The organism is Puia sp., assembly GCF_036500295.1.
In the GTDB taxonomy this organism is placed as follows: domain Bacteria; phylum Bacteroidota; class Bacteroidia; order Chitinophagales; family Chitinophagaceae; genus Puia.
The window spans coordinates 1-57,671 of the sequence record NZ_DASYCH010000026.1; the positions used below are offsets into that span (position 1 = coordinate 1).

A 57,671-nucleotide genomic window follows, 5' to 3' on the forward strand; every position below is an offset into this window, starting at 1 on the left:
GGCATCAGCGTCGCCCATTGTTTTTGCAGCGATTCCATCGTCGTGCCGATATTCCCCGGCCGCAGCTTGAAGGAAAAATAGCGGTAAACGGGAAATCCCTCCAGGTGCGTAAAGATGGCGGGCTGGATCGGCGCTCCCATCACATTGAAGTGAAAATCCTTCACGACGCCGCTGACCGTGAATACGTCCGTCGCATTGTACAATCGTACATGTTGACCGATGGCAAGCCCGGGCGAGGCAAACCCCAACCCCCTTACCGCCGTCTCATTCAACACCACCCGCAGCGTATCCTGTGGGCCATGCTCTCCCGGCCGGCTAAAGAAATTGCCCGCCACCAGCGGTATCTGGTAGGTGGCCGCATACTGTTCGTCAGATAAAAGAAGATCGCTGAACACTGCCCGCGCGCTGTCCGTGCCTTCCCGGTAGGTCCCGACACCGCCATAGCCCATCCCATTGGGGATCGAATAGCTCAGCGTGGCGGCCTTTACCACCGGCATCCGGGTGAACACATCCCGCATGGTTTCCATCTTGCGTACGCCGTCACGGGTCCAGTCGCGGGGAAGGGATGCCGAGACCACATATTCCTTATCGTATCCCAGCCGGTCGCTGAAGAAAAGCCTGATCTGCTGCGCGATGATGATCGCCCCGATAAAGACGACCGTAGCGGTACCGAACTGGAAACCCACCAACCCCTTGCGCATCCATATATTTTCCTTTATCGAACCGACCTTGCTCTTCAACGCATCGATCGAAGACAGGGAGGATAATAATACCGCGGGATATAAACCCGCCAGCCAGCCGGTTACCAGGGCGAACCCGGCAATAAAACTCCAGGCCGCGACAGGCAATGTCCACAACGAGGGGATCGCACCACCCAGCATCGCGGCAAATAAGGGCCGGGACAACTGGTAGATCCCCAACGCGATAATTGTGGAAGCCGACGCCAACAGGATCGATTCCGTCAGGAATTGCGCCCGCAGCTGGTGCCGCAGGCTGCCAAGCACCTTGCGGATACCAATCTCTTTCATTCGCGAACTGCTCCGGCTAACCGAAAGATTGATGAAATTGATGACGGCCATCGCCAGGATAAACAACGCCACCGAAGAAAGAGTGAAGAGCAACTTCCGAACCATCCCGTTATTCGCAGACAGGTAATAGTCGGTCAGCGCCGCCGGTACTACGGTCAGGTTCTGTTGGATGATCGGAGTCGTATGCAGTTTCAACAAATGCGCGATCGGCCCCTGCAACGCCTCCGGGTTCACCCCCTTTTGCAGTTCGATATAGCTGACGATGACGGTATTGTTCCAGTCCATATTCCGCCCGAAGTAAGCAAGATTGGAGGTAGGGATATAAACACCGTTGTCGTTGTTGTCGTTCAACCAGGTCACCGAATTTCGGCCGGGCTTTTTCATCACGCCCGTGATCCGGAAATTCTGCCGGCCCCCGTTGAAATTATCGATGACCAGGTTTTGACCCACCACGTCGGTCCGGCCGAAATACTTGATAGCTTTCTCATCCGTGATCACCACGGAGAAGGGATTATTCAGCGCCGTCGTCGCATCGCCCTGCAACAGGCTGAAGCCATACATAGTCAGCAGGGTGCTGTCCCCCACCTGTAACCCTTCCTTGAAATGCTTGTCCCCGTAGCTGACCGTGGAATTGATCCCGTCCCACCGGTAGAAATTCGCGACCAGCGAGGGATAATTATCCTTCAATGCTTTTGCCAACTGCCCGGAGGTAGTGATCGACGGCTGACCCGCCGGCGAATTCTTGAATTTGCTGGTCAGGAAATATTGCCGGTCGGCATTCTTCAGCTGGTGATTTACCCGGCTCTCCGACCAGCAGAAGGCCGCGATCAATAGGGTGAAGGAGATGCCGACCGATAGACCTACAATGTTAATGATAGCATGGAACCGGCTTCGGGCGATATTACGGACGGCCGTCTTGTAATAGTTGGCGAGCATCATGGGAGGTATAGTTTCCTCTCCGCCCGTAAAAGGATGCCAAATCTATAACATACGGATAACCAGCCAACAGCGCATTGCGCACGGGGTGCACCTGTTCATTTTTAGCCGAAAACTGTCCGCAATCGTTCAGCTTTCTTTCAGACTGCGGATCGGGTTGGCCATCGCCGCGGACACCGTCTGCCCCGCGATCAGCAGGACGATCACCAGCCCCAGTCCACCCGTTGCGATCAAAAAAGGCCAGCCGGTAATGGAGATCCGGGTCACATACTCATCCAGCCAGCGTTGCATGATCCACCCCGCCACCGCCCCGCCCGCAAGCGCCGCGATCCCCAGCACCGACAGATACTCCCGGATAAAAAGCCGGATGATCCCCGGCACACTCGCGCCGACAACCTTGCGGATCCCGATCTCCCGCATCCGTAGCCGGACGCTGTTGGCGACAAGGCCGATGACTCCCAGCAGGACGATGACAATGGCCACCCCCGTCGCCGTGGACGCCGCCTTGCGCAGCCGAAGCTCGCCGGCATAAAGGCTCTGCAGGCTCTCGTCCATGAACCGGTATTCAAACGGCGCTCCCGGCATCAGCTTTGCCCATTCTTTCTCCAGCTGGCCCGGGGTGACGCCGGGGTCCAGCTTAAAGGAAAGAAACCGGTAGATATTCATCTGCTTCACCGGACAGATCACCGCCGGCTGGATGGCGTTCCCCATCCCATCGAAGTAAAAATCCTTTACCACCCCGCTGATCACCTGTGCATCGCTGCGCGGACTGTATAATCGCAGCCGCTGTCCCACGGCCTGCCGCGGATCGCGCCACCCAAAGGCCCGCGCCGCCGTTTCGTTGATGACCAGCCGCACCGAATCTCCCGCATCGGTCTCTCCGGCCGCATGAAAGTAGACGCCCGCCGCCAGCGGGATCTCGTAGGTCGAAGCATAGTGAGCATCCGTCACCAGGGCCTGCGCCACCACCCCATGGCTGGAATCGGCCCCATCCCGGTAAGCGCTGAGGCCGCCGCTGTTCATCCCGTCGGGGATCTCAAAAGACAGACTCACCTCCCTGACCCCACGCATCCGCGAGAAGACATTCCGGATCGTCTCCATATGCCGAACTCCTGCCGGCGACCAGTCCCTGGGCAGCTGCGAGGACAGAATATAATCTTTGTTATAACCAAGGCGGTCGCTGAAGAAAAGGCGGATCTGCTGCGACACGATGATCGCCCCGACAAAGACGACGATCGCCGTACCCAGCTGAAAGCCGATCAGCCCCTTCCGGAAAAGCCGGTTCTCTTTTACCTTCCCCGCCTTCCCTTTCAACGCCTCCATAGAGGAGAGGGAAGCAAGCCGCAATGCGGGATAGAATCCGGTCAACAAACCCGTCATTCCCGTAAACAATACGATACCGCCCCATACCGATATCGGCAGCGTCCACAGGGACGGCAGCTCCCTGCCCAGGATCGGGGCAAACAGGGGTGACAGTAAGGGGTAGCCGAGGATCGCCAGCGTTGTGGCAGCCAGCGTCAGCAGCATCGACTCCGCCAGGAACTGCAGCCGCAACTGTCCCCGCAGCCCGCCCAACACCTTGCGGATCCCGATCTCTTTCATCCGCAAAGTCGCGCGGCTGATGGCCAGGTTGACAAAATTGATGACGGCCATCCCCAGGATGAACACGGCGATGAACATCAGGATCGTCACCATCTTCTGCACCGCACCGCCGTCGCTCCGGCGATAGTAGGTACTCAGCAGTTGGGGCACCACCCGCAAATTGGCCGCTATCGTGGGTGAGGCGTTGGCCCGGACCAGTTGTTCGATCGGCCCTTTCAGCGCCGCCACGCCGACACCCGGCTGCAACTCGATATAACCCGCGATATGCGGATTGCTCCATTCCATATTCCGGCCAAACCAGGGCAGATTGGCGGTGGAGATAAAGATGCCGTTGTCATTGGCGGCATTCAACCGGGTAACCGAATTTCGCGGCGGGTCGGCCATCACCCCCGTCACCCGGAAATCCCGCTTTCCCCCGCTGAAATTATCGATGGTGAGGACACGGCCCACGGCCTCTTTCGTTCCAAAAAATTTTATCGCTTTCTCCGCCGTGATCACGACGCTCCCCGGATCGGTCAATGCGGTGGCCTTATCGCCCTGCAAAAGGGAAAAGCCATACATGGGAAGAAGGGTGCTGTCGCCGATCTGCAATCCCTCGCGGAAATGTTTATCGTTGGCCGAGACAACGGCCCATACGCCGTCAAACCGGTAAAAGTCGGCTACCAGCTGCGGGTAGTTCTCCCGCAAAGCCCGTGGCAACGCGCCCAGAGTGGCCAGAGGATAACCCATATTGGGGTCTTTCCAGTCACTGGACAGGATATACTGCCGGCCGGCTGCGCGCAGTTGCTTGTTCACCCGTAATTCGCTGAAGCAAAAGATCCCGATCACCAGGGTAAAGGCGATGCCCAGGGCAAGGCCCGCGACGTTGAGCGCCGCGTAAAAAGGACTGCGGGCGATGCTGCGCACCGCGGTCTTGTAGTAATTGGAAAGCATGGCTAAATATAGAAAAAAGCTACCAACCTGTAAGCCGGATCCTGTTCCGTGGGACTTGCGCCGCCACGGCGGTCATCATTTATCTGGCCCCTGCATTACTACAGGGGTCTAGCTGCCTACCCTCCGGCGCAGCTCCCTTTCGGGAGCATCGGGCGAGCCGCCCTCAGTCGCCGGTATACGTGGCATTTCAGCATGCAAGGTTTACCCGCCCCGACGGTTACCCGCCGGCGCCGTGGGCTCTTACCCCACGTTTTCATCCTCACCCAGCTTCGGACCGGCAGTCTGTCCCGCCTCGCGGCGACCCAAACCCTCAAGCCCGAAGCTGGGCAGTTATTTTCTGTGGCACTCTCTGTGAACGCTTGCGCGCTCCCCGGCTGTTAACCGGTGCATTGCCCTTTGCTGTCCGGACTTTCCTCCCCCCGCAAAGCGGAGAGCGATGACCCGGTTGGTAGCATCGGTAAAGATAAAAAAACCGCGGCATCAGGCAACGATTTGGTCCGAAAAAGGGTCAATTGCCCGAACGACCTTGATATGAAAAAACAGCCCCTTTACGTCCTGGCCCTCCTCGCTATCCTGCAAACGACGCAGGTAAGGGCACAAACCCAAACCCAGCTCCCGGAAGCCCAAACGCAACCCGCGGCAGCCGCAAGGCAACCCGCCTTTCATCGCTGGTCCGTCAGCCTCCAGGCCGGCCCGTCCCTTCCGGTGGGTAAGTTCGCCTCCGGGAACCCGACATCCGACGAAGCCGGTCATGCCCATGTAGGCGTCGGCGCCGAACTGGCACTCACCCGGTGGTTCAACCGCAGGGTTGGCCTGACGTTCGCCGCCGCCGGCCAGCAGAATGCCATCGGCGCCGTTACCCCCCCGCCTAATCCCGTGACAGGCACCGTATTTACACGCAACGATCCCTGGAAGGTCGGCCGCCTGCTTGCCGGTGCCACCCTCGATCTGCCTTTGTCTTCTCCCCGCCTTTCCCTTGTCGTCAGGGCCCTCGCCGGCGTGATAAAAACCACCTCTCCCGCCAATACCCTTCGGCTCTATGTCTCAGGCAATCCGCTCGACGTAAAGATCGCCGCCGTTCCTTTTTCCTGGGCGTTTGCCTACGAAGCCGGGGCTTCGCTCAAATGGCAATCCCCCGGCAGGCTGTTCCTGCTGGCCGATGCCGCATATGGCGGCGCAAAACCAAACTTCTATAAGGAGTACCCCATCATGGTGGACCCGGTCACCCGGTCCGTGATCACCGTACAGCATAAACAACCCATCGGCGCCATGCAGATAAGCGCGGGCGCCGGAATATCCTTTTAACCTTCGATCATGAAAAAAATACTTCTTCCCGCCCTCTTCTTCAGCGCCGTGATGCAACTGTCCGCGCAGACCAAACAACCACCCGTACCCGATGACGCGCCAAAATGGAGCATCGGTCTCGTCAGCGGTGTCGCTATTCCGATCGGCCCCTTTGCCAGGGTGGAGACACCTACGGGGCATTTCGATACACACCCCGGGCCGGCGGCAGAGCTAAGCCTGGCCTACCGGGTCGCGCCTTCGTTCAGTTTTGTGCTGGCTGCGGCCGAACAATACAACCAGGGCGGCGGTATCTCCTATTTCACGGAATCGGTTGGCTTTAGCCTCCCTTCCCGGGTATACAACGATCATAATTGGAAAATGACCCGCCTGCTGGGTGGTGGAGAATGGACGGTGCCGCTGCGGAAGACCGGCCGACTCTCCTTACTCTTCCGGGGCCTGCTGGGCGCCCAGAAAACAAAGGCAGCAGATACCTATGAACGGCTTCGTTATCCCCTGGCAAATCCCAGTCCCCTCGGCGGATACTATGTGGTCTCCTATCCCGGGCCTTCCTTCCCCTGGACCTTTGCTTATGAGGCCGACGCCGGGATACAGTGGAAAATGGGAAAACACCTGGCGCTGACCGTCAATACGGGCCTCGGCGGAGCCGCCCCGGCGAAAACGATTACCTATCTGTTTGGCGATATGCTCATACCCGAACGATCGGCCTTCCCCACAACGACCGTACACATCAATGCAGGGCTCACCTACTTCTTCCCGTATTCGAAGAAGATCTCCGTCGCCCCATAACCATAGCGGGGATCATAGCGGTTGACAAAGGATTTGACATTGCGTTTGGTCCGCAGCTCCTCATGGATATCGTCCCGCAGCTTCCCCGTCCCCACCCCGTGGATGACGATCATCGAAGGAAGATGATGCGCCACGGCCAGATCGAAATATTTCTCGAAGGTTTGTAACTGCAGGGTCAGGATCTCGAAGGCATCGAGCGAACCGGGCTTGTCGGTCAGCTTCTCGGCATGCAGATCGAGCTCCGATCGCGCCGGCTCCAGATGCTGCCGCGCCCGCGAAGCTTCGTAGATCCGGAAACCCGAACCCGACAGGACACCCCGTGGATCCACCGTCTCTTCCGGCTCGCGGAATGGAAAGCTGTCGAACAGCTTAAAAGAGAATGTCGCCTCCCCCTTCTTCCGGATCTCCTCGATCCGGCTGAAGACCTGCCTGGCCCGCAGCTTGAGCGTGGTCTCGAAATGTTCGGCCCGTGTCTTGTCCGGTTTCAGCAGCGTATACTCACACTCGAAGACGGGGTTGTCGTTCAGATTGGCAAAAGGGATATCGTGCAGGTAAAAATCCTGCATGGCGTCGATCCGGTTGTCCAGGTCGAAATCGCTCTTCCCGAAATAATTCAGATGATAGGAGAAGCCATACCCCACCGACGTGTTGTTCACCAGGTAGATCTTCAGGCTTTCCACCACTTCGTCGCCAAACTCGTCGGAGTCGAACACCGGCAGAAAGGTCAGCCATACCCCGTCGGCCAGGAGTGCGATCCGCTCTTTTTTCTTACCGGGCGCGGGCTTTTCCGGCGGCAGCTGGTCGATGTATTTTTTGGGCTTCTTCTCGGGCGGGAAGAGCTTCTTCTCCGTAAATCGCTTGAAATATGGGAAATCCAGCTGATCGGTATAGGCCGGGAACCGCACCCCGCGCACGTCGACCAGCACCATCTTGTCGTTGATGATCTCTACCACTTCCCCCTCATCATTGGAATGTTGAATGACGACCTTGTCGCCTACCTCGAACTTCATGGCACAAAACTACAACATTTTGTCGCGTGATAGCTGACTCTTGCGGCGTCCGTATGAGAAGTAAACGAGCAACCCGATCCCCATCCACACAAAGAACCATTTCCAGGCGATGGCGGGTATCTCGATCAGCAAATAGGCGCAAAACAGCACCCCCAGTACAGGGATGACCGAATATTTCCGGATGATGGTGGCGATCGTAAAACAAGTCGCCAGCAGCGAGAAGACCAGGAACAGCAGTTCCTGCAATCCGTCCGACCGCAGGTTGGTCAGATCACCCGCCAACCGGTCTTTGAACAGGAGAATAAAGGCCAGATACACCGCCGGAACGATATACCGACCGCTGACATACGGCAGCCGGAAACCCTTGCCGCCGGTCTTCTCAGTCCGCGGCAGCACCAGCACCCCCCAGGAGACCAGAACAAACGCAAAAAGCGTCCCGATACTCGTCAGCGACTGCATCAACTCCGTTCCCATAAACAGCGAGGGCACCGCGACGATGATCCCCGTGATGATGGTGGAAAACCAGGGGGTATGATACTTCTTATGGATCTTGCCGAAAGCCTTTGGCAGCAACCCGTCCCGGCTCATGCTCATCCAGATGCGCGGCTGTCCCAGCTGGAACACCAGCAACACACTCGTCGTGGCCACCACGGCGCTCGCGGAGATAAAATACCCGATCCAGCGTTGATTGACCCGGTTGAAGACAAACGCCAGCGGATCGGTCACCATCAGTTCCTTATAGTTGACCATTCCCGTCAGCACAAGTGCGATAAGAATATATAGGATCGTACAGATGATCAGCGAATAGATCATTCCCTTGGGCAGGTCCCTTTGCGCATCCCGGCATTCTTCGGCCGTCGTCGAGATGGCGTCGAATCCGATATACGCATAGAACACCGCCGACACGCCTTTCAACACCCCCGAGAATCCGTTGGGGAGGAAGGGCGTCCAGTTCGCCGTTTTCACAAAGAAGAATCCCAGCACGATCACCAGGATCACGACCCCGATCTTGAAGACCACCATCATATTGGTCGTCTTCTTGCTTTCCCGGATACCGATATACGTGATCCAGGAGATGATACATACGATGAAAAAGGCCGGGATATTCAGAAAGACATGCAATCCGCCGATAAGGGGTGCACTGTTCCAGGTGCTGATGGCCGCCTTTGCTGCCTCGCCCAGCACTCCGCCCTGGGTAAGCGTGGCCTGCGCCGACTCGAAGGCCGTCTTCGCCGTACCGGGGTCCATCAGCAGCCAGCCCGGAAGATGAATACCGAAACCCAGCAGCAGGTTATTAAAGTAACCGCTCCACGCGATGGCCACCACGATATTCCCGATGGCATATTCCAGGATCAACGCCCAGCCGATGATCCAGGCGATGACCTCGCCGAATGCGACATAGGCATAGGTATAAGCGCTGCCGGCGATGGGTACCCGGCTGGCAAACTCGGCGTAGCAAAGCGCCGAGAACCCGCAGGTCACCGCCGTCAGTACAAAAAGAATGGAAATACCGGGGCCGCCGTTATAGGCCGCCGTCCCGATCGTCGAGAAGATACCCGCACCCACCACCGCCGCAATCCCCATAAAGGTCAGATCGCGAACGGTCAAAACCTTGGTCAGGCTGCCGCCGCCGTGCCCGTCCGAATGCCCTTCTGCCGAATCCCTTACAATTCTGTCAAGCGATTTCTTACGGAAAAGCGAGTTGGCCATCTACGTGAGTTTTAGGATTTTAACAGAGATCATCCGATAATTTGAATAAGGGGTCAAATTAGGCAATTTTAATGATCCCTCGTCAATAACAAATCCACCAGTTGCTGCAGCGGTTGCTTGCGCTTTGACAGCACAGCAATGGCTTCCAGACTGCGATAGGCCTCCTGCCGATAATGCTCCTTCAGCTCACGCACCCAGCTGTCCACGCCACAGGCCTGATAGATGCGCAGCATCCCCGCCACCTTTTCCTCCGGCGGCGCCTGCTCCAGTTGTTTTATCTCGCGGCGCTGCGTCTCGCTGGCCACCTCGAGGGTCTTGATCAATAAAAAGGTCTTCTTACCGGCGACGATATCCCCACCCACCTGCTTCCCAAACTTCGACGCATCGCCATAACAGTCGAGATAGTCGTCCTGGATCTGGAACGCCAGCCCCAGGTTCTTGCCAAACTGATAAATGATCTGCTGGTTACCCAGTCCCGCGCCCCCCAGGATGGACCCGATCTGCAGACTGGCCGCCAGTAAGACCGAGGTCTTCAATTCAATCATCTGCAGGTATTCCTCCATCGTCACCTGCTCGCGCCCCTCGAAATCCATATCCAGCTGCTGGCCTTCGCAGACCTTGACCGCCGTTTGATTATAGAGTTGGAGGATGCGCCGGATATGCGGCGACTGGATGCGGCTGATATAGTCATAACCCACCACCAGCATGACATCCCCGCTGAGGATCGCCGTGGCGGAGCCATATTTGGCGTGGACCGTCGCCATCCCGCGCCGCAGCGGCGCCCGGTCCATAATGTCGTCGTGGATCAGCGTAAAATTGTGAAACAGCTCGAGCGCAATGGCCAGCAGCCAGGCATCGTCCTCGATCGGCCCGAACAGCTCGTTTCCCATCAGACAAAGCACGGGGCGTATCCGCTTCCCGCCAAGCCCGAGAAAATAGGCGGCGGGATCGTAAAGACTGGCGGGATGGTCGGGAAAATGCCGGTCGGCAAACCGGGTGGCAAAGGCCGCGGACAGTTCTTCAAAGCTGTGCATAGTCGAGTAGGATAGTATCTGATGTTTCGCGAATGTACGCCCTATTTCCTTTTCTTTTGACCACCCTTCCCCGCCTGTTTTCCACGGGCTCCCCCCTGTTTTTTATGCGAGGACTTCCGTTTGCCCGGCTGTTCATCCTCCACCGGCCCGGCTACCGGGTCCAGCTCGATCCGGACGGCATTCTTCTCCGCGGCCGTGATCACCCACTCATAATCCAGCTGGCGCTTGCTGAGGTTGGCCGAGATGACCTTGATCGTCACCTTATCGCCCATCCGAAACCGCCGGCCGCTGCGCCGGCCCACCAGCGCATAGTCGCTTTCAATATGCCGGAAATCATCATACTCCATCAGGCTGTTCAGGCTCACCAATCCCTCGCACTTATGCTCCACCGTTTCCACCCAGAACCCAAAGGACGCCACCCCACTGATCACCCCCTCGAATTCGTCCCCCAGGAAACCCTGCATATATTCCACCTGCTTGTATTTGTTGGCCGCCCGCTCACTCTCCATCGCGGCCCGCTCCCGCTCGCTGGACTGTTTGCATTTGGCCTCCATCTTCTTGTCAATCTCTATTTTTCCATCCAATATCTCTTGCAATACCCTGTGAACCATTACGTCAGGATATCTTCGAATCGGGGAAGTGAAGTGACAGTAGTGCTCGAATCCCAGGCCATAGTGCCCGATATTCTCGGTCGTATAGATCGCCTTGGCCATCGTCCGGATCCCCAGCTGCTCGAGTACATGCTGCTCCGGCCGGCCCTTTACATCCTGTAACATATCGTTGAAAGACTTCGCGATCGCCTGGGGTGTGGACAGGTCGAAGACATGCCCGTATTTTTTCGCAAATTCGATAAAAGGCGTCAGTTTCTCCTTATCCGGGGTGTCGTGCACCCGGTATGGGAAGGGAATGGGCTTTTTGTTGACCTTGATCTTGCCCACGTATTCCGCGACCGCCCGGTTGGCCAGGAGCATAAACTCCTCCACCAGCTGATGCGATTCCTTGCTCTCCTTGACCATGATGCCTATCGGCTTGCCTTTTTCATCCAGTTTGAACCGGACTTCGGTAGACGAGAAATTGATCGCTCCTTTCTTGAAGCGTCCTTTTCGCAGCCGTTGGGCGATGTCGTTCAGCAGTTCGAGCTCCGGCTGATGCAGCCCCGTCTTCTGCTCGATGATCTCCTGCACCTCCTCATAGGTGAACCGGTGATCGGAATGGATGACCGTCCGCCCCAGCCACGAACTCTTCACCTTTCCATCGGGCAGCATCCGGAAGATGGCGGAGAAGGTCAGTTTATCCTCATGGGGCCGCAGCGAGCACAGCTCGTTGGAGATGCGTTCCGGCAGCATGGGATTCACCCGGTCGGGCAGATAAACGGAGGTAGCCCGGGTATAGGCTTCCTTGTCCAGCGCCGTTTCCGGCTCCACATAATAGCTGACATCGGCGATATGTATCCCGATCTCCAATTCGCCTTTATCCACCCGGCGCAGCGAAATGGCATCGTCAAAATCCTTTGCATCCACGGGGTCGATGGTAAACGTCAGGGTGTCGCGCATGTCGCGGCGCTTCGCGATCTCGGCCGCGGGGATCAGATCGGGCAGCCGCCCGGAGTCCTCGAGCACATTCTCGGGGAAAAAGATGGGAAAACCGTTCTCCAGCAGGATATCCTTCATGGCCAGGTCGTTCTCATCGCTCTTGTCCATCACCTGGATCACCTCGCCCTGCGGTTTCTTGTTCTTCTCCCATTCGGTGATCCGGACGATCACCTTATCGCTGTTGACCGCCCCATTCAGCTTGGCCAGCGGCACATAGATATCGGGCATCGGTTTATCGCTTTCGGCGATAAAAAAGGCAAAAGAGGCGCTGATCTCGATCCGGCCAAGAAACTCGAGTTGTTTCCGATCCACCACATCGACCACCTCGCCCTGCGACCGGCCGTTCCGGCCACCGGCATTGACGATCCGTACCCGCACGGTGTCGCCATGCAGGGCCGTATTAAAATCCCCGGGGCGCACCAGGATATCCTGGTCCCGGCCCTCTACCAGCACAAAACCCATTCCGCTCCGCGTGACATCCAGCCGTCCCTTTAACAGATTGGCGGCGTCGGCCGGAGCCTTCTTCTTGTCCTTATGTTTCTTCTTGTTTTTCATTTGAATTCATTGATAAATTGTAAAATCACATCGGCAAACCGGTCTTCTTCCCCAAACAAAAATTTCGGGGCGATCGGCAGCACGTAAAAAGGCCATCCTTCCAGTTCCTGTCTGAATTTGATCAGCCTCACCGCATCCTTCTCGGTCGTCAGGATCAGCTTCTTCTCCGCGGCGATCCCGCTGAACCGCCGGATGATCGTCTGCAGATCGTCGATCGTGAAGATATGATGATCGCCATAGGCCAGCTCATAATAGGTACGCGAATGTTCGTTCAGCCATCGTTTCAGCGGTGCGGGGTTGGCGATACCCGTCACCAGCAGCACCTCCACCTCCTCGTCGATGATCCCCGTTGTCTGCCGCGTGATATGATAGGGGGTACCGTGGTTGATCGCCGAAAAATACAGCTGCTGGTGCGGCTGGGGGGCGATCTCTATTGCAATGGCCCGGCGCTGGTCGTCGGTCAGATCGTCCGGGCATTTGGTGACGATGACGACATCGGCCCGGCGATAGCTGGAAGGCGCGTCCCGCAGGTCCCCGCTCGGCAGCCACCAGTCCCGGGTAAAGAGATTGGAACAATCGGTCAGCAGCACATTCAGCCCGGCCTTCACCGCCCGGTGTTGAAAGGCATCGTCCAGGATGATCGCCCGCGTCGCCGGCCGGTCGTGCAGCAACTGCGGGATCGCCACGATCCGCTCCTCGCCCACCGCCACCGCCACATCCGGGAATTTGCTGTGGAATTGCATCGGCTCGTCCCCAATGTCCAGCGCCGTCGTCGAGTTTCCGGCCAGCGCATACCCTCTCGTCTTTCGCTTATACCCCCTGCTTAGCACCGCAATGGCATACCGGTCCTTCAACAGCCGGATCAGCAGCTCAACCATCGGCGACTTTCCCGTGCCGCCGGCAGCCAGGTTGCCGATACAGATCACGGGCAGGTTAAAGGAAGTGGAAGCGAGGATCTTTTTATCAAAACACCAGTTACGGACAATGACGATGGAAGCGTAGATCAGGGAAAAGGGAAATAAAAGAATACGTATTGGCCTTAACAATGGGAAGTTGAAATTCATAACCGCACTAAAGATACGCTAAATTTACGAAGGCAGGCTCATTCCAGGCGCCTCAATACCGGCTGTAACGCCCTCGCCTGGCCCGCCACGAATTCCCGATCCGGCGACTCCCGGAAGGGCACCGATCCCAGCCGCGGGTAGCCGCTCCAGCGGACGATCTCCTCCTCATAGTCGCCATACTGGTCATTGAAGACCCATCCCGCCACCCGCAAGCCCCGCATCCGGCAGACCTCTGCGGTCAGCAGCGAATGATTGATGCTGCCCAGATAGTTGCGGCTCACCAGGATCACCGTCGCATCCAGGGCCAGCGCCAGATCGGCCATAAACTGCCCGTCGTTCAGCGGCACCAGCAATCCCCCCGCCCCTTCGACCACCAGCGGCCGCGGGGCCGGCAGCCGCGCAACGAGTTCCTCCACCCGGATCTGCAGCCCTTCCTTACGGGCGGCAATATGCGGCGAAGCAGGCAGCTGCAGCCGGTAGGCTTCGGGCAATACCCGTCCCGGCCCGCTCAGCCGCGCTCCCACCCATTCCGCATCCGTCCCCTCGTCAAAACCCGCCTGCACCGGTTTCCAATACCAGCCGCCGACGGCTTCCGTCACGATCGCCGAGACAAGCGTCTTGCCGACACCCGTGCCAATACCGGTTATAAAAAGAGGCTGCATCTCAGGATTTCCTATTCACGAAAATGGAGAAAATAGTCGTTCCATAACTCCGCTGCGTCACATACAGCGGATATCCTTCATAGTTATTGCGGGGAGTGTGCTCCAGGATAAACCATCCACCCACGTTCAGCAACCCACGGCTGACGACCAGCCTGGGCAGGTCATCGATCGTGTCCAGCGCATAGGGCGGACCGGCAAAGATGAGGTCAAAACGTTGGGGACACTGTGCGATAAACTTGAACACGTCCATCCGCACCACCTTATAAATCTCCTCCAGTCCCAGCTCCTTCGCCGTCTTTTCGATAAAGCCGACCATGACCGGATCCTTCTCCACCACCGTCAGGTCCTTTACCCCCCGGGAGGCCAGCTCATAGCTGATGCTGCCGGTCCCGCCAAAAAGGTCGAGGGTCCGCAGCTCCGCCAGATCCAGATTATTTTCCAGGATATTGAAAAGACCCTCCTTCGCAATATCGGTGGTCGGCCGCGTGTAGGGCATCTTCGCGGGAGGATTCACCCGCCGTCCGCCCAGGTATCCACCGATTACGCGCATACCGCCATTTTCAGAATGGAAGAGAAATAGTGCAGCGGCAGCTCCTTTAACTCATCCGTCACCTTGATGCTCTCGTCGATCTCTTCGAAATCGATTCGCAGGAAATATTTATGCAACTCGGTGCTCAACGAAGATTGCTTATCGATCAGCCCGCCCACCAACAGCCGCACAGACTCCTGGTCGATCCCCAGCTGATGACAGCAGTTGAGCAGATGATAAGCCACATCCTTGGTATCGTGGTACAAAAAGGTCTGCGCCAGATGAACCTTTCCCTCCCGGATCACCAGCGCCACCATCTTATCGGAATAGAAGATCACCTTGATACAATCCTGTTGCTCAGTGGAATCGAACATTTTGAAGCTTTTCAGCATCAGACTGTAGTAATGCCAGTATTTGCCGGCCGAGAAGGTCTGCTGCAACAGGTGATGCAATTCGAACGAGATCCGGTAGACATTGAACAGCTCCCACCAGGGGATCTTTTCCGTCAGGATCAGCCCCTTTTGCAGGTTGCCATGCAGGGTGTCGATGATCTGCCGGTTGGTGTCGGTCGTAAAAAGCGACTCCGGCACCAGGCTGCTTTCCGGGAAGTTATAGACCAGCAGCGTCTCTTTGACGGGTCGCTTGAGCAGGGTATCCCCATTCATGAGTTCCTGCAACGTATCGGTCAGCGGACTTTCCTTGCTGGGCTCCAGCTGAAAGTACTTGACCACCAGCGGACTCATATTGCGCTGGTTGAGCAAGACATATGTAAAAGCATTGGGTGTTACCTCCACAAGCAGGCGACACTGTAGCAGTTCTTCATCAGAGATATCCGAAACTTCGATCTGGAAGGCAGGTTTTATCATAATAATTTGCAAAAATCGGGTTTTTGAAAAACCTAACCCGTTTTTCGCAAACATCTAAAGTCTGCCCTTCGGGCGAGCCGCTCCAGCGGCTCTTGCTTGCAATAATACGTAAAAGCCCGGGATTAGGAAAAAACCCGTACATTGCCGTCCTTTTTTTGTAGAGAATGGACCTTGCGAATAACACCAAAGCGTATAAAGTCGGCATCGACAACCGGGATATCCTAAAGATGGCGCTCCCCATCAGCCTTGCCATTCTCGTTCCCCAGATCAATTTCATCACCAACAACATTTTCCTGGGTCATCTTGACCAGGTGGGCGATGCGTTATCCACCGCCGGCATCACCGGGGTCTATTACCTGTTGTTCGCCGTCGTCGGCCAGGGGCTGAACAATGGCCTGCAGGCGCTCATCGCGCGGCGGGCAGGCGAAGGCCGGGTGGAAGAGATCGGCAAGCTGTTTTCGCAGGGAATGGTGATCGCACTGGTGCTGGCCTTCACCGGTATTCTCGTGACCTGGCTCGTCGCGCCGGCCGTCCTGTCCTGGTCACTGCATTCGGCGCCCCTCCGGGAACAGGCCATCAGCTTTCTGCGCATCCGCATCTGGGGTCTCCCCTGTCTCTATGTCTACCAGATGCGCAATGCCCTGCTGGTCGGCACCAACCAAAGCAAATTCCTTGTCTTTGGCACGCTGGCCGAGACCATCGTCAATATCACCCTCGACTACGGCCTCATCTTTGGGCATTTCGGGCTCCCTGCCATGGGTTTCAACGGCGCGGCATGGTCATCCATCATCGCCGAGGCTTCCGGGATGATCGTCGTATTCGCCGTCATCCACGCCAAGGGCATCAGCAAGGAGCTACAGCTGTATAAACACTGGATCATCGATAAGGCCAATGTCCGGCTGATTCTCATCCAGTCCTCCCCGCTGGTCTTCCAGTACATCGTCAGCATCGTGGCCTGGGTCTTCTTTTATATCCTGGTCGAGCACCACGGCCGCCAGGCGCTCGCCATCAGCAATGCCATGCGTAACATCTTCGGGTTGTTCGGGGTCTTCACCTGGGCCTTTGCCTCTACGACCAACGCCATGGTGAGCAATATCATCGGTCAGGGCATGGAAGACAAGGTGATCCTGCTCATCAACAAGATCGTCCGGCTGAGCCTGGCCATCACGATCGTCATTTTCATCCTCTGCAATGCCTTCCCGGCCGTCCTGCTATCCATTTACGGACAGGATCAGGCCTTCATAACAGCCGCCATTCCTGTATTCCGCACGGTCTCGCTGGCTATCGTCGCCATGTCCTTCTCCATCGTTTGGCTCAGCGCCGTCACCGGTACCGGTAACACCCGCATCAACCTCCTGATCGAGGCCGTCACGATCGTCATCTATTGTTTTTATGTTTATTTCACGCTCGAGAAATGGCATCTGTCCCTGGTAATCGGCTGGATGTCGGAATGGGTCTACTGGCTCTCCATGTTCGTTCAGGCTTTCTTCTATATCCGCAGCGGCCGCTGGAAAGGAAAGGTTATCTGAGTCGCATCCGCGGCAATGTCCCGATGCCGGCGCTTACTCTGTGAGCGTTTTCAACAGTGCCTGTTCCTGAGCCCGCACGGTCCGGTCATCATACATGCCGTCCGGCAGACCCGCCATGCGCCGGAGCAACGCGACGGCCTTGTCCTTTTCTCCTTCCCGCCGGTAGGCGCGGGCCAATTCGTAATAGTTGAGCAGGAAATCGGGCCGCAACGCCATACTCTTCTCATAGTCGCGGATCGACTCGTCCAGTGAAGCCTCGGGCAATGCGCCAAAGAACCAGCGGGCCAGCGTCCGCTCGACAATATTCAGGTCGCTGACCTCGTATTCCCAACGGCCGAGGATATGGTAAGCCTTGTAATTCCCCGGATCGTACCGGATGGCCTGTTCGGCATACCGCTTGATGTCCTTTGCCGCCGTGACGCGTTCCTTACCGCTTTGGATAAGCGCCATCCGGGCCAGCGAGAAAGCCATCACGATATTGGCTTCGGGATCGGTGGAGTCCACCCGGTAAGCCGCCCGGGCATACCGGTAACCCGCCTCGAAACAGGCGACCTTCTTCTCCCGGTCGCTCAACCGGTTGCCGATCCGGCAGGAAAGATCACTGCACCGGCAAAGCGCGACAAGCTGATGGGGTTGAATTTGGAGGATCTGTTGGTAGACCGGCAGGGCTTCCTCTTCTTTAAAGGCCGCTTCCAGCCTTGCGCCGCGGCTGAGCAAAGCCGCAATATCGGGAACGGAGGAGCCCATGCTCTGTGCGGACGACCGATGCGGCAACAGCAGCAGCAAAAAAAACCATCTCATCATACCTGGATTCAACGCTTTTCCTGCGGGTGTAGTTGCCGCCCCTTTGCCTATTCGCCGTTAAATTTTTTATGCAGCGTCATCCCGGCCTTCCCCTGGAAATTCCCGATGGGCGCCTGCAGCTTATAGATGGAAAGCACCGCCTCGCGGATAAAAGGATACTGTTCCTTGATCTTGATGATGATCTCTTCGGCGATCTTCTCCAACAACGGCGAGGGCTGATGCATCCGCTCCTTGATGATGCCGAATATCGACACGTAGTTGACGATCGAATCCAGCCCGGTAAACGGGCGGTCGCTTTCATCATACGACACGTCCAGGTTCACCTCGAAGGTGTTGCCGGTGGTCAATTCTTCCTTGAAGACGCCGTGGCGCCCGGAAAAGATCAGATTATGTAATTGTACGGTAACCATATTATCTTAATGTATCCCTTTTGCGGAAAGGTAGCGCTCGGCATCCAGTGCGGCCATACACCCGCTTCCCGCGGCCGTCACCGCCTGGCGGTAGATCTTGTCCTGCACATCACCCGCGGCAAAGACCCCTTCGACGTTGGTCCTGGACGTCCCCGGAACGGTTTTGACATACCCTGCTTCATCCAGCTCGAGGAAATCCGCAAAGATGGCCGAATTCGGCTGGTGGCCGATCGCGACAAAGAATCCGCTGATGGGGATCTCTTTCTTCTCGCCGCTTTTATTGTTATGAATACGCAACGCTTCTACCTTGGACTCCCCGAGTATCTCATCGGTCTGTGAATTCCAGTACATCCGGATATTCGGCGTCTGCTGCACCCGCTCCTGCATGATGCGGGATGCCCGCATCCTGTCGCTGCGCACCAGCATGTGAACAGTGGTAGCCAGTTTGGAAAGATACAGCGCTTCCTCAGCAGCCGTATCCCCCGCCCCGATGATCGCAACTTCCTTATTGCGGAAGAAGAATCCATCGCAAACCGCACAGGCACTCACCCCATAGCCATTCAGCCGCTGCTCGGATTCGAGTCCCAGCCATTTGGCCGATGCGCCGGTGGCGATGATCACCGAGTCGGCTTCGATGAGCTTTTCTTCGTCGATCCACACCTTGTGCGGATGCCCCGAAAAATCCACCTTCGTAGCCAGACCATAGCGGATATCGGCACCCATCCGGGTCGCCTGCTTCTCAAAATGCACCATCATCTCCGGCCCCTGCACTCCGTCAGGATAGCCCGGATAGTTCTCCACTTCCGTGGTGATCGTCAGCTGCCCGCCGGGCTGAATGCCCTGATATAAAACGGGCCGAAGATTGGCGCGGGCGGCATATACCGCAGCCGTGTATCCTGCCGGCCCCGAGCCGATGATCAGACAATGTACTTTTTCACTTGGGGTTTGCTCCATGCTGGGTTTATTTTTTAGCGAACAAATGTAAGGCGAAAATGCGGAATGGAATGTCTTTTATAAGACAAAAGCCCTGACCAACTGGTCAGGGCCGTATTCATCTCGTGAGTGACTTTTATCCCAGGTAAGCTTTCAGCGCATTGCTGTAGCGTGCCTTTTGAAGGCGTTTGATCGCCCGTTCCTTGATCTGGCGGATACGCTCCTTGGTCAAATCATATTTCTGCCCGATCTGCTCGATGGTTACCCCATTTTCGCCGTCCAGGCCAAAATACGCATTGACGATCTCTGCTTCGCGGGGGCTCAGTGATTTGAGCACGCGGCGGATCTCGGCGCGTAAAGAATCTTTCATGACGTCGTCGTCCGTCTCGTCACCACCTTCCAGCAAATCACCCATAGCTACATCCTCAGCCTCGTGAACCGGGGCATCCAGGCTGCTGTGACGGGTATTGCTCTGGAAAATGTTGTTGATCTCCGTCTCACTCATTTCCAGCAACTCGGCCAACTCTTCCGTACTGGGCTCCCGCTCATGTTCCTGTTCGAAAGCCATGTACGCCTTGTTCGCCTTGTTGTATGTGCCAATTTTGTTTTGAGGCAGGCGGACTAATCGGCCCTGCTCTGCCAACGCCTGTAAAATGGACTGGCGGATCCACCATACCGCGTATGAAATGAACTTGAAACCCTTGGTTTCATCAAAGCGTTGAGCCGCTTTAATTAAGCCGAGGTTGCCCTCGTTGATCAAATCACTCAGTGATAACCCCTGGTGCTGATACTGCTTTGCTACGGAGACCACAAAGCGAAGGTTGGCCTGGACCAGCTTGTCCAACGCCTTCTGATCGCCCATTTTGATCCGTTGTGCGAGGACCGTCTCCTCTTCCGGAGTGATCATCGGGATCTTGGAGATCTCCTGCAAATACTTCTCAACCGCCTGGGAATCACGGTTTGTAATCTGTGTAGCAATTTTGAGTTGCCTCATATCTGATAATAAAAAAAGATGACAAAATAGACAAGCCGCCGGTGCGGTTTACTTCAGGGGGTACTACTAATAAACATCAACAAGCCTGGGAGAGTTCACGGAGGGGCGCAAAAAAGATATAAAAATAAATTAATGTCATTCCGTCCAGAACCGTTTGCGAAAGTAGTCACGAAATCTGGAAAATCATAGCCCTGTGGATTAAATTGGGAGCTTTTTAATCTTTTTTTTAAGCAACGCGATGAAAGAAGCACTCAATTTGTCGCCTTGCAATTCTCCGGGACCCTTTGCAGATAGGGCTCGACGATAGATTTTAAGAGTGTGTTAACATCCGGGGCCTTTTCCAAATAATTGATCCGCATCAATAACCGATTTCCTGACCACCGGCCTTGAGCACCAGGCTCTTCTTTTCGGCCCCTTCGACCCGGCCCACTACCCTTGCCTCGATGCCGAGGTCCTTTCCTGCCCGGATCAGGGCATCGGCCGACCCCGCATCGGTAAAGACCTCCAGGCGGTGGCCCATATTGAAGACCTGGTACATTTCGCGGTTATCCGACCCGGAAGCCTGCTGGATCAGCCGGAAGATGGTTGGCGGCTCAAAAAGGTTATCTTTTATCACCCGGAACTCCCCGGGCAGGTATTTCATGCACTTCGTCTGTCCGCCGCCGCTGCAATGGATGAGCCCGTGGATGGCCCCGAAATGCTCTCCCAGCAGCCGCTTCAGCAGCGGGGCATAGGTGCGCGTCGGACTGAGCAGGAGATGCCCGATATCGGTCGACACCCCGACCCTGCCGGCCTCGGCGGCCGGAATTTCCACCGCATCGGTCATCCGGTGCGGCCCGATATAGACCACCCCCTCATCAAGCGAGGTATCGTAGGACTCATGAAACCGCGCGCCATAGGTCTTATGAAGCACATCATGCCGCGCGCTCGTCAGGCCATTGCTCCCGATCCCGCTGTTATAGGCCGATTCATAGCTAGCCTGGCCAAAACTGGCAAAACCCACGATCACGTCCCCCGGCCGGATCCCGTCATTGGTGATCAGCCGGTCTTTTGGCCATCTGGCGGTCATCGTGCCGTTGACGGCAATGGTCCGCACCACGTCACCCACATCGGCGGTCTCACCGCCCAGATACCGGATGCCGACACCGTATGTTTTCAGTTCGTCAAAAAACTCCTGCGAACCGTTGATAATCGCCGAAAGCACCTCCCCGGGAATATTCCGCTTGTTCCGGTCGATCGTCGAGGAGAAAAGCAGATTATCATAGATACCCACGCAGAGCAGGTCGTCCAGGTTCATGGCGATCGCATCCCGCGCAATCCCCTTCCAGACCTCCAGATCCCCGGTCTCCTTCCAGTACAGGTAGGCCAGGATACTCTTGGTCCCTGCCCCATCGGCATGCATGAGGTTCACCCAACCGGCATCCCCGCCCAGGTAATCGGGATAAATCTTGCAAAAAGCATTCGGGTAGAGCCCCTTATCAAGCCGCTCGACGGCCTGGTGAACTTCTTCTTTCTGAGCGGAAACCCCGCGCTGGGCATAGAGTGACATAGGCGGCAAAGGTAACAGATAAATCGCTTAGATTTGCAACGCATGGTTATCTATCGACATCTCGATCAACTACCTCTTTTTCAGCGTTCAGTAATCACTATCGGTACCTTTGACGGCCTGCACAGCGGGCATGTTCGGATCCTCCGGCAACTAAGGGAGGAAGCCGCCCGCATCGGGGGCGAGACTGTGATCATCACCTTCTTTCCCCATCCCCGCAAGGTCGTCCGGGGCGGCACCGAAGAGGTCCGGCTGATCAACACCCTGGAAGAGAAGATCCAACTCCTTTCCTGGCAGCAGATCGACCACCTTGTCATCGTGCCCTTCACCGAAGCCTTCTCCCGGATGACGGCCGAGGAATATATCCTGAACTTTCTGCTGGCCCGGTTTCATCCCCATACGGTTATCATCGGCTATGACCACCGGTTCGGCCAGGGCCGCAAAGGGGACTATCACCTGCTGGAACAGTTCAGCGCAACGGAAGGATTCGTCCTGCAGGAGATCCCCGTCCACCTGCTGGACGAGGTATCGGTCAGCTCCACCCGCATCCGCGAAGCCATCCGGCGCGCCGATATCGACACCGCCAACCAGCTCCTGGGTTATCCTTTCTTCTTCTCGGGGATAGTGGTAAAAGGCAACCAGCTGGGCCGGACACTCGGCTATCCCACCGCCAATCTCGACCCGGGCAACGACGAAAAACTGATCCCCGCCGATGGCGTCTATGCCGTCGAAGCCGAACTCCTGCCCTCCGACGCCCCCCTTTTCGGGGGCAAAAAGATGCAGGGGATGATGGGCATCGGCATCCGGCCGACCATCAACGGCAGAGACCGGACCATCGAGGTCAACCTTTTTGATTTTGATGAGGATATCTATGGGCGGGAGCTGCGAGTCTTCGTGAAGAAATTCCTGCGGCCCGAACTCAGGTTCAACGGACTCGAAGAATTAAAAGCCGCCCTGGCGCAGGATAAGCTGGACACCCTCGCGGCACTCAACCCATGATCTTGACCACCAGCTCTTTTAACAGTGAAGCATCCTCGACGCCGGCGCTGCCGACCCCGATGCTCTTCAGATTATAGGCATGCAAAAGCAGCAGCCCCTGCTCGATACCTTCGAAATTATAATTACGCAACGCGGCCAGGTAGTCCTTGGCAAAATAAGGATTGACGCCGATGGCAGCGGCAACCCCCTTCTCGTCCCGGGCGGGCTGGCCGAAGATCATATACACCTTGGAAAAGAAATTGTAGATCGACGGCAGGATCAGCTGGATCGGCCCCGCCTTGGGGTTACCTTCAAAATACTGAATGATACGGATCGCCTTCGCCCTGTCCTTCTTGGCAAACGCATCCTGTAATTCGAACACATTGTATTCCTTGCTCACCCCCACATATCGTTCGATATCGTCCTCCGTGATCTCCTTCCTGCCGGACAGGTTGACGAGCAGCTTCTCCACCTCGTTGTTGATCCGGTTGAGATCGTTGCCGATATGATCCACGAGCAACAGCAGGGCCTTCTGTGCAATGTTATATCCCTTCTGCCGGATCAACTCCGCCGTCCACTCCGGCAGCTGGTTATCATACATCTTCCTGGTCGTATACAGTTCGGCTTTATCCTTTAACAGTTTGGCCAGCTTGCTGCGCCCATCCACTTTTTTCTCTTTATAAGCGACAACAAATACCGTCGAAACCAGCGGCTTGTCGATATAGGCTTCCAGCTTGTCGATATCCCGCATCTGCTGCGCCTCCTTCAACACCACGACCTGGCGTTCTGCAAACATCGGATATCGCCGGCAGGCATTGATGACGGCCGTCCAATCGGCATCCTTGCCATAGAAGACCGTAAGGTTAAACCCGGCCTCGGCCTCCGACAGAATATGATGTTCCGCATAGTTCACCAGCACATCGATATAATATTCTTCTTCCCCTTCCAGCCAGTATACTGGTTTGAACTTTAACTTTTTCCAGTCACCGAGTATCTTATCAACTGACATTCATCCTCTTTTTTGTGAGGCAATATTACATAAATCTTTAGGAATCAGTCGTGGAACACAATAAAAAGGTTTTTGGCACGGTTTTAGACTAAAGCCAGATGTACCCGCAAAACCGGTTACAGGAATCAAAAACCATTTCTATAATTTGAAAAAACAATAAGCTATGAGTACGACAACCAACTATCCCTCAGCTTCACCCCAAAGTCAACCTCCTAAAAAGGATTACAAGAATCTGGTCATCGGTCTGCTGGCAGCCGGCTTCCTTGGCACATGGGGCTACCTGCTCTGGAACAACAACAAACAAGAACAGGTTCAAACCCAGCAACAAGCTCAAATTTCTAAGGTTTCAGACGAGAAAGGACAACTTCAGAAGAACTTTGATGATGCCCTCGTCAGACTGGATAGCCTCACCGGCACCAACAACAAGCTCTCTTCCACCGTCAACGAAAGAGACGGCCAGGTAGCAAAACTCAAGGGCCAGATCCGCGGTCTTTTGAGCAAGAATCACCTCACAGAAGCAGAAAAGAAGAAAGCTGAAGACCTGATCAAGGAACTGAACGACAAGGTCAGCAACCTCGAACAACAGGTAGCCCAGCTTACGCAGGACAACCAGCAGCTGAATGCTGACAAAACCGCCCTGACGGCTGACAAAGAAAAGCTCACTACTGATCTCACTTCCACCACTGCCGCCAAGCAGGACCTGGAAAAGAAAGTAGATGTAGCTTCTACGCTCAACGCTTCCAACATCTCCGTCACTCCGATGCACGAACGCAAGGATGGCAAGGACAAGGAAACTACCACGGCCCGCCGTGTAAACAAACTGATCATCGGCTTTGACGTTGCTAACCGCATCGCTCAGACCGGCCAGACCGATGTATATGTTTGCATCACCGGCCCCGATGGCAAGCCCATCTCGGTTCCAGCACTGGGTAGCGGTACGTTCAGCACCCGCGACGAAGGCGACAAGGTATTCACTGCAAAGGTTCCCGTTGACTTCGAAGCCGGTAAGATGAAATCCGTACAGTTCGCCTGGAAACAGAACAGCGAATTCTCCCGCGGTAACTACAAGATCGAGATCTACCACAATGGTTTCAAGATCGGTGAAGGCACCCGCGAACTCAAGAAAGGCGGTATCTTCGGTTAGTCGAAGACGTCCATAACGAAAAAAAGAGGCCGTCTCATGCAAAAAAGTAGACGGCCTCTTTTTTTATCTTATGTCCGAAGCAGCTTCGCTAGCTTCGGGGGCCCCGGCAATCGCCGGGGTTTTTTCGTTAAAGCAATGCCCGCAACGCCGCCCGTCCCGTATGGACGATCCCCGTACTACCGGCCTTGCGCCCCTCATATTGCAAACTCAATTCCAGGTTATTCCCCAGCTTTTTGGTGAGGTCGAGATTCCACAGGTAGTTCTTCCCCGGCTGCAGCCCCTCCAAAATCGTATACGCAACCGCCGAAGTCGTACTCGGCGCTTTTCCGTCACCCCCCTTGTACACGATGGAACTCATCGTAAACCGGCCCTGGATCGACGTACTCTGGAGGATATTGTACTTGAAATCGGTGTTCCAGGCCTCCGACGTATACGTCTGTCCGCCCCACTGTTCCGCGTTTTGTTTCGACGTCAGCCGGCAGCTGAGGCCGATCCGCAGGTTCGACCGCCGGGTGAAGGTCAGCCCCGGCTCCGCCGACCATTGCTTCAGATTGTAGTTGGCGCTGTCGAAATTGGTGCTCGAATTATTATACTGATTGATCCCATCCCGGAAAACACCCGTCAGGGCGATCGACTTGCTCATGTTCAGCCTCGTCCTCAGGGACCATTCGTTGGTCTGCCTCGTTTCATATCCATAGGTCAGCAGGGTCTTACCCCCGTTGCGCGTATTGCTCAGATCAAAACCCCAGCGGGGATCGCTTCGGTTGAACGACAGGGTATTGACAATGATCAGCGCCCGTGTGATCAGCGCCGTATCGCTGAACGGCGCCTTGAAGGGGTTATATTCGATCAGCCCACGGGCCTCCTCCTTTTGATTCAGTTGCATTGAAGACTGGAACAGGATGCGGGCCAGGAAATGCATAAAGCTCCCGCTCTTCGGCGTCACCACCGACTTGGGGGTAAGCGAGAAACTGAAATTGAAGGTGTTATAGTTGGCCTTGATATAGTCGTTGGTGGGGGTGTAGACCCGGATATATTGAGCCTGATCCTGAAACTGCGCCAGCACAAACTCACTCAGCTGCTGGATCCCGTCTTTGTTATAGTCGATCCATGCATACTGCCCCGTACCCGCGGGAACCTGCAGATAGGTATAGCTCAGCCGTTGCTGCTGACCGCTGCCGATCTCATAAAGGATATTCCCCCGGAGCAGCCCCTTCCACTCGTTGATCACATACTCCACCCGCCCCAGCAGGGTCTTGTCTCCCCGCTGTGACAGGATACTGCTGTCCACCGTATGCGCCGCTGCGTTACTGTCGGCAATCTGCATCTCCCGGTAGCTGGCATTGATATGGAATTGATGATGCGGGTTTTTCAGAAAATCCGCGAAGACATTGAAGGTTCGGCTCCGGTCACCTACCAGCAGACTTCGCCCATAGGGATAGGCATTGGTCCGCGCCGCAAAGCTCATCCCCCACTTGTTCGGCGCCTTTTCGGGGCTTTTCAGATAGGCCGACCAGGTATGAAAGGCAAAGCTGGTGGCCGTTATCGAATCGGCCAGCTTGTCCTTGTTCTCGTTCCGCTCCAGCGAATAGCCCCCGCCGATGACATAATCCTTCAAAAAGCTGAGCTTTCGCGACAGGTCCACGGAAGGCCGGAAATAGTACCCCGAGAACCGGTGGCCGCTGTCGCTGGTGGTGAGGCTCACCTGGTTGTTCAGGTTCCAGCCCCACAGCTTTTGCCGCTGGGTGATCATATTGCGCGTTCCCGTAAATCCATCGCCGCGTTCATACCTGGCGATATCGTACCGGAGGCTGTTATTGTTCTTATCGCTAAGCTGCAGCCCCGCGTTGTATATTTTCTCGTCGGCCGGGTTGACATAAAGGGCAAGCCCCCAATCCCGCGTAAACTCGGGACTCCGCAGCCGCTCGATCGGGGTAAAATTCTTCTGTACGTATTCGAAGCCCGCCGTAGAGGTCAGGTTCAGCCCTTTGGCCGCCCGTCCCAGCGCCTTCACATTCTTGAACGTAAACTTCATGGCGTTGCCGTTATCATTGCCCTTGTCGATGGTCGACAGCGTATTGACATCATAGTGGCTATGGGCCAGCTCCGCCGTCATCGTGGTGTGCTTGTCGAGCAAATAGTCAACCCCTACCGTCGCCACCTGCTGCGTTTTGGGGGTGACCAGAAACTCCGCCGCATCGTAGGAGCCCTGCATCACCCCGTTCACGGGGGCCACCCAGTAAAAGACACTGCCGTTTACTCCGTTGAGATCCGGGATATAATTCCCATAGCCCTGCCCCACATTCGAAAAGGAAAGGCTGTACAGGGTCTGGCTGGCGTCGGCGGAGAAAACGTAGACGGAATCATGCACCAGCGTGCCCGCCGCATTCTTGTAGGTGGTGTCGATCTTCTTGTAGAGGACCTTTCCTGCGGCAAACGTATCGACATTGGCCACCGGGTAAAAGGCCCGCTGGATGCTGTCTCCGAGTTTGTTCAGGAATTTGTTCTGGTCCTGCGTCAGCGTTTGATTGATCGGCGAGTTGCGCGAGTCGCTGTTGCTGAACAGGCCCACCTTCAACTTCAGCTTATTATCGATATTCGCTTCGTCATACAGGTACAGGTTGACGTTTAGATAGTTTCGGTCGGCATACTCGAATTCCACCTGGATACGGGCATCCTGGCTGATCAGGCGGTTAGGCGTAAAAGTGATCTCCGCCGTGTTGTAATTGATGATATAGTCCTGGTCTTCGCCACGCTGCATCAACTGGCCGTCGATGAATACCTTCTCGGTGCCCGCCAGGACGATAAAATACAGTTCCCCGTTGGCGCCCTGCAATTTGTAGGGTCCCTGGTTGCCTTCCTGGCCCTGGAAGATGTTCCGCGCAAACTTGCCTTTCGCGATGGCTGCGCTGACAAGGGTCTTGTTCGTGATCCCCGGGGCGATCTGCGCCGTCGTCTCGAAGGAAGCGCCCTGCAGTCGTTTGTAGAAGTTCAGGAAATAAAGCTGGTTCTGCCGCAGGTCGATATCCCCCATGGTCAACGCCCAGTTCTTCTTCTTGAACTGCAGCATCACCTTGTCGAATTCGTTGAGGTTGGCGGTCGTGCCATCCGGTTGTATCGGGATATTGTTGTCGGTGATGGCTGCGACGATCTCGATGCTGTCGGCCAGGTAGCCGCTCATCTGCAGGTTGAGGTTGGAGGTGACGACCGCATCCTGGCTGTTGCCAAAGGTGATGCTCCGGCCAAAGCTGCCGTTATAGGTGATGTTGCCGAAATTGAAGAAATCCTCGGTGTTGCTCCGCCCATCCTTGTCCTTCTCGTAGGGCCGGAACAGGAAATAGCTCGACACGCTGTCGAAATTGAGCCGCCGGGCCACCGAGTTCAGCCGGTAGGGAAACACCCGGTAGACGACGAGCACGCTGTCCAGGCCGGTCGGCGGGTGGGTCCAGGTGAGCGTCGCATTCACCCAATCCAGCCGGTAGGCGCTGTCGCTGACGCCTTTACAAAAAAAGGCCCCCGGAACAAGACTGGACGAATCGATCGGGATCCGGCCATTCCTGACGGGGATGTATTTCAGGTGGAGGTTAGACAGGGAGGGGGGCCGCACAGGACGTCGCGCCGGTCCGGCCCGGGTCATGGAGGGAGAAGCCCCCCCGCTTCCACCCGCGGCCCCCATGGACGGGGAATACCCGGGATTGTTGCTTTGCCGCTGCAGGGCCCCCGGCGTCCCCGGAGTGATCGCGCCCCGCTGTCCGGCCATCGCCGAGCCCAGTTGGGCATCCAGTTTCATCTTCAGGGAGTCCGTCGACCCCGCGGGGGTGACGTTCAACGAGTCTACCTGCCGGAGCATCGCCGCGGCGCTCAGCAGGGTGTCTGCCTTGACTTTTTTCAGGGAATCCGCCCGGTGCAGGCTATCGGCCCGGGATAGGGAATCGGCTGGTTTCTTCGTGGTGTCGGCCGCCTTTCTTGCGGAATCCATCGTTCGGGCTGTGTCGGCCGACCGTTTGGCCGTGTCGACGCCCGGTTGCTGACCTCTGGCGGCGAAGCATCCCCCACAAAACAATCCCACAAGTATAAGCAGCCTTTGGATCAACAACCGAGGTTTTTCTTAAAAATGGAAAATCAGCACATTTATTGTATCGGCCGGCCCATTCCAGGAGAATGGGCCGCCGGGCTCTAATAAATTTACCGAAACCGCCGCCCACGCCGGTTCCTGCGCGCTTTTCCACCGGGAAACCCCAACAAAGCTGCTATGTAAAGATTGGCCTACGCCTTCACGAGGTCCTCCCGCGGATACATTTCCTCCCGCAGCTGCTTGACCCGGGCGTCCTCGAGATACTCGTCGAAGGACATCAGCCGGTCGATGGCGCCGGTCGGCGTCAGCTCGATGACCCGGTTGGCCACCGTCTGCAGAAAGGTATGGTCATGGGACGTCAGCAGGACGATCCCTTTGAAGTTGCTCATGCTTTCGTTAAAGGCCTGGATGGACTCCAGGTCGAGATGGTTGGTCGGCTCGTCGAGGATCACCACATTCGGGTCCTGCAGCATCATCCGGCTCAGCATACACCGCACTTTCTCACCCCCCGAAAGCACATTGGTGTTCTTCAGCACCTCGTCGCCGCTAAACAGCATCTTCCCAAGAAAACCACGCAGAAAAGGTTCATCCACATCCGTGACATGGGGCGGAACGAATTGCCGCAACCAGTCCATCAGATTTATCTGCTGTCCTTCGAAGTATTCGGTATTGTCATTCGGCAGATACGCCTTGGTCACCGTCGTACCCCACTCATACTTCCCCCCATCCGCGGTAACCTCGCCGTTGATCAGCCGGAAGAAGGTGGTCAGCGCCAGGTGATCCTTGCTGACAAAGGCAACCTTATCGCCCTTGTTGAGGCTGAAGTTGAGATTTGAGAACAAATAGCGGCCGTTGTCGGACTTCTTGGCGAGCTTTTCGGTATTCAATATCTGGTTACCCACCTCCCGCAACTGCTTGAAGATGATCCCCGGGTAACGACGGTTGGACGGCTCGATCTCCTCGATCGTCAGCTTTTCCAGGGCCTTCTTCCGGGAAGTGGCCTGCTTGGACTTGCTGGCGTTGGCAGAGAACCGGGCGATGAAGTCCAGCAGGGCCGCACGCTTGTCTTCCGTCTTCTTGTTCTTGTCCGACATCTGGCGGGCGATCAGCTGCGAAGACTCGTACCAGAAGGTATAGTTGCCTGTAAATATCTTGATCTTTGTCCGGTCTACGTCCGCGACATGCGTACAGACCGCATCGAGGAAGTGCCGGTCGTGGGAAACGACGATCACGATATTCTCATAGTCGGCCAGGAAGTTCTCCAGCCAGTTGATCGTCTCCACGTCCAGGTCGTTGGTCGGTTCGTCCAGGATCAGGATGTCCGGATTGCCAAACAGGGCCTGCGCCAGCAGCACCCGTACCTTCAGGGCGCCATGCAATTCCTTCATCAGCTTCCCCTGCACCGCCTCTTTCACCCCGAGGTCGTTCAGCAGCGCCGCGGCATCGCTCTCGGCGGTATAACCGCCCATCTCCCCAAACTCGCCCTCGAGCTCGCCGGCCCGGAGCCCATCCTCTTCGGAAAAATCGGCCTTGGCGTAGATGGTATCACGTTCCTGCATGATTGACCACATCTTCTGGTGCCCCTTCAGCACGGTATTCAGGACCGTGTCTTCGTCAAAGGCAAAGTGGTTCTGGTTGAGAACGGCCATCCGCTGCCCCGGGGCGATCTCGATCGCACCCTTCGAAGGCTCGATATCACCCGCCAGGATTTTCAGGAACGTAGACTTCCCGGCCCCGTTGGCGCCGATAACCCCATAACAATTCCCTTTCGTAAAACTAAGATTGACTTCGTCGAATAGAACCCTTTTCCCAAATGAAAGGGTGACATTGTTCACTCTGATCATGGGCGCAAAGGTACAATCAAAAAAATGCCGGACCAAACCGGTCCGGCACGAAAAATTCGCCGGTTTGCCCGCCGCCGCCGGCTATTTATCCGCCGTCAGGCCGCTTCGCCCATATTCGGCATTCAGCCGGGCTATATTGGCAATGGAAATCTCTTTCGGACACACCGCCTCACAGGCTCCCGTCGCCGTACAACTGCCGAAGCCTTCCTTATCCATCTGCGCGACCATATCCGTCACCCGGTTCTTCCGTTCCGGATTGCCCTGCGGCAGCAACGCCAGATGCGACACCTTCGCCGAAACGAACAGCATGGCCGAACTGTTCTTACAGGCCGCGACACACGCCCCGCAGCCGATACAGGCCGCAGCGGCAAATGCCGTATCCGCCTTCTCTTTTTCGATGGGGATCGAATTGGCATCCACCGCGTTCCCGGTGTTCACCGAGATATACCCGCCGGACTGGATGATCCGGTCGAACGAACTGCGATCGACCACCAGGTCTTTGATCACGGGGAAGGCGTTGGCCCGCCAGGGCTCTACGACGATCGTATCACCGTCCTTGAAGGCCCGCATATGCAGCTGACAGGTCGTCGTCCCCTCCCAGGGTCCATGCGGCCGGCCGTTGATATACATGGAACACATCCCGCAGATCCCTTCCCGGCAGTCGTGGTCAAATGCAATAGGCTCCTTGCCCTCCACCACAAGACGCTCGTTCAGCACATCGAACATCTCCAGAAAGGACATCTCCGAAGAGATCCCGCTGACGGAATAGGTCTCGAAGCCGCCTTTGTCGTTCTTGTTCTTCTGTCTCCAGACCTTAAGGGTGAGGTTCATCGTATAATGTTCCATAACAAATTCGCTTAGTGGATACTTTTATTTTTCAAATAATTCAAATAGTCTTTATATCGGATCGGCGGCTTTCCCGCCGGTTGAAAATTATACCAGTAGATCCAGGCGTTCAGCTCCTGGCCATTCCGCATCCGCACCTTTCCCTTCTTCCGCACAAACTCCCTGCCTTCGTACTTATCCAAAACCCGGAACACATTGCCCGGATCATGCACCAGGAACACATCCCCAACCACCTCCCTACCCGACCGGTCCTTCACCGCCCCCGGATAGCTGCCGATATCGTACATCGCCGCGCCGATCTTTGCCTGCCCCACATACTTCCAGCCTTCCCTCAGCTTATCCTTTAGTTTCAGGTCATAACGCTTGCGCAAAGTGCCATATACGAATAAATAGTCGATCATGCTCTTGCCAATAGGCCCTTCAGCTTCTCAAAACCATATTTGTCGATCCATTCCCGGCAATCCATGTCAGTGCCTATCTTCCCCAGGTAATAATCAAAAACATCCCACACCTGTTCCAGTGGCAAATGCCCTCTGAAATGCAGTACGCCGATAAACTCGAAGAAGTTGAGAAAGTCCGTAAACTTCTCCTCATTCTGCCGCTGCACCACCGGATCGCCTACATTCAGCCGTTCATGCAGGACGCCGTAATCCAGCCAGGAACGTACTTCTTTATAGGTCGTATTTTCAAAAAACTTTTCAAACAACGATTTCAACCACTCTGCCTGCCGGATCCGCACCTGCTGGCGATAACTGAAGGCGGCGATAAAAAAACCTAATCCGCCGAGCCCAGCCATCACTTTGGCCACCAAATCGATCCAATTCACTAGCATAGAAGAAGGTTTTACTTATAGCTCCGTTGCGTCGGATGCACGATCTCGAATTCAAGGGCTTCCTTATGCAACTCCCAGCTGCTGTCCCCTTTGTATTCCCAGGCCGCGACAAAAGCAAAATGGTCGTCATCCCGCTTTGCCTCCCCATCCTCCGTCTGCATCTCTTCCCGGAAATGACCGCCGCAGCTTTCCCACCGTTGCAGCGCATCCTGGCACATCAGCTCGCCCAGCTCGATAAAGTCGGCTACCCGGCCGGCCTTATCCAGTTCGGGATTGAACTCCCCGACACCACCGGTCACCCGCAGGTCCTTCCAAAACTCCGCCTTCAGCTGACGGATCTCCTGGATCGCCTCTTTCAGTCCCGCCTCGTTCCGGGCCATCCCGCATTTTTCCCACATGATCTTCCCCAGCCGCTTGTGAAAGCTCTCGGGGCTTTGAGTGCCGTTGATATTCTTCAACCGGGCCAGCCGGTCGGCCACTTCCTTCTCCGCGGCCACAAAGGCCTCGTGCGATGTTGGTATGGCCTTCGTCCGGATCTCTCCCGCCAGGTAATTACCTACCGTATAAGGGATGACGAAATAGCCATCCGCCAAACCCTGCATCAGCGCGGAGGCCCCCAGCCGGTTGGCGCCATGATCGCTGAAGTTCGCCTCACCAAGGGCATACAGCCCCGGAACGCTGGTCATCAGTTCGTAATCCACCCAAAGCCCGCCCATGGTATAGTGGACAGCCGGGTAGATCCGCATCGGTGTGATATAAGGGTCCTCGCCGGTGATCTTGGCATACATATCGAAGAGGTTACCATATTTTTCCTTTACGACCCCCACCCCATGACTGCGGATATCCTCCGCCGTAGGATGGTCGATCCCATGCTTGCGGCATTCGATCTTGCCATACCGGTCGATCGCTGTTGCAAAGTCCAGATATACCGCCTGCCGCGATGTACCCACTCCATAACCCGCATCGCAACGCTCCTTTGCGGCGCGTGACGCCACGTCCCGCGGGACCAGGTTGCCAAAAGCCGGATAGCGGCGTTCGAGATAATAATCTCTTTCTTCGGCGGGGATCTCGTTGGGTTTGCGGGGATCGTTCTGCTGTTTGGGCACCCAGATGCGTCCGTCATTTCGCAGCGACTCCGACATTAGCGTCAGCTTCGACTGGTGGTCACCCGTCACCGGTATACAGGTGGGATGTATCTGCGTAAAGCAGGGATTGCCAAAATAAGCTCCTTTTTTATGCGCCTTCCAGGCAGCCGTGACATTGCTGCCCATGGCGTTCGTAGAAAGATAAAAGACGTTGCCATACCCGCCGCTGCAGAGCAGCACCGCATGACCGAAATGCCGCTCCAGTTCCCCGCTCACCAGGTTGCGGGCGATGATCCCCCGCGTTTTGCCGTCGATGACCACGATATCCAGCATCTCATGCCGGGTGTACATCTCCACATTCCCAAGGGCTACCTGCCGTTCGAGCGCCTGGTAAGCGCCGATCAGCAGCTGCTGACCGGTTTGCCCGGCCGCATAAAACGTACGCTGCACCTGCACCCCGCCAAACGACCGGTTGCTCAGCAGCCCGCCATATTCCCGCGCAAAGGGTACGCCCTGTGCCACGCACTGGTCGATGATATTGGCGCTCACCTCCGCCAGCCGGTGTACATTGGCTTCGCGGGACCGGTAGTCGCCACCCTTTACCGTATCGTAAAACAACCGGAACACGCTGTCCCCGTCATTTTGATAGTTCTTGGCTGCATTGATGCCGCCCTGGGCCGCAATACTGTGCGCCCGGCGGGGCGAATCCTGAAAGCAAAATGCTTTCACCTTATAACCCATCTCTCCCAGCGAAGCTGCCGCGGAAGCGCCGGCCAGCCCCGTTCCGATAATGATGATCTCGATACTGCGCTTGTTGGCCGGGTTCACCAGCTTCACATGGCCTTTATAATCTTCCCATTTTTTATCAAGAGGACCTTCGGGGATATTTGATTGGAACATGACGAATCGTATGTTTTGATGAGGAAACTATACCCAGTTGAAATACATGGAGACCGGCATCATGGCAAAAGCCAGCGGCACGATGATCGAAAATCCGATCCCGACTCCATTGATCAGGCTCAGATAACGGCTGTTATATACGCCGAGCGACCGGAAAGCGCTCTGGAAGCCATGCATGAGATGATACGCCAGCGAGATACAGGCGATGACATAGACGATCACCACCCAAAGCTGGCTGAAGGTCTCCTTCATCAGGCCGAAAAGATCATGCACCGTGCCGCTGCTGTAATCGACCTCTGCCACACCTGTGAAGCGGGAAGGGATCCAAAACTGCTTCCAGTGGATGATCAAAAACAGCAGGATGACGGTGCCCAGCAGCCCCATCGACCGGGAATACCACTTGCTTCCCTTATTGCCCATCGGCACCTGATAGCCGACGGCGCGTTTCTTCCGGTTCTGGAATTCGAGGATCAACCCCTGGATCAGATGCAGAAAGATACCCGCGAACAATCCCACCTCCAGAATACGGATGACCACCGTCGCACCCATGAAATGGGCCGCCTTATTGAACATCTGTCCGTCATCCATAGCCCAGATACAGGCATTGATGCCGACGTGCACCACCAGGAAAAGGATCAGAGAGACCCCCGTTAGGCCCATAACGAATTTCTTGCCTACGGATGAAGTAAAGAGTTCAGACCATTTCATAATATTCACTTTTATGCCAACCGCGCAAATTTAGCACAGGAAAGGTTTAAAAATAGCTTTCATTTACTTTTTTTGTCGGTCAAAAGACAGTAAGACGGGAAATCGCCGTTGTTTAGTATCTTAGCCGCCAAATTTCCCAATCGGTCCAGGACCGATTGCCCCAATTTTATAAACGACGACAAATGAAGAACGAAGAAGATTTTGAAGCGAACCTGGCCGGCGATGAAGGACAAAGCGAGGAGAGCAAGAGCGGTTGGTTCAGGCGCATCAAAAAGGGTATTCTGACCAGTACGGCAGAAAAAAAAGAGACACCCGAAGGTCTCTGGACCAAATGTCCCAGCTGCAATTTCATCTGCACCGTCACGGAGTTGCGGGAAAATCTGTTTGTTTGCCCCAAATGCGGCCATCATCATCGCATCGGCAGCGCCGAATATTTCGAGATCCTTTTCAACGACAACCGATATGAAGTCCTCTTCGAGAACATCCGCTCCAAAGACTTTCTTCACTTCACCGATCTGAAATCTTATCAGCGCCGGCTGGAAGAAACCTGGGCCAAGACCGATATCACCGACTCCATCCGCGTCGCGGTGGGAGACATCAAAGACCATCATATGGTCATCGGCTGTATGGACTTCGAATTCATCGGCGGCTCCCTTGGCAGTGTCATGGGTGAACGCATCGCCCGGGCTGTGGACTACAGTCTCGCCCACCGCGCGCCCCTGGTCATCATCTGCAAATCGGGCGGCGCCCGCATGATGGAAAGCGCCTTCTCACTGATGCAGCTTGCCAAAGTATCCGGCAAACTCTCTCAGCTGACCGACGCAAAGATCCCCTACATCTCCCTGCTCACCGACCCATCCTTCGGCGGTATCTCCGCTTCCTTTGGGATGCTCGGCGACCTCAATATCGCCGAACCGGGCGCCCTCATCGGATTCGCCGGACCCCGGGTGATCAAGGAGACCATAAAGAAAGATCTCCCCGAAGGCTTCCAGCGCAGCGAATTCCTGCTGGAACACGGGTTCCTCGATTTTATCGTCAACCGCAAAGAACTAAAGGAAAAGATCGCTACCCTGATAACCCTCTTCAAAGGGTAACAACCCATGGCTTCCAGTACAGAAATAAAGAACAGATCGGCCTATCACGACTATTTCATCGAAGACAAATACGATGCGGGAATGGTATTGGTCGGAACGGAGGTCAAGTCCATCCGCGACGGCAAAGTCAACTTCGTCGACAGCTTCTGCATCTTCTTCCAGGGAGAACTCTGGGTCCGGAACATGCACATCGCCGAATACCGTTTCGGCACCACCAACAATCATCTCGCCGTCCACGACCGCAAGCTCCTCCTCACCAAACGCGAACTGCGCAAGATGGAGAATAAGATCAAGGAAAAAGGCTATACCATCGTCCCGCTACGCATTTATTTCAATGAAAAAGGATACGCCAAGCTCGAGATCGGCCTCGGAAAAGGCAAAAAGGAATACGACAAGCGGGAGACCATCAAACAACGCGACACCCAAAAGGAGATAAAACGCTATCTCAACCGGCAATAAAACCCTCTCGGGGCCGTTACTCTTATTCGCGAAACGTTTGTTGGCACGAAAATTTCTGCCATATCGTCTTAAGGGGTCAATACCTCACTACCCGATGCAAAAAATACTGTACATATGTGCCCTCTTCGCCATGATGCATGGCGCCCTGTCCGCCCAAACCGTTTCCGGGTCCTGGTATGGCCATGCCGACGTTGACATGGCAGGCGTCCATAATAATTATCTCACAGAACTCGTCATCAAACAAAAAGGCAACCGCGTGGAAGGTATCTTCGGCTACTACTTCCGCGACAAATACCAAAGTTTCTTCATCCACGGCCGCTTCAACCCAAAGACCCGGGAGATCACGATCCTGAATATCCCCGTCATCTTTTACGCCTCCACCTCCACCCTCTACAGCGTCGACTGCAACACCAACTTCAAAGGCGTCCTGATCCACTCCCGCGCCGGCAGCACCGTCAAGGGGGCGCTCTACGCCGATGCCAAATACCGCTATACCTGCCCGAATATAAAAGTGAACTATGTCCTGGATAAAGCTGATAATCAAACAGATAGTACAATACAGGTGAGCTTGGCCAATGCCCGCATCTGGAAACCCCAGCCGGACGACCTGGTCGTCGACGCGATCACCGCAGCACCAACCGCACAGCCGGCCACCACCTCCCTGCCCGCACCGGTTGAAGCGAAACCCACCGCCGACACTGCCCAGGCCTCGGCTCCGGTTGCCGTAGCTCCGCCGCCGGTGGATCCCGTAAAAGAAGAAAATAAGAAAATAGAAGAGTCCTTCACCAAACGCAAACCCGTCGTCAATCGCGTCCTCGAGGTCGAATCCGATTCGCTCCGGCTTAGCTTCTATGACAATGGCGAGATCGACGGCGACAGCATTTCGGTCTTCGTGAACAAGAATATCACCCTCACCCACCAGGGCCTCTCGGCAAGAGCATTCAACCTCTTTCTCAAACTGGACAGCACAAAAGATATCAACGAGATCAGTATGTTTGCCGAAAACCTGGGCCGCATCCCCCCAAACACCGCCCTCATGGTCCTCACCGACGGGAAGAATCGCTACGAGGTGTTTATGAGCAGCAGCCTGTCCGAGAACGCGACCATCCAGGTCAAACGCAAAAAGCCAAAATCCTCCCTCGCCGCCACTCAACAACAGAAATAAATAAAAAGGCCCCGATCACCGGGGCCTTTCCTTTATCTATTACGAGTTAAAATAATTCCTGCTGTGGCGGCACTTCCTTCGCTTCCTCCTTATGTCCCCATTCAAACTCCACGCTCTTACTGAAATCGAACAGCTTGCTGCCCACCGCCTTCCAGCCCATCACCTCCACAAAACCGGCGATCTTGATCTTCTGCGTCCTGGCCTGCGCCCCCCTGCCGGATTTGATCAGCACGACCGGTTCCGGATGCAGGGTCACCAGATCCAGCCGGTTACCCTCTCCTTCCTTAACAAAAAGGAACTTATTACGTAAAGTCGTGGTCTCAATCTTAAACCGTTTCACATTGTATTGCAGCTTCTCGTTGTCGAGGTAGATAGCCGTGATGATCTTCTCGGGGTCGAATTTTCGGATTTCGATGATCTTATCGGCATCGAAACGCTGGGTGAGTTCCGTATCGGTTAATTCATAATTGCCGTCGTTATAGATTACCAGCAACCGCTCTTCGGTTTCGAACATCCCCAGGTATTCCCCCTTCTCCTCCGTGTTCAACCGCCCAAAGGTCGGATCGAACCAAAGCTTCCGGCCGCTAAGTGTCGACTTGCCTTTCTCCTTAAACTTCACCGTGCGGATCGGATATTTCGTCACCTGGTTGCCCAGCGAACTCCGGTTCTTGATCTCCAGCTCCTCGAAATAGAAATCGAATTCCTTGTGCCTCGCCGTCGAAGCCGGGCTGAGGATCACCCGCACCACCTCCGCCTCACCGTTGGGATTGGCAGAGAAATAATGCACTTTGCTCTTTGGGTCTTCTTTTCCCAGATCATATTCCTTGTCCCGGGTGACGCCCGTGACATTGAACCGCTTGGCATAGCTGACCCCGCTCTTGCCGTCTACATAGATCATATTGTACGTGGTTCGCTCGTCGTTCTTCCGGAAGACGGCGATATGGAGGATGTCTTTACCGATAAACGCCTTGTCTGCCACTTTTACCACCTTCATCTTTCCGCCCTTCGTAAACGCGATGACATCGTCGAGATCGGAACAATCGGTCACAAACTCATCCTTCTTCAGCCCCGTGCCGATAAAGCCTTCCTGGCGGTTTACATACAGCTTGACATTGGCGATGGCCACCTGCTGCGCCTGGATCGCTTCGAACGGCCGCATCTCCGTCTTCCGCTCCCTTCCCTTGCCGTATTTCTTCAACAGGTTCTCATAATAGGCCACGGCAAAATCGACCAGGTTGTTGAGGTCATGTTTCACCTGCTTGATCTCGGCTTCCAGTCCCCTGATCTGTGCATTCAGTTCTTCGATGTCCAACCGGTAGATCCGTCTTACCGGTTTCTCGGTCAGCTTCACGATATCCTCCCGGCTGATATCCCGCTTCAGCTGCTTGCGAAACGGCTCGAAGGCCTTGGCGATCGCCAGCAATACCTTCTCCCAGGTCTCGTGTTTCTTCTCCAGTTCCTTATAGATCTTTTCTTCGAAGAAGATCTTCTCCAGTGAGGTATAATGCCATTTCTCCTGCAGTTCGGCCAGCTTGATCTCGAGCTCCCGCTTCAGCAGGTCCTTGGTGAGATCCACCGAGACCGTGAGCAATTCTTTGGCGCCAAGGAAGGTCGGCTTCTTGTCGATGATGACACAGGCGTTGGGCGAAATGCTTACCTCGCAGTCGGTAAACGCATAAAGTGCGTCGATCGTGATATCGGGCGAGATGCCGGGCGCCAGATCGATCTGGATCTCGACATCCGCGGCCGTATTATCCGTCACCTTGCGGACCTTGATCTTGCCCTGATCGTTGGCTTTCAGGATCGAATCGATCAGCTGGGTCGTCGTCACGCCATACGGAACGTCCTTTACCAGCAGCGTCTTCTTGTCCATTTCCTCGATATGGGTACGGACGCGCACCTTTCCGCCGCGTTTCCCGTCATTGTAGTTGGTCGTATCGATCATGCCGCCCGTGAGAAAATCCGGGTAGAGCTCAAACTTCTTACCCTTTAGATGTTTCATCGCAGCTTCGCACAGCTCACAGAAATTATGCGGTAATATCTTTGTCGCCAATCCCACCGCAATGCCTTCGGCGCCCTGCGCCAGCAGCAACGGGAATTTCATCGGCAGGGTCACGGGCTCGTTCTTCCTCCCGTCATAACTCAGCTGCCATTCCGTGGTCTTGGCATTGAAAGCGACCTCCAGCGCGAACTTGCTCAGGCGCGCTTCGATATACCGCGACGCCGCGGCATCATCCCCGGTCCGGACGTCCCCCCAGTTGCCCTGGGTTTCGATAAGCAAGTCTTTCTGACCCATATTAACAAGGGCCTCGCCGATACTTGCATCCCCATGCGGATGGTACTGCATGCTCTGACCGATGATATTGGCCACCTTGTTGAACCGGCCGTCATCCATTTCCTTCATCGCATGCAGGATCCGCCGTTGCACGGGCTTCAACCCGTCCTCGATGGCCGGCACCGCCCGCTCCAGGATCACATAGGAGGCATAATCAAGAAACCAATTCTTATACTGACCGGTGACACCGCCCTCATTCTCGTGAAAATCATCTGGTATTTTGCTCTTCGCCATAATTCAATTGTCATTTTTCCGTGGCCGATTGTTCAACTACCGGCGGCATCGCCGCAGCCGCTGCCTTCCCCCGGACCTCAAAATCCTTCATCCCCTTCAATTCTCCCTGTGCATCCAGTTCCCCGGCCGCCACCAATTGCTTGATCCGCCACAGCAGGTACGCATCCCCCGTGGTCTGTTTCGCCTTGTTCAGAAACTGGCTGATCAGCTTGCTCACCTTTATCCAATCCCCCGTGATAAACTTCCGCAACTCCTCATCATAATACGTATAGTCATGCTGAGACAGCTTCTTGCCCCCTTCCAGGATCCGCACTCCCCTGCCCTCCTGGCAAAGCTTATTCCACTCATCCGGGTCGATCTCGAACTCACTGAGCGTGATCGGCCGCGCCAGCTTCCGCGCCTTGAGAAATTCCCGCGGCGGAATACTGGAGAGATTCTCGGGATAGAAGATCAGCCCCTTCTCATTGATAAAAGGAAGATTGTTCAGATACAGGATAAAAACCCTGCCCTGAAACTCCTTAAGCTGCGACATCAGCCAGTAATAACCGCTTACGTCATGCTTATTCTGGGCAGCCCAGACCCACAGGATCTCTTTCTCATCCCCGGTCAGCCGCTGCCGCAGCGCCGCCACTTTGGCGACATCATCCCCGACACTGCCGTCATCCACCTTGCCCTGATAATCCCCGCCGGCAAGGATCTCTCGCCACCACTGCTTCCTCGCTTCCCACCCCTCGGCCGTATAAACGTCCGTCAGCGGCCCCACCGCAAAATCATCCTGTATCTCGAGCACTTCCCCCTGGAACGAAGGTTCCAGTTCAAAGGCCTTCTTCAATACCTCGATGTCATTATACTGAAAAACGATATGGATCATAACATTATGCTTTTACTTCATCCACCAGATCCAATTCCACCTTTAGATTCTTGATAATGAAATCCTGACGCTCCGGTGTATTTTTTCCCATATAATACTCCAATATCTGCTGGATATGCGTGTCCTGCATCACCATCACCGGCTGCTTACGCATATCGGCCCCGATAAACCGGGCAAACTCATCCGGCGAGATCTCTCCCAACCCCTTAAACCGCGTAATCTCCGGCTTGTTCCCCAGTTTCTTTACAGCCGCCTGCTTCTCGGCCTCGTCATAACAATAATGCGTCTCCTGTTTGTTCCGCACCCGGAACAGGGGCGTCTCGAGAATATAGACATGCCCGTTCTTCACCAGGTCGGGGAAAAACTGCAGAAAAAACGTCATCAGCAACAACCGGATATGCATCCCGTCGACGTCCGCATCGGTGGCGATGACAATATTGTTATACCGCAGCCCTTCGATCCCGTCCTCTATATTCAACGCATGCTGCAACAGATTGAACTCCTCATTCTCATACACCACCTTCTTCGTCAGCCCGAAACAGTTGAGGGGCTTGCCCCGCAGACTGAAAACGGCCTGCCGCTCCACATCCCGGGCCTTTGTGATACTGCCGCTTGCCGAGTCCCCTTCGGTGATAAAAATGGTGCTCTCCTTCTGTTTCTCGAGGATCGCTTCCTTATCCTTTCCCGTGGGCTCATCGTTATAGTGAAAGCGGCAATCGCGCAGCTTCTTGTTGTGCAGGTTGGCCTTCTTAGCCCGTTCGTTGGCCAGCTTTTTAATGCCCGCCAGTTCCTTTCGCTCGCGTTCGCTCTGTTCGATGCGCTTCTTCAGCGCGTCGGCAGTAGCAGGATTCTTATGAAGATAGTTATCCAGTTCCCTGGCCAGGAAGTCGTTGACGAAGTTCTTCATCGTCGCCCCGCCCTCGGCCACGTTAAGACTGCCCAGCTTGGTCTTTGTCTGGGATTCGAACACCGGCTCCACGACCCGGATGCTGACGGCCGCGGCAATGCTCTGCCGGATATCGGCCGCGTCATAATCCTTCTTGTAAAAATCCCGGATCACCTTGACAAAAGCCTCGCGGAAGGCCTGCTGATGGGTTCCGCCCTGGGTGGTATACTGCCCGTTGACAAAGCTGAAGATCTCCTCGCCGTAATCATTATTATGCGTAAGGGCCACTTCGATATCCTCCCCTTTGAGATGAACGATGGGATAGCGCAGTTCGTCCTCGTTGGTGCGGCGTTGCAGCAGATCGAGCAGGCCGTTCTTCGACACATATTTCTTCCCGTTGAAATTGATCACCAGCCCGGCGTTCAGATAACAATAGTTCCAAAACTGGTTGTCCACATATTCATTCAGGAAATGAAAGTTCTTAAAAACACTGTCGTCGGGGATAAAGCTCACCAGCGTGCCGTTGGACTCCGAGGTCTTGGCCTCCTTATGATCCCTGGTCAGGACCCCCTTGGCAAATTCAGCCGACTTCTCCTTGCCCTCCCGGAAGGCGGTCACCTTGAAGTAACTGCTCAACGCATTCACGGCCTTGGTACCCACCCCGTTCAATCCCACCGATTTCTGAAAGGCCTTGCTATCATACTTTGCACCGGTATTGATCTTGCTCACGACATCCACCACCTTGCCCAGGGGAATGCCCCGGCCATAGTCGCGGATCGTGACGGTCTTGTTCTCGATGGAGACATCCACCTGCTTGCCATAGCCCATGGTATGCTCATCGATACAGTTGTCGATCACTTCCTTCACCAGGACATAAATCCCGTCATCCGGACTGCTCCCATCACCCAGTTTCCCGATATACATCCCCGGCCGGAGCCGGATATGTTCCTTCCAATCCAAAGTCCTGACGCTGTCGTCGTTGTACTCAAACAAATTATTTTTTTCTGCCATAATACGATCAATTGGGCTTTCCTCGAAGGGCGCAATATAATCAAACGAACGCTTCTTCCGATTATTTCAATTTCCTCACCTGTGGATATTTCCTTGACAACTAATTTTCGGCGTGGCTGTCTTACATTCGCACAATGGCAGCTATTTTCCTGACTCTCAAAGGAGTTTCCGTACATCTCGGCGCCACCCGCCTGCTGGAAGACCTCGACTGGACCATCCATCGCGGCGAGCAATGGGCGGTCACCGGCCCCTCCGGCAGCGGCAAGACCGTATTGGCCCATACCCTCATCGGCACCCATTTCTATACCGGGACGATCACCACCGCCACCCGGCGGATCAGCATCATCGAACAGCAGCACCGGTTCCGAAACCGGCCCGGATCGACAGAACTCTATTACCAGCAACGCTTCAACGCCTCCGACGCCGACCAGACGATCACCGTGGCCCAGGAGCTGGCGGATGCCGGCTGGGACGGATCAGAAACGCCATGGCTCGACTCCCTGCATGTCCGTCAGCTGCTGGGCAAACCCCTGATCCAGCTCTCCAACGGCGAGAACAAACGCACCCAACTGGCGATGGCCATGCTCCAGAGTCCCGAGCTCCTGATCCTCGATAATCCCTTTCTCGGCCTCGACGCGGAAGGCCGCGCCACCCTCCATTCCATCATCAACGGACTGGCCGCGAAGAATATCCAGCTGCTCCTCATCACCAGCGCCCAGGAGATCCCCGATTCCATCACCCATATCGCCCGGCTCGAGGCGGGCAAATGGACCTTTCAGGGACCCAGGTCTCAATTCCAACCGGCTCCGGAAGCCACTGTCCCGGCACTCGACGCCACGATCCTCGCCCGCCTGAAACAGGAAGCGCAGGACAACGCCGGAGCCTCCTTCCATACCGCCGTAAAGATGGTCAATACCACCATCCGCTATGGCGAAGCCACGATCCTCGACAATATCCAATGGGAAGTGAAAAAGGGCGAATGCTGGAACGTCTCCGGCCCCAACGGCGCCGGCAAATCCACCCTGCTCAGCCTCATCACCGCCGACAACCCCCAGGCCTATGCCAACGAGATCTGGCTCTTCGACCGGCGCCGCGGCACCGGCGAGTCTATCTGGGATATAAAAAAACGCATCGGCTTCGTCTCGCCCGAGCTCCATCTTTATTTCGACACCGGTGCGACGGGACACGATGTCGTCGCCTCCGGCCTTTTCGATACGGTGGGCCTCTTCCGCACGCTGAACGAAGAACAGGAAACCCTCGTCCAGCTCTGGATGCAGCTTCTTTCCCTCTGGGACCTCCGCAGCCGGCGGCTCGTTCAGCTGTCCACCGGCCAGCAGCGCATGATCCTCCTGGCCCGGGCCCTGATCAAGAATCCGCCGATGCTCATCCTCGACGAACCCTGCCAGGGTCTCGACGACGGCCAGACGGAACGCTTCCGCACCCTCATCACCGCCCTTTGCGAGGCCTTCGGCACCACACTGATCTACGTCAGCCACTACAGCAGGGAACTGCCGGGCTGTATCAACCACTTTCTCCGACTGGAGAAGGGAGCTACCGTAAACGCATAACCGAAATTCGTTCCGTGTAGAACAATTTCCCCATCTGGCGCGGCTTTCCGGGCTTTAACATATCGTTTATGGCACAGTACTTGTAAAATGATCGGTAGCACCTGTTCCCCCGATGCGTAGAAGTATTGTTCACAGAAAAATCTACGTTTATGGAATTCACAGTACTCAGATTGATCGGCACGACTGTTCTCGTCGCCGGTCTGTTCGCCTTCACCCACCTTCGGGTTGGTTCGATCAAAGGCACGGTCAGCCCCGCCGAGGGAGGCGTCCGCGCCTGGGCCGAATCCGCGACCGACACTCTCCGGGCACCCATCGTCAACGGTACTTACGAGATCGCCGACGTAAAGCCAGGGGCCTATAAGATCATCATCGAAGCAAAACCTCCTTACCGCAACATCGCAAAAGACGGCATCATGGTCAATGACGGCCAGGCCGCCGATGTCGGGGAGATAAAGCTGGACAAATAAAGGTCGGACCTTCGGTCGATCCGCCCCCGGCGGATCCTAAGAAGCTGTAGGATAAGTGGTCAAGGACCCTGCATTGCGGCACCGCCGTAATCCGGGGGAAGCCATCCCGGATACGGGATGGCTTTTGTATTTCCAGCCGCCAGCCAAAATTCAACTATTTGATAATCAATATATTGAAATTATTCTTATGTGAACGTCCGCCGGGAGCGGGAAAGATAGCCGCCGGGAAAGCCAAAATCCGTACCTTTGTATCGTTGCTGCGGAATATCTACTAACCCACCTCAGTACTATCCGATCGTATCGGACCTACTTACTACCCCATTAGTTCTGTTCTCAATCTTAATCGTTATTTGTCTTATTTAAAAAAAGGTGACGTATGTATTCGTATGCGCTGTTGGAAAAAGGATGCTATTATCTGATCCAGGAAAAAGAGGAAGGACCTGTTGGCCTGATCAAAGTGAACATGGAAACGGATCATTGTATGTACGTTTCCAAATATGCCGATTCGACCGAGACGATATGGAAGAAGAAATCGGATCCCATCTTCGATATCCTTGAATTGCTGGGAGATGACAAAGTGAAGACCTGGGAATCGATCTATAATGATAGCCAGGACACCTACAACTATGAGGAAGACGAGGAATAGACCAGGGGTCTCCTGACCCGTTTTCTCCGGAGCCCATAGCTCCCCAATCCGGTAGAAGTTACCGAAGCAGACAGCAGAAGGCTGATATAATACAGCAAGAAGCTGTCTGCCTCATTATAAGTAGCCCCGCCCGACGTGGAGCGGTAATGCGCGAAGATATAGATGATCAGAAAACTCCCATAACCGAATAGCAGGCTGGCATAGACAAACACCATCGAGTCCTCGAACCGGTTATGCTCCATTTTTGTCAGGTATTGCCATAGACCCGCGACGCTGTAGGCCAGGATCAGCAGCAGCCCTGCGCCGGTGATCACCGCACAGGACTGGAAATTATACCCGCGCCACGCCAGCAGCACCGATTCGCCGGCGATAAACGCCAGCATCATCCAAAGCAGTTGCTTTCTCAACCGCCCCGTGCTCGCAAATGCAAAAGCCAGCAACACCATCGGTGTTTCCGTAAACGTATAGCAATAGTTTATCCGCTGAAGAAGCCCGCGGCCGCCGGCCGAATGAAGCAGCCCCGCCGCCGGGAGATTGATGATCCCGTTAAAAAGCCAGTAGATACCGATGACCCAGTAGGTGTTCACCCGCCGCATTTTCTTTATACCCAGAAACAGAAAAGGAACAAAGCAAAGGATAATCGCCAGATTGGAGACCACAGCGAAGAGTAGTGTATTGACTCCGGTTTTCAAAGGATGTACGTTTAATTTTTTGTAGGGCTATGCCCTATCTAAAACACAAAATAAGAATATTTTATTATAGGTAAAAGCACTCATTTTTGTACATATTTTACGGTATTTTTACGGTTTACTTTCAGGTTCCCGGATGATCTCCCAACAAACCATACAACAGATTCTCAGCCGGATCGATATTATCGAGATCGTCGGCGGCTTTGTGAAGCTGAAACGGCGGGGCACCAATTATCTTGGTCTCTGTCCCTTTCATAACGAGAAGTCTCCCTCATTCACCGTCTCTCCCGCAAAAGAGATCTATAAGTGCTTCGGCTGCGGCCGCAGCGGCAATACCATCTCTTTTCTCATGGAGCATGAGAAATATTCTTATGTCGAGGCTCTGCGATGGCTGGCCGCCCGCTATAACGTGGAGATAGAAGAAAAAGAGCTCAGTCCGGAAGCCCGCGAGCAGCAGCAGGTGGCGGACAGCCTTTTTATCATCAATGCGTTTGCACAGAAATTTTTTTCGGAGACGCTCTTCACCACGGAAGAAGGTCAGGACATCGGCCTCAGCTACCTGAAAGAACGCGGGTTCAACGAAGAGATCATGCGCCGGTTCCAATTGGGATACTGCCCCGACGGACGCGATGTCTTCGCCCGTGCCGCCCTCGCCGCCCAATACAATCCGGAATACCTGCTCAAGACCGGCCTCGTCGTCCAGCGGGAAGAAAAGATGATCGACAATTATCGCGGCCGGATCATCTTCCCCATTCACAACCAAACCGGCAAGGTCATCGGATTCGGCGCCCGCATCATTCGCAGCAATGACCGCGCACCCAAATACATCAACACGCCGGAGAACGAGCTCTATGTAAAGAGCAAGATCCTTTATGGCTCGTATCAGGCCCGGCAGGCCATCGACAAAGCCGACGAATGTCTCCTGGTGGAGGGATACACCGATGTCATCTCCCTGCACCAGGCAGGGATAGAAAATGTCGTAGCCAGCGGCGGCACGAGTCTCACGATCGATCAGCTAAGGCTCATTCGCAAATACACCCATCACCTCACGATCATCTACGACGGGGACAGCGCCGGCGTAAAAGCAGCGCTTCGCGGCCTCGACATGGCCCTCGAAGAAGGGCTCGACGTAAAACTCGTCCTCATCCCCGATAAGGAAGACCCCGACAGCTATGTCCGCCGCATCGGCGCTACCGCGTTCCGGGAATTCATCGCCGCCAATAAAAAGGATTTTGTTCTTTTCCAGCTGGAGGTCGCGCTGAAGGATGCGGCAAACGATTCCAACAAGAAAGCAGCCGTCGTCAACCAGGTGGCCGAAACCATCGCCCGCATCAACAAGGCCGAAGACTTCACCCGGCAACAGGACTACATCCGTCAATCCGCCGAGATCCTCCATATTGAAGAATCCGGCCTTCACACCCTGGTCAACAAGTATATCCGGGAACGCATCGCCAAACTGGAGAACAAGGCCGCCGCCAGTGCCAATGCCGGGGCCGATGGCATTGCGCCCGACGAGACCGGCTCCCTCATCCCACCCGACGAAGACTCGATCAACCTGCTCTTTCGCCACGAACAGAACGAACGCGGAATGATCCGCGTGCTGCTCGAATATGGGCTTCGCACCTGGGACGACGAAACCCTCGTGGCCGATTATGTCCTCGCCGAATCCGCCGAGCTGGCCGATCTCATCGACAACAAACGGCTTCTCACCATCCTCCATCTCTTCAAAAACTGGTATCAGCAGGGACTCGAACCCACGTCGAAGAGCTTCCTCTATCACGAAGACCAGGAGTTAAGCACCCTCGCCGTTTCCGTGCTCGATGTCCACCTGGAGATCAGCCCTAACTGGAAAGAACACTATGAAGGAAAGATCGCCACCCCCGACGATCTCTATAAGGAAGACGTCGATTCGACCATGCGCTATCTAAAGCTGCGGAAGATCTACCGGCTCATGGAAGAGAACCAGGCCGACCTGGGTAAGCCGCATACCGACGAGGAGATGATGGTACTCCTCCAGACCCATAAGCACCTCAAAGAAATGGAGATCGCCCTGATCCAGGGCCTGGGAACCGTCATCTTCAAATGACGGACGCACCGGACTCCCCGGGTCGCCGCGGCTACGTCAAACCTGCGCCACCGGCGCTTTTGCGATCCTTTGTGCCTGCAGCAAATGCCGTTCACTATGCGCCACCAGGAAACGCAGCAGATCCCCCAGCCTCAGCCGGATAAGCCCATTCAGCGAAAAGGGAATGCGGATCCTCCGCAGGTCCTTGGTGGAAACATGCCGCAGAATGTCGTCCAGCGCGTCACAGTGGCGTTGAAACGCCTCCAGTTCCTCCCGGGCATCCAGGGTCCCCGCTTCGGGGGAATGGGCCGGTAATGCCTTTAATTTAAAAACGCTGCCATCCGGCCGCGGCATGATCCGCTCGTAAAGCCAATCCCCCAGCCACCCGCTGCGGTACTTGTCGACGGGATGATCCGGCGCAAGCGCTATCCGCGACAGAATCTTGCGGATGTGTTGATCCATGGATAGATTAAGATGGCTGTACACCTCGGCAATGCACCATTTGCCCGGAGCAGGACGGGAGATCAGCTGTTCGTCCGTAAGGCGAAGAAAGGGCTTTGTACTGGCTTTCAGCAGTTCCGTCCTGTCCAATAGTTCGGCGACCAGACCTTGTCTGCTAAAGGTTGCCATGGGAAAAGGGGTAAGGTAATAGCATATCGTTATGTACCGCTAAAGATACGCGAACCCCTTCGGGCTACTTAATTTCGGAGGAAAATATACCCATTGACCGTGAGAGCGCATCGGGAAAAAAACGGCTCCCTGCACTCCTTGTGCAGGCAATAACAACCGGTCAGACATTCGCCACGCGACGGCTGCGACTCGTGGCCTTCCGGGCAGTCACCCGTTCGGCTCCGGCTTCCTCCAGCACGTTCTCACGCAACGGAGCACGGAAGCTAACCGGCGGGACCGCCTTCTTGAAGCGCACGGCCGTCCAGACATGGTCGATCGCCACATCCCGGACTATCTCATAGCCGGCCCCCGTGATACAGCCCCAGCTGCATTGCCGGGTAAGCGTGGTCGCAATCTTCGACCCCGGCTTGGGATAAGCCACCCAGAACTTGCCATCGGCCTGCAGCGCCGGCAGCACCTCCTCTACGATCCCCTTCAGCTGCCGCTCGTTGATCGCAAAAATGAGCGCGAAATCGATCTTCTTGCTCTTTAGCAAGGGAGTCAGATTCTTGGCAAAGGCTAACTTAATGAATTGCTTTTCGATGGAAGAAGGAAGCCCCTGTATCAACAGGTTTCTTTCATCGGTCAGTTGTAGTTTCTCCAGTAAAGTTTGGGACATTTCTGGACTTGTTTAAGTTTTCTGTGATGTGATAGACCCACCGCGCTAGGCTCGCGGGATGGCAAAAGTAGCGATTTATTTGGTCACGAAACGTGAATTATTGCGTCCTGGGGTATACGATCTTCCGCTGATCACTTCTCCGTGGTCCTGCGGTGCCGGCGCCGGTCGCGGTACTTGAGGATCGGGACCTTGTTCTCACTCCCTCTGAGCAGGCGGGTGATATTCTTCTGGTGGGTAAGGACGACAAGAAGGGCTACGGCAATAGCAAAGCCCCGGTAAAGGGTTTCTCGTTCGTCAAAAATGTATAAGATGAGAACAGCAAAGGCCACGGAAGCCAGGATGCTGCTGAGAGAGACAAAACGGGTAAGATACAGCACCAGGAGGAAAACGGCTACGCAAAGGACGGCAGCCAGCGGCTGGATCGCGATGATCATCCCAAACAACGTGGCAACCCCCTTCCCGCCGCGAAACTCGGCCCAGATGGGGAAAATATGGCCTACGACGGCCGCAAGACCCAGCCCGACCATAAAGTTGGTCCGGTCGGCTTCATCATGTAAATAGTAAGGAACAAGAATATAAAGGCTGGTGGCGACAACCCCTTTCAGCACATCTACCCCCATCACAAAACAACCCCAGCGAGAACCCAGCACCCGGAACGTATTGGTTGCCCCGGCATTGCCGCTCCCGTATTCCCGGATATCAATCCCAAAGAACGATCGGCTGACCCAGATAGCAGTAGGAATAGAACCTATCAGATACGCCGATAGAATGAGTAAAGCCTCCTTCATTCGAATGGTTGAGTTAAAGTTGGATAACAAATATAACGAAAAAAGAACTGCGCCCCGTTCACCCCCTGCTACATAAATTCATCTTTTTTTAACTTAGTCAGGACAATTTTTCCATTCTCAGGCAGATCCAGTTTCCTCTTGTCATCCGTACGGATATTGGTAATTTGGTTTCAAAGGCCTCATTTTCAATGTCTTTATAGTCATCTTCAAGGAGGCCGCTCAATAATATAACGCCCCCCTTCTCCAAATGTTGCTCCATCGCCCGCATCTCCGTGAGAATTACGTGTTTGTTTATATTCGCCAGGATCACATCAAAAGTCTCTGAAAGCTCAATTAGGCTGTCTTTCTTACAGATTTTCAACCTATTACAGTCGTTCATCTCAATATTTTCCTGAGCATTGGCAATCGACCAGTCATCATTGTCGATGGCGACTACTTCGGCCGCTCCCAGCCGCTCGGCCAGGATGGCCAGCACCCCCGTACCCGTACCGAAATCCAGCACCCGTTTTCCCCGGAGGTCCAGCTCCCGCATCGCCCGGATCATCATAAACGTCGTCGCATGATGCCCGGTGCCAAAGCTCATTTTGGGGGTAATGACAAGCTCCTGCTCCACTCCCGTGACCGGGGCATGAAAATGCGCCCGGATCGCGCAAAAATCATCCACCACCACCGGCTGAAAATTCTTCTCCCATTCCTCATTCCAGTTGCGTTCCGCCAGCCGTTGTTCGGCATAACGCAGGTCAAACTGCCCCAGCAGCCTTTCCAGTGCCTCCCGGTCAAAACCCTGCTCGGGGACATAGGCCCGCAACAGGGCATCTTCCTGTTCGAATCCATCATAGCCCAGCTCCGCCAGCAGCGCAATAAGCACCTCCTGCCATTCTAATGTTTCTATCGATATTTCTACTACCATAAAAAAAAGTCTGCGGGGTAAGCCGCAGACCACTATTTAATTTACAATTGGAATTTATTCCTGCTCGTCCGAACGTCCGCCACCGGAACCTCCACGCGGTGCAGCGGCGCCCTCGGGTTTGGGCATCAGCACCTTGCGACTCAGCTTGAACTTCCCGGTCTTCTGATCGAGCCCGATCAGTTTTACCTTGACCATATCGCCTTCCTTCAGAACGCCTTCCATCGTCTCCAGCCGTTTGTGTGAGACCTCGCTGATGTGCAGCAGACCTTGCTTTCCGGGCAGGAACTCTACAAAAGCGCCATACGGCATCACCGACTTGACCTTGGCTTCGTAAACAGAGCCGACTTCCGGCTGCGCCACGATGCTCTTGATCCAGTTTACGGCCTTGTCCAACCCTTCTTTCGCGGGACTGAATATGCTCACCTCGCCAAAATTGCCAACTTCTTCCAGGTTGATCGTCGCACCCGTCTCACGCTGGATCTCCTGGATGATCTTCCCTTGTGGTCCGATTACGGCGCCGATGAATTCCTTGTCGATAAAGATCTTCACCATCCGCGGTGCATGTGGCTTCACTTCCGGCCGGGAGGCAGGCATGGTGTCATACATTGCGTCGAGGATATGCAGCCGGCCTTTCCGGGCCTGCTCCAGGGCTTCGCGCATGACGTTCATGCTCAGCCCATCGACCTTGATATCCATCTGTACCCCGCAGATCCCTTCCCGGGTGCCGGTAACCTTGAAGTCCATATCCCCCAGATGATCTTCGTCACCGAGGATATCCGTCAGGATCGCATACTTGCCGTCGGCCCGGGTGATCAGACCCATCGCCACGCCGCTGACATGCTTGGGGAAAGGAACCCCGGCATCCATCAGCGCCAGGCTGCCCGCACAAACGGTAGCCATCGAAGACGAACCGTTAGACTCGAGGATATCACTCACCACGCGAACGGTGTAAGGATAATCCGAACCCGGCATCATCTGCTTCAGACTGCGCATCGCCAGGTTGCCGTGTCCAACTTCCCGGCGGCTCTGCCCGCGCATCATCTTCACCTCACCGGTGCTGAAGGGCGGGAAATTATAATGAAGGAAAAACTTCGAATCGTAGGATTTGGCAGCACTTTCCACCAACACTTCATCCAGCGGAGTACCCAGCGTAACCGTGGTCAACGACTGCGTTTCCCCGCGGGTGAACAGCGCAGAGCCGTGCGGCGTAGGCAGCGGATCGACTTCCATCGCCAGTGGACGCACCTGGTCCAGACTCCGGCCATCCAGGCGGGTGCGGGCGTCCAGGATCATATCCCGGACCAGCTCCCATTGGAGATCGGCGTAGTATTTTTTGGCGAACTTCTTGTCGCTATCCTCCACGTCTTCTCCAAGGCTCGCGATCAGGTCTTCTTTCAGTTTATCAAAGGCGTCGCTGCGCTCATGCTTGCTGCTGCCCGCACCTGCGATCTGTTTGATCCGGTCCGTCGTAAAAGCACTCACTTTCTGCTGCAGCTCTTCCTTATGTTCCGGTTTCTTGTAATCCCGTTTGCCCGTAACACCGGCCTTGGAACGCAGTTCTTCCTGCGCCTTGATATGGATGCGGATCGCGTCGTGCGCCACCTCGAGGGCCTTCACCAGGTCTTCTTCGCCACACTCCTTCGCCTGCCCTTCAACCATCATCAGGTTCTTATGCGTAGCGGCGATCATGAATTCCAGATCGGACTTCTCCAGTTCGGTACGGCTGGGGTTGACGATGTACTGACCGTCGACCCGGCCGATGCGCACTTCGCTGATGATCTCCTTGATGGGAATATCGGAAACGGCAAGCGCCGCGGAAGCGGCCAGACAGGCCAGTGAATCGGGCATTACTTCATAGTCGCTGGAAACAAGGCTCAGCAATACCTGTACCTCACAAAAATAATCTTCCGGGAAAAGCGGCCGCAGGGCGCGGTCGATCAGGCGGCTCGTGAGGATCTCGTAGTCGTTGAGCCGGGCCTCCCGTTTAAAAAATGAGCCGGGTATACGACCGGCTGATGCGAATTTTTCCTGATAATCTACGGACAGCGGAAAAAACTCCTGTCCCTCTTTGGCTTCTTTATTGGCAACAACAGTGGCCAGGATGATACAATTACCCTGGCGTACGGTAACAGCGCCATCCGCCTGACGCGCGAGCTTACCGGTCTCGATAGAGACCATCCGGCCCCCACCGATATCAAACGTTACACTAATAGGTTGTGAAAGCATGAGCTTTTCGTCTTTGTTGAATCGACGGCTTACTAAGGCAGGAACGGAGAGCTAAACCGCAATTCTGTGTTAAAAAATGAAAATGAAAGTAAACGCGACAGTATCCTTCTGAATGTAAAAAAACGATTCCCAACCGGCTTGGTCAGTTGGGAATTGTCTATATATTCATAATGAATTTATTTTCTGAGTCCGAGTTTTTCGATCAGCTGGCGATAACCCTGGAGGTTGGTCTTGCTCATGTAGGTAAGGAGGCGTTTTCTCTTACCAACCAATTGCATCAGACCGCGATGGGTAGAGAAGTCTTTCTTGTTCGCTTGCAAGTGCTCGGAAATGCGGTTGATCCGCTCTGTCAGCAATGCGATCTGGCCCTCGATGGAACCGGTGTTGGCGGCTTTACCACCGAATTCACTAAAAAAATTGGCTTTTTTCTCTTTTGTCAAATAAGGCATCTCAATTTGATTTTCGGCTGCGGACCCGGATGGCCCACGTTAATTATCTGAATTATATTAGGGTGCAAAATTAAGGGAATATTTCTAAAATATTCAAAATTAGCGCTAAAAATAGCATAATTATCGTGCGTATATCCCCTTAATTAGCTAATATTGGCCGCATTATGAACTATTACGCCCATCCTACGGCGGTCATCGATCCCGGCGCTACGATCGGCAGCGGCACAAAGATCTGGCATTTTTCCCATGTCTTTGCCGGAGCCGCCATTGGCGAGGACTGCATCATCGGGCAGAATGTCATGGTGGGCGACGGGGTAGCCCTCGGCCGCGGGGTAAAAGTTCAGAACAACGTCTCCCTCTATCCCGGCGTCCGCTGCGAGGACGAGGTCTTTATCGGTCCCTCGGCGGTGTTCACCAACGTTATCAACCCGCGCGCCGCCATCCCCCGCAAGCATCAGTTTCGCGACACCCCCGTCGGCAAAGGGGCCACCATCGGCGCCAACGCCACCATCATCTGCGGAAACAGCATCGGCGCCTATGCTTTTATCGGCGCGGGAGCCGTCCTCACCCATCCTGCCCCACCCTACAGCCTCTTCACGGGCAACCCCGCCCGGCAGACCGGCTGGGTCAGCGAATATGGCCACCCCCTCCTGCTGGATGCCACCGGCAGGGGCATTTGCCGCGAAAGCGGCCAGGTGTATCAATTGCAAAACGGTCAGCTAATAAAGACCCCGCCCCGTGAGTAACCCCGTCTCACCTATTCGGTTTGCGTTGGTCGGCGCCGGACATATCGGCGAACGCCATGCCCGGCAGATGGCCCGTTGCGGACTCCTCACAGCGGTGGCGGATATCGTTCCGGAAAAGGCCCAGCGCCTCGCCCAACAATGGAACGCCCGCGCCTACCCTTCTCTCGAAACGCTGCTGGCCGCCGAAAAGCCGCAGCTGGTTGCTATCTGCACGCCCAACTACCTGCATGCCCCGCAAAGCATCCAGGCCCTCGAAGGCGGCGCCCACGTCCTTTGTGAAAAACCCATGTGCCTGACGACCCGCGAGGCAACCGCCATGATCGCCGCCTCCCGGCGCACGACCAGACATCTCTGGGTAGTAAAACAAAACCGCTTCAACCCACCCGTCCGGCTGCTTCATGACCTGCTGAAGGACCGCCGGCTCGGCAATATCCATTCCTTCCAGGTGAATGCCATCTGGCACCGCCCGCCCGCTTATTATCAACAAAGCGACTGGCATGGCCGCCGGGAAAAGGATGGCGGCATCCTCTTCACGCAGTTCTCCCATTTTGTCGATCTGCTGGTCTGGCTGCTGGGCGACATTGCCGATGTGCATTCCTTTCACCGGAACTATGGGCTTCGCGGCATCATCGACCAGGAAGATACCGGCGTGGCGATCCTCCGGCTCAGCAACGGGTCCATCGGCACACTGCAGTATACCGTCGGCGCCTGGAACGCCAATATGGAAGGCTCTTTTCTCCTGCTTGGTGAAAAGGGAACGGTTCGCATCGGCGGCCAATACCTCAACGAACTGGACTATTTCCGCGTGGCAGGAATGGACACCCCCGCCCTGCCCCTCGCCCGCCCCGCCAACGAATACGGTTTCTACCAGGGCAGCATGAGCAACCACGATAAGGTCTATGATCAATTGGTCCGGGCGCTCAACGGCGAGCCTGCCGATCTTCCCTCCGCTGCCGAAGCCGCGCGGACCGTCGCCTTTATCGAAAGGATCCTCTCCGCCAACCCCTCTTCCCACCTATGAACGCACGACTCTTCTTCACCGTAACGAACGACCTCGTCTTCGACCAGCGCATGATCCGCATCTGCACCTCCCTGGCCGCCGCGGGTTATGACGTTACCCTGGTCGGCAAAGCGCATCGCGACTCTCCGGCCCTCACCGGGCGGCCGTTCCGCCAGCACCGGCTCAACACCTGGTCCCGGCAGGGCAAACGATTCTATCTCGAATACAACCTGCGGCTCTTCTTCTACCTGCTATTCCAAAAGGCGGACGGCATCTGCGCCATCGATCTCGACACCATCCTGCCGGTATATCTCGTCTCACGCTTCCGGCGCATCCGGCGGATCTATGACGCGCACGAGCTGTTCTGTGAAATGCAGGAAGTGGTGACCCGGCCCTTTGTTTATAAAGTGTGGAAAAAAGTCGAGCGGCTTTGCGTCCCCCGGTTTCATCATGGTTATACCGTCAACGGGCTGATCGCGGCCGAATTTCACAAAATGTACGGCGTGGATTACGCCGTGATCCGCAATATGCCGCCGCTTCTCCCCGACCCGCCGGCTCCGCCACCCGCAGACCCTTCGCTGCCCGCCGGCCGCTTTCTCCTCTACCAGGGTGCGGTGAATGAAGGCCGTTGCTTCGAGATGCTCATCCCCGCCATGCGTTCGGTAAATGCCCCGCTGCTTATCTGCGGTGACGGCAACTTCATGAGCCGGGCCAAAAGTCTCGTAGCGGAACACGGTCTGGAACAAAAGGTGATCTTTAAAGGCAAGATCCGGCCCGACGAGCTTCGGACGATCACCCGCGCAGCCTACGCCGGCATCACCCTGTTCGACCGTCGCGGGATCAGCAATTACTATTCCCTTGCCAACCGCTTTTTCGACTATATCCACGCTGGGATCCCCCAACTGGCTGTGAATTACCCCGCTTACCGGGAAATAAACAATTTAGGGCAAGTCGCTGTTCTTATTGACGAGCCCGGCATCGGGGAGATAGCGGAAGCATTGAATAACCTACTGGATAATACCGGGCTGTATCTGACGTTAGTAGAAAACTGCAACGCGGTCAGGCTTCGCTATAACTGGCAGGAAGAAGAAAAAGTGCTGATCCGCATTTACCGGGAAATTTTCAAATAGAACGTGGAGAAACACCTACATATCGTTTGTCTTGATGTGCCTTACCCCGTGGATTATGGCGGGGTCTTCGACCTGTTCCATAAACTTCGCTGTCTTTTCTACGCCGGCGTAAAGGTCCATCTGCACTGTTTCGAATACGGCCGGGGTCACCAGCCCGTGCTCGATGAATACTGCGTTGAAGTGAAGTACTACGCCCGGCGCGAAGGACATAAGGGCTTCTCCCACCGGTTACCCTATATCGTCTGCTCGCGCAGCAACGGCGAATTGCTCGAACGCCTGCTCGAAGACGATTACCCCATCCTGCTCGAAGGGATCCATTGCACCTATTTGCTCAATGACGACCGGTTCGACGGCCGAAGGATCGTCCTCCGGCTGCATAACGTGGAATACCGGTA

General features: G+C 55.4%; 49 protein-coding genes and 1 other RNA gene (1 of these 50 running past the window's edge). 16 read left to right on the forward strand and 34 right to left on the reverse strand.

From position 1 onward, the window contains the following. The 3 genes from VGM48_RS05990 to rnpB all read right to left on the reverse strand — a co-directional run. Nucleotides 1-1,967: ABC transporter permease (locus VGM48_RS05990; protein WP_331577044.1), on the reverse strand; the 1,967-nt coding region annotated here is incomplete at its 3' end. Nucleotides 1,968-2,093: 126 nt separating this feature from the next. Further along, nucleotides 2,094-4,499, reverse strand: coding sequence for an ABC transporter permease (locus tag VGM48_RS05995; RefSeq protein ID WP_331577046.1), 2,406 nt, complete (start codon nt 4,497-4,499; stop codon nt 2,094-2,096). A 14-nt stretch (nt 4,500-4,513) separates the two neighbouring features. Then, an RNA gene (gene rnpB, locus VGM48_RS06000) (RNase P RNA component class A) lies at nt 4,514-4,952 on the reverse strand. 78 nt (nt 4,953-5,030) lie between these two features. On the opposite strand from rnpB, the gene VGM48_RS06005 reads away from it, so the two are divergent. Together VGM48_RS06005 and VGM48_RS06010 are read left to right on the forward strand one after the other, a co-directional pair. Beyond that, a complete protein-coding gene (locus tag VGM48_RS06005; RefSeq protein ID WP_331577048.1) occupies nt 5,031-5,804 on the forward strand; it encodes a hypothetical protein in 774 nt (257 codons plus the stop codon). Nucleotides 5,805-5,813: 9 nt separating this feature from the next. Next, complete coding sequence (locus tag VGM48_RS06010; protein WP_331577050.1) at nt 5,814-6,590, forward strand: hypothetical protein; 777 nt, start codon at nt 5,814-5,816, stop codon at nt 6,588-6,590. Here the strand turns inward: VGM48_RS06010 and VGM48_RS06015 are convergent. The 8 genes from VGM48_RS06015 to VGM48_RS06050 form a co-directional block, all read right to left on the reverse strand. After that, complete coding sequence (locus VGM48_RS06015) at nt 6,548-7,600, reverse strand: Smr/MutS family protein (protein ID WP_331577052.1); 1,053 nt, start codon at nt 7,598-7,600, stop codon at nt 6,548-6,550. The two genes, VGM48_RS06010 and VGM48_RS06015, sit on opposite strands and share 43 nt — an antisense overlap. 9 nt (nt 7,601-7,609) lie before the next feature. After that, a complete protein-coding gene (locus tag VGM48_RS06020) occupies nt 7,610-9,310 on the reverse strand; it encodes an amino acid permease (RefSeq protein WP_331577054.1) in 1,701 nt (566 codons plus the stop codon). Nucleotides 9,311-9,378: 68 nt separating this feature from the next. Next, nucleotides 9,379-10,344, reverse strand: a complete 966-nt coding sequence (locus tag VGM48_RS06025; protein ID WP_331577056.1) for a polyprenyl synthetase family protein — start codon at nt 10,342-10,344, stop codon at nt 9,379-9,381. A 41-nt stretch (nt 10,345-10,385) separates the two neighbouring features. After that, nucleotides 10,386-12,491, reverse strand: coding sequence for a ribonuclease R (rnr, locus tag VGM48_RS06030; protein WP_331577058.1), 2,106 nt, complete (start codon nt 12,489-12,491; stop codon nt 10,386-10,388). Then, on the reverse strand, nt 12,488-13,555 hold the full coding sequence (gene lpxK / locus VGM48_RS06035; protein ID WP_331577060.1) for a tetraacyldisaccharide 4'-kinase: 1,068 nt from the start codon (nt 13,553-13,555) through the stop codon (nt 12,488-12,490). Before lpxK ends, rnr begins: the two co-directional genes overlap by 4 nt. Nucleotides 13,556-13,593: 38 nt before the next feature. Beyond that, nucleotides 13,594-14,217 (reverse strand): dethiobiotin synthase, encoded by a 624-nt coding sequence (gene bioD, locus VGM48_RS06040; RefSeq protein ID WP_331577062.1) that lies wholly within the window; start codon nt 14,215-14,217, stop codon nt 13,594-13,596. Nucleotide 14,218: 1 nt separating this feature from the next. Further along, the gene (locus tag VGM48_RS06045; protein WP_331577064.1) at nt 14,219-14,767 is read right to left on the reverse strand and encodes an RsmD family RNA methyltransferase; all 549 of its coding nucleotides are present in this window, start codon (nt 14,765-14,767) and stop codon (nt 14,219-14,221) included. After that, nucleotides 14,758-15,612 carry a DUF3822 family protein gene (locus VGM48_RS06050; RefSeq protein WP_331577066.1) on the reverse strand — a complete coding sequence of 285 codons (855 nt, stop codon included), beginning with the start codon at nt 15,610-15,612 and terminating at the stop codon, nt 14,758-14,760. Before VGM48_RS06050 ends, VGM48_RS06045 begins: the two co-directional genes overlap by 10 nt. 164 nt (nt 15,613-15,776) lie before the next feature. Here VGM48_RS06050 and VGM48_RS06055 point away from each other — a divergent pair, with 164 nt between their 5' ends. Further along, on the forward strand, nt 15,777-17,141 hold the full coding sequence (locus VGM48_RS06055; RefSeq protein WP_331577068.1) for an MATE family efflux transporter: 1,365 nt from the start codon (nt 15,777-15,779) through the stop codon (nt 17,139-17,141). 33 nt (nt 17,142-17,174) lie between these two features. Here VGM48_RS06055 and VGM48_RS06060 read toward each other — a convergent pair whose 3' ends face one another. The 5 genes from VGM48_RS06060 to VGM48_RS06080 form a co-directional block, all read right to left on the reverse strand. After that, a complete protein-coding gene (locus VGM48_RS06060; protein ID WP_331577070.1) occupies nt 17,175-17,945 on the reverse strand; it encodes a hypothetical protein in 771 nt (256 codons plus the stop codon). A gap of 47 nt (nt 17,946-17,992) precedes the next feature. After that, on the reverse strand, nt 17,993-18,355 hold the full coding sequence (locus VGM48_RS06065) for a dihydroneopterin aldolase (protein ID WP_331577072.1): 363 nt from the start codon (nt 18,353-18,355) through the stop codon (nt 17,993-17,995). 6 nt (nt 18,356-18,361) lie between these two features. After that, complete coding sequence (gene trxB, locus VGM48_RS06070) at nt 18,362-19,309, reverse strand: thioredoxin-disulfide reductase (protein ID WP_331577074.1); 948 nt, start codon at nt 19,307-19,309, stop codon at nt 18,362-18,364. Nucleotides 19,310-19,424: 115 nt separating this feature from the next. Continuing rightward, nucleotides 19,425-20,282: a sigma-70 family RNA polymerase sigma factor gene (locus VGM48_RS06075; protein ID WP_188927610.1), complete on the reverse strand. Its 858-nt coding sequence runs from the start codon at nt 20,280-20,282 to the stop codon at nt 19,425-19,427. Between the two features lie 358 nt (nt 20,283-20,640). Further along, entirely contained in the window at nt 20,641-21,831 is a 1,191-nt protein-coding gene (locus VGM48_RS06080; RefSeq protein WP_331577079.1) for an AIR synthase related protein, read from the reverse strand. Nucleotides 21,832-21,873: 42 nt separating this feature from the next. On the opposite strand from VGM48_RS06080, the gene VGM48_RS06085 reads away from it, so the two are divergent. After that, complete coding sequence (locus VGM48_RS06085; protein WP_331577081.1) at nt 21,874-22,827, forward strand: bifunctional riboflavin kinase/FAD synthetase; 954 nt, start codon at nt 21,874-21,876, stop codon at nt 22,825-22,827. Here the strand turns inward: VGM48_RS06085 and holA are convergent. Beyond that, complete coding sequence (holA, locus tag VGM48_RS06090) at nt 22,817-23,815, reverse strand: DNA polymerase III subunit delta (protein WP_331577083.1); 999 nt, start codon at nt 23,813-23,815, stop codon at nt 22,817-22,819. The genes VGM48_RS06085 and holA overlap by 11 nt on opposite strands. Nucleotides 23,816-23,978: 163 nt before the next feature. On the opposite strand from holA, the gene VGM48_RS06095 reads away from it, so the two are divergent. Then, nucleotides 23,979-24,959 (forward strand): hypothetical protein, encoded by a 981-nt coding sequence (locus tag VGM48_RS06095; protein ID WP_331577085.1) that lies wholly within the window; start codon nt 23,979-23,981, stop codon nt 24,957-24,959. A gap of 127 nt (nt 24,960-25,086) precedes the next feature. Here VGM48_RS06095 and VGM48_RS06100 read toward each other — a convergent pair whose 3' ends face one another. From VGM48_RS06100 to VGM48_RS06130, 7 genes are all read right to left on the reverse strand, one after another. Then, complete coding sequence (locus VGM48_RS06100; RefSeq protein WP_331577087.1) at nt 25,087-28,938, reverse strand: hypothetical protein; 3,852 nt, start codon at nt 28,936-28,938, stop codon at nt 25,087-25,089. 287 nt (nt 28,939-29,225) lie between these two features. Continuing rightward, nucleotides 29,226-30,878 carry an ABC-F family ATP-binding cassette domain-containing protein gene (locus VGM48_RS06105; RefSeq protein ID WP_331577089.1) on the reverse strand — a complete coding sequence of 551 codons (1,653 nt, stop codon included), beginning with the start codon at nt 30,876-30,878 and terminating at the stop codon, nt 29,226-29,228. 81 nt (nt 30,879-30,959) lie between these two features. Beyond that, nucleotides 30,960-31,724: a succinate dehydrogenase/fumarate reductase iron-sulfur subunit gene (locus VGM48_RS06110; protein WP_331577091.1), complete on the reverse strand. Its 765-nt coding sequence runs from the start codon at nt 31,722-31,724 to the stop codon at nt 30,960-30,962. An 11-nt stretch (nt 31,725-31,735) separates the two neighbouring features. Further along, a complete protein-coding gene (locus tag VGM48_RS06115; protein ID WP_331577093.1) occupies nt 31,736-32,125 on the reverse strand; it encodes a gamma-glutamylcyclotransferase family protein in 390 nt (129 codons plus the stop codon). Continuing rightward, nucleotides 32,122-32,556, reverse strand: a complete 435-nt coding sequence (locus VGM48_RS06120) for a hypothetical protein (protein WP_331577095.1) — start codon at nt 32,554-32,556, stop codon at nt 32,122-32,124. Before VGM48_RS06120 ends, VGM48_RS06115 begins: the two co-directional genes overlap by 4 nt. An 11-nt stretch (nt 32,557-32,567) precedes the next feature. Then, nucleotides 32,568-34,541, reverse strand: a complete 1,974-nt coding sequence (locus VGM48_RS06125; protein ID WP_331577097.1) for a fumarate reductase/succinate dehydrogenase flavoprotein subunit — start codon at nt 34,539-34,541, stop codon at nt 32,568-32,570. A gap of 27 nt (nt 34,542-34,568) precedes the next feature. Then, a complete protein-coding gene (locus tag VGM48_RS06130) occupies nt 34,569-35,249 on the reverse strand; it encodes a succinate dehydrogenase cytochrome b subunit (protein ID WP_331577099.1) in 681 nt (226 codons plus the stop codon). A 182-nt stretch (nt 35,250-35,431) separates the two neighbouring features. Between VGM48_RS06130 and accD the strand changes: the two genes are divergently transcribed. The 3 genes from accD to VGM48_RS06145 all read left to right on the forward strand — a co-directional run bounded on the left by accD (nt 35,432) and on the right by VGM48_RS06145 (nt 37,967). Further along, on the forward strand, nt 35,432-36,343 hold the full coding sequence (accD, locus tag VGM48_RS06135) for an acetyl-CoA carboxylase, carboxyltransferase subunit beta (protein WP_331577101.1): 912 nt from the start codon (nt 35,432-35,434) through the stop codon (nt 36,341-36,343). 6 nt (nt 36,344-36,349) lie between these two features. Beyond that, on the forward strand, nt 36,350-36,802 hold the full coding sequence (smpB, locus tag VGM48_RS06140; RefSeq protein ID WP_331577103.1) for an SsrA-binding protein SmpB: 453 nt from the start codon (nt 36,350-36,352) through the stop codon (nt 36,800-36,802). A 94-nt stretch (nt 36,803-36,896) separates the two neighbouring features. Continuing rightward, nucleotides 36,897-37,967: a hypothetical protein gene (locus VGM48_RS06145; RefSeq protein WP_331577105.1), complete on the forward strand. Its 1,071-nt coding sequence runs from the start codon at nt 36,897-36,899 to the stop codon at nt 37,965-37,967. A gap of 46 nt (nt 37,968-38,013) precedes the next feature. Here the strand turns inward: VGM48_RS06145 and VGM48_RS06150 are convergent, their stop codons facing one another. The 3 genes from VGM48_RS06150 to VGM48_RS06160 are packed head-to-tail and all read right to left on the reverse strand — an operon-like array spanning nt 38,014 to nt 43,304. Further along, nucleotides 38,014-40,536, reverse strand: a complete 2,523-nt coding sequence (locus VGM48_RS06150) for a DNA gyrase/topoisomerase IV subunit A (protein WP_331577107.1) — start codon at nt 40,534-40,536, stop codon at nt 38,014-38,016. Nucleotides 40,537-40,546: 10 nt separating this feature from the next. Continuing rightward, nucleotides 40,547-41,407, reverse strand: coding sequence for a DUF1835 domain-containing protein (locus VGM48_RS06155; protein ID WP_331577109.1), 861 nt, complete (start codon nt 41,405-41,407; stop codon nt 40,547-40,549). A 4-nt stretch (nt 41,408-41,411) separates the two neighbouring features. Next, nucleotides 41,412-43,304, reverse strand: a complete 1,893-nt coding sequence (locus VGM48_RS06160) for a DNA topoisomerase IV subunit B (RefSeq protein ID WP_331577111.1) — start codon at nt 43,302-43,304, stop codon at nt 41,412-41,414. 134 nt (nt 43,305-43,438) lie between these two features. On the opposite strand from VGM48_RS06160, the gene VGM48_RS06165 reads away from it, so the two are divergent. The 3 genes from VGM48_RS06165 to VGM48_RS06175 all read left to right on the forward strand — a co-directional run bounded on the left by VGM48_RS06165 (nt 43,439) and on the right by VGM48_RS06175 (nt 45,985). Beyond that, the gene (locus VGM48_RS06165) at nt 43,439-44,872 is read left to right on the forward strand and encodes an ATP-binding cassette domain-containing protein (protein ID WP_331577113.1); all 1,434 of its coding nucleotides are present in this window, start codon (nt 43,439-43,441) and stop codon (nt 44,870-44,872) included. Between the two features lie 149 nt (nt 44,873-45,021). Beyond that, complete coding sequence (locus VGM48_RS06170) at nt 45,022-45,339, forward strand: hypothetical protein (RefSeq protein ID WP_331577115.1); 318 nt, start codon at nt 45,022-45,024, stop codon at nt 45,337-45,339. 376 nt (nt 45,340-45,715) lie between these two features. Beyond that, nucleotides 45,716-45,985 carry a hypothetical protein gene (locus VGM48_RS06175; protein ID WP_331577117.1) on the forward strand — a complete coding sequence of 90 codons (270 nt, stop codon included), beginning with the start codon at nt 45,716-45,718 and terminating at the stop codon, nt 45,983-45,985. On the opposite strand, the gene VGM48_RS06180 is transcribed toward VGM48_RS06175, so the two are convergent. Beyond that, complete coding sequence (locus tag VGM48_RS06180; RefSeq protein WP_331577119.1) at nt 45,964-46,677, reverse strand: hypothetical protein; 714 nt, start codon at nt 46,675-46,677, stop codon at nt 45,964-45,966. The genes VGM48_RS06175 and VGM48_RS06180 overlap by 22 nt on opposite strands. 133 nt (nt 46,678-46,810) lie before the next feature. On the opposite strand from VGM48_RS06180, the gene dnaG reads away from it, so the two are divergent. After that, nucleotides 46,811-48,760: a DNA primase gene (gene dnaG / locus VGM48_RS06185; RefSeq protein WP_331577121.1), complete on the forward strand. Its 1,950-nt coding sequence runs from the start codon at nt 46,811-46,813 to the stop codon at nt 48,758-48,760. A 36-nt stretch (nt 48,761-48,796) separates the two neighbouring features. Here dnaG and VGM48_RS06190 read toward each other — a convergent pair whose 3' ends face one another. The 6 genes from VGM48_RS06190 to rpsO form a co-directional block, all read right to left on the reverse strand. Beyond that, entirely contained in the window at nt 48,797-49,369 is a 573-nt protein-coding gene (locus VGM48_RS06190) for a DinB family protein (protein ID WP_331577123.1), read from the reverse strand. A gap of 160 nt (nt 49,370-49,529) precedes the next feature. Further along, entirely contained in the window at nt 49,530-50,027 is a 498-nt protein-coding gene (locus tag VGM48_RS06195; RefSeq protein ID WP_331577125.1) for a hypothetical protein, read from the reverse strand. 131 nt (nt 50,028-50,158) lie between these two features. Continuing rightward, on the reverse strand, nt 50,159-50,815 hold the full coding sequence (plsY, locus tag VGM48_RS06200; RefSeq protein WP_331577127.1) for a glycerol-3-phosphate 1-O-acyltransferase PlsY: 657 nt from the start codon (nt 50,813-50,815) through the stop codon (nt 50,159-50,161). A gap of 97 nt (nt 50,816-50,912) precedes the next feature. After that, the gene (prmA, locus tag VGM48_RS06205) at nt 50,913-51,725 is read right to left on the reverse strand and encodes a 50S ribosomal protein L11 methyltransferase (protein ID WP_331577129.1); all 813 of its coding nucleotides are present in this window, start codon (nt 51,723-51,725) and stop codon (nt 50,913-50,915) included. Nucleotides 51,726-51,779: 54 nt separating this feature from the next. Next, on the reverse strand, nt 51,780-53,951 hold the full coding sequence (gene pnp / locus VGM48_RS06210; RefSeq protein ID WP_331577131.1) for a polyribonucleotide nucleotidyltransferase: 2,172 nt from the start codon (nt 53,949-53,951) through the stop codon (nt 51,780-51,782). A gap of 176 nt (nt 53,952-54,127) precedes the next feature. After that, nucleotides 54,128-54,400 (reverse strand): 30S ribosomal protein S15, encoded by a 273-nt coding sequence (gene rpsO, locus VGM48_RS06215; protein WP_331577133.1) that lies wholly within the window; start codon nt 54,398-54,400, stop codon nt 54,128-54,130. Between the two features lie 164 nt (nt 54,401-54,564). Here rpsO and VGM48_RS06220 point away from each other — a divergent pair, with 164 nt between their 5' ends. The 4 genes in view from VGM48_RS06220 to VGM48_RS06235 are tightly spaced (at most 3 nt apart) and all read left to right on the forward strand, a layout consistent with a single transcriptional unit that may run on beyond the window. Continuing rightward, complete coding sequence (locus tag VGM48_RS06220) at nt 54,565-55,146, forward strand: acyltransferase (protein ID WP_331577135.1); 582 nt, start codon at nt 54,565-54,567, stop codon at nt 55,144-55,146. Then, nucleotides 55,139-56,167: a Gfo/Idh/MocA family oxidoreductase gene (locus tag VGM48_RS06225; protein ID WP_331577137.1), complete on the forward strand. Its 1,029-nt coding sequence runs from the start codon at nt 55,139-55,141 to the stop codon at nt 56,165-56,167. Before VGM48_RS06220 ends, VGM48_RS06225 begins: the two co-directional genes overlap by 8 nt. Then, complete coding sequence (locus tag VGM48_RS06230) at nt 56,164-57,276, forward strand: glycosyltransferase (RefSeq protein WP_331577139.1); 1,113 nt, start codon at nt 56,164-56,166, stop codon at nt 57,274-57,276. Before VGM48_RS06225 ends, VGM48_RS06230 begins: the two co-directional genes overlap by 4 nt. Nucleotides 57,277-57,279: 3 nt before the next feature. Then, nucleotides 57,280-57,671, forward strand: the 5' portion of a protein-coding gene (locus tag VGM48_RS06235; protein WP_331577141.1) for a glycosyltransferase. Its footprint extends 730 nt past the window's final position; 392 of the gene's 1,122 nt are visible here — the first part of the coding sequence; the start codon lies at nt 57,280-57,282; its stop codon lies off the right edge, out of view.

What these genes read in the sequence shown, in the direction of transcription:
- VGM48_RS05995 (WP_331577046.1), bottom strand. Translation starts at nt 4,499, where the DNA reads ATGCTTTCCAATTACTACAAGACCGCGGTGCGCAGCATCGCCCGCAGT.
- VGM48_RS06005 (WP_331577048.1), top strand. Translation starts at nt 5,031, where the DNA reads ATGAAAAAACAGCCCCTTTACGTCCTGGCCCTCCTCGCTATCCTGCAA.
- VGM48_RS06010 (WP_331577050.1), top strand. Translation starts at nt 5,814, where the DNA reads ATGAAAAAAATACTTCTTCCCGCCCTCTTCTTCAGCGCCGTGATGCAA.
- VGM48_RS06015 (WP_331577052.1), bottom strand. Translation starts at nt 7,600, where the DNA reads ATGAAGTTCGAGGTAGGCGACAAGGTCGTCATTCAACATTCCAATGAT.
- VGM48_RS06020 (WP_331577054.1), bottom strand. Translation starts at nt 9,310, where the DNA reads ATGGCCAACTCGCTTTTCCGTAAGAAATCGCTTGACAGAATTGTAAGG.
- VGM48_RS06025 (WP_331577056.1), bottom strand. Translation starts at nt 10,344, where the DNA reads ATGCACAGCTTTGAAGAACTGTCCGCGGCCTTTGCCACCCGGTTTGCC.
- rnr (WP_331577058.1), bottom strand. Translation starts at nt 12,491, where the DNA reads ATGAAAAACAAGAAGAAACATAAGGACAAGAAGAAGGCTCCGGCCGAC.
- lpxK (WP_331577060.1), bottom strand. Translation starts at nt 13,555, where the DNA reads ATGAATTTCAACTTCCCATTGTTAAGGCCAATACGTATTCTTTTATTT.
- bioD (WP_331577062.1), bottom strand. Translation starts at nt 14,217, where the DNA reads ATGCAGCCTCTTTTTATAACCGGTATTGGCACGGGTGTCGGCAAGACG.
- VGM48_RS06045 (WP_331577064.1), bottom strand. Translation starts at nt 14,767, where the DNA reads ATGCGCGTAATCGGTGGATACCTGGGCGGACGGCGGGTGAATCCTCCC.
- VGM48_RS06050 (WP_331577066.1), bottom strand. Translation starts at nt 15,612, where the DNA reads ATGATAAAACCTGCCTTCCAGATCGAAGTTTCGGATATCTCTGATGAA.
- VGM48_RS06055 (WP_331577068.1), top strand. Translation starts at nt 15,777, where the DNA reads ATGGACCTTGCGAATAACACCAAAGCGTATAAAGTCGGCATCGACAAC.
- VGM48_RS06060 (WP_331577070.1), bottom strand. Translation starts at nt 17,945, where the DNA reads ATGATGAGATGGTTTTTTTTGCTGCTGCTGTTGCCGCATCGGTCGTCC.
- VGM48_RS06065 (WP_331577072.1), bottom strand. Translation starts at nt 18,355, where the DNA reads ATGGTTACCGTACAATTACATAATCTGATCTTTTCCGGGCGCCACGGC.
- trxB (WP_331577074.1), bottom strand. Translation starts at nt 19,309, where the DNA reads ATGGAGCAAACCCCAAGTGAAAAAGTACATTGTCTGATCATCGGCTCG.
- VGM48_RS06075 (WP_188927610.1), bottom strand. Translation starts at nt 20,282, where the DNA reads ATGAGGCAACTCAAAATTGCTACACAGATTACAAACCGTGATTCCCAG.
- VGM48_RS06080 (WP_331577079.1), bottom strand. Translation starts at nt 21,831, where the DNA reads ATGTCACTCTATGCCCAGCGCGGGGTTTCCGCTCAGAAAGAAGAAGTT.
- VGM48_RS06085 (WP_331577081.1), top strand. Translation starts at nt 21,874, where the DNA reads ATGGTTATCTATCGACATCTCGATCAACTACCTCTTTTTCAGCGTTCA.
- holA (WP_331577083.1), bottom strand. Translation starts at nt 23,815, where the DNA reads ATGTCAGTTGATAAGATACTCGGTGACTGGAAAAAGTTAAAGTTCAAA.
- VGM48_RS06095 (WP_331577085.1), top strand. Translation starts at nt 23,979, where the DNA reads ATGAGTACGACAACCAACTATCCCTCAGCTTCACCCCAAAGTCAACCT.
- VGM48_RS06100 (WP_331577087.1), bottom strand. Translation starts at nt 28,938, where the DNA reads ATGGATTCCGCAAGAAAGGCGGCCGACACCACGAAGAAACCAGCCGAT.
- VGM48_RS06105 (WP_331577089.1), bottom strand. Translation starts at nt 30,878, where the DNA reads ATGATCAGAGTGAACAATGTCACCCTTTCATTTGGGAAAAGGGTTCTA.
- VGM48_RS06110 (WP_331577091.1), bottom strand. Translation starts at nt 31,724, where the DNA reads ATGGAACATTATACGATGAACCTCACCCTTAAGGTCTGGAGACAGAAG.
- VGM48_RS06115 (WP_331577093.1), bottom strand. Translation starts at nt 32,125, where the DNA reads ATGATCGACTATTTATTCGTATATGGCACTTTGCGCAAGCGTTATGAC.
- VGM48_RS06120 (WP_331577095.1), bottom strand. Translation starts at nt 32,556, where the DNA reads ATGCTAGTGAATTGGATCGATTTGGTGGCCAAAGTGATGGCTGGGCTC.
- VGM48_RS06125 (WP_331577097.1), bottom strand. Translation starts at nt 34,541, where the DNA reads ATGTTCCAATCAAATATCCCCGAAGGTCCTCTTGATAAAAAATGGGAA.
- VGM48_RS06130 (WP_331577099.1), bottom strand. Translation starts at nt 35,249, where the DNA reads ATGAAATGGTCTGAACTCTTTACTTCATCCGTAGGCAAGAAATTCGTT.
- accD (WP_331577101.1), top strand. Translation starts at nt 35,432, where the DNA reads ATGAAGAACGAAGAAGATTTTGAAGCGAACCTGGCCGGCGATGAAGGA.
- smpB (WP_331577103.1), top strand. Translation starts at nt 36,350, where the DNA reads ATGGCTTCCAGTACAGAAATAAAGAACAGATCGGCCTATCACGACTAT.
- VGM48_RS06145 (WP_331577105.1), top strand. Translation starts at nt 36,897, where the DNA reads ATGCAAAAAATACTGTACATATGTGCCCTCTTCGCCATGATGCATGGC.
- VGM48_RS06150 (WP_331577107.1), bottom strand. Translation starts at nt 40,536, where the DNA reads ATGGCGAAGAGCAAAATACCAGATGATTTTCACGAGAATGAGGGCGGT.
- VGM48_RS06155 (WP_331577109.1), bottom strand. Translation starts at nt 41,407, where the DNA reads ATGATCCATATCGTTTTTCAGTATAATGACATCGAGGTATTGAAGAAG.
- VGM48_RS06160 (WP_331577111.1), bottom strand. Translation starts at nt 43,304, where the DNA reads ATGGCAGAAAAAAATAATTTGTTTGAGTACAACGACGACAGCGTCAGG.
- VGM48_RS06165 (WP_331577113.1), top strand. Translation starts at nt 43,439, where the DNA reads ATGGCAGCTATTTTCCTGACTCTCAAAGGAGTTTCCGTACATCTCGGC.
- VGM48_RS06170 (WP_331577115.1), top strand. Translation starts at nt 45,022, where the DNA reads ATGGAATTCACAGTACTCAGATTGATCGGCACGACTGTTCTCGTCGCC.
- VGM48_RS06175 (WP_331577117.1), top strand. Translation starts at nt 45,716, where the DNA reads ATGTATTCGTATGCGCTGTTGGAAAAAGGATGCTATTATCTGATCCAG.
- dnaG (WP_331577121.1), top strand. Translation starts at nt 46,811, where the DNA reads ATGATCTCCCAACAAACCATACAACAGATTCTCAGCCGGATCGATATT.
- VGM48_RS06190 (WP_331577123.1), bottom strand. Translation starts at nt 49,369, where the DNA reads ATGGCAACCTTTAGCAGACAAGGTCTGGTCGCCGAACTATTGGACAGG.
- VGM48_RS06195 (WP_331577125.1), bottom strand. Translation starts at nt 50,027, where the DNA reads ATGTCCCAAACTTTACTGGAGAAACTACAACTGACCGATGAAAGAAAC.
- plsY (WP_331577127.1), bottom strand. Translation starts at nt 50,815, where the DNA reads ATGAAGGAGGCTTTACTCATTCTATCGGCGTATCTGATAGGTTCTATT.
- prmA (WP_331577129.1), bottom strand. Translation starts at nt 51,725, where the DNA reads ATGGTAGTAGAAATATCGATAGAAACATTAGAATGGCAGGAGGTGCTT.
- pnp (WP_331577131.1), bottom strand. Translation starts at nt 53,951, where the DNA reads ATGCTTTCACAACCTATTAGTGTAACGTTTGATATCGGTGGGGGCCGG.
- rpsO (WP_331577133.1), bottom strand. Translation starts at nt 54,400, where the DNA reads ATGCCTTATTTGACAAAAGAGAAAAAAGCCAATTTTTTTAGTGAATTC.
- VGM48_RS06220 (WP_331577135.1), top strand. Translation starts at nt 54,565, where the DNA reads ATGAACTATTACGCCCATCCTACGGCGGTCATCGATCCCGGCGCTACG.
- VGM48_RS06230 (WP_331577139.1), top strand. Translation starts at nt 56,164, where the DNA reads ATGAACGCACGACTCTTCTTCACCGTAACGAACGACCTCGTCTTCGAC.